Origin of the sequence: Ovoidimarina sediminis, assembly GCF_032586175.1 — a bacterium.
Taxonomy (GTDB): Bacteria; Pseudomonadota; Alphaproteobacteria; order Rhodobacterales; family Rhodobacteraceae; genus Ovoidimarina; species Ovoidimarina sediminis.
Map to the genome: position 1 here is coordinate 221,577 of NZ_JAWHTE010000002.1, position 55,343 is coordinate 276,919.

The following is a 55,343-nucleotide window of genomic DNA, read 5'->3' on the forward strand; positions in this document are numbered from 1 at the left end:
GAGAAGGAGCCGAACAAGGCGCTTCTCGAAGGTGTCGAGCTGACGATGCGGGAGCTTCTGAACGTGTTCAAGAAGCATGGAATAGACACTGTTCAGCCCGAAATCGGCGATACGTTCGACCCGCAGATGCACCAGGCGATGTTCGAGGCGCCGGTGCCCGGAACCAAGGCGGGAGAGATCATTCAGGTGATGGCAACCGGCTTTGTCCTGCATGAACGGCTTTTGCGGCCCGCGCAGGTCGGCGTCAGCTCCACCCCGGCGTGATCGGCATGGCTCCGCCCCGTTTTTCGTAAGGGGTTTCGGGCCATCCGGCGTCGGTTTATAACGAAGCGGACGGATCGACGAAGCGCGGCCAGGAGAATGCCGACCAACCGATCCCGCGGCAACTGAACAGGGCAGAGACAAGATGCAGTTTGCGAAGATCCTATGCACCGTTGGCATAGCGGCCGGCCTGACAGGGGGCGCGGCATTTGCGCAGGAGGAAAGCTCCAACAGGGTGGCGGCCAAGACCGACTGGTCGGTTTTCGTCGAGCCCGATCCGATGGAGTGCTGGGGCGTTTCGGCGCCGAAAGAAACGGTGAACACCCGCGACGGCCGCGTGGTTGCCGTGCGGCGCGGGGATATCCTTCTTTTCGTGACGTACCGGCCGGGCGACAATGTTGAGGGCGAGGTTTCCTTCACCGGCGGCTATCCTTTTGCGGAAGGCTCTACCGTGACGCTTGAAGTGGGCGATGCGTCCTATGAGCTTTTCACCGAGGGCGAATGGGCCTGGCCGGCGACGACGGGCGACGATGCGAAGATCACCACGTCGATGAAGCGTGGATCCGAAGCGGTGCTGACCGCGCGGTCATCGCGCGGGACGGTGACGAAGGACACCTTTTCGCTTCTGGGGTTCACCGCAGCGCTGGAAGAGGCCGAGGCCCGCTGTTCGGGGTAGACTAGACTAGGCGACCGGGCCCGATTGCCCTATATGAGCCCGGATCACTTCAAGGTTCGAGTCTCATGTCTGCCAGCGCGCCGATCACACAGGATGTTCTGACGATCCCCCGGAAGATGCCGGAGGGGTTGCGAAACCTTGTCGGCCTGACGCGCGAGGGCCTGAAGGCGGCGCTTCTCGAGGCCGGGACGCCGGAAAAGCAGGTCAAGATGCGGGTCGGCCAGATCTGGCAGTGGATCTATCAGAAGGGCGTGCGCGATTTCGGGGCGATGACGAACCTGTCGAAAGCCTATCGCGATGAACTTGCCGCACATTTCGTGATCGAGGTGCCCGAGGTGGTGCGGCGCGAGCTTTCCGCCGATGGCACTCGGAAATACCTGGTGCGGATCGCAGGCGGGCACGAGGTTGAAACCGTCTATATTCCCGAGGCGGATCGCGGAACGCTTTGCATTTCAAGCCAGGTCGGGTGCACGCTGACCTGTTCGTTCTGCCATACGGGCACGCAGAAGCTGGTTCGGAACCTCACCGCGGGTGAAATCGTCGGCCAGATCATGCTGGCGCGCGACGACCTGGGCGAATGGCCAGAGCCGGGCCGGGCGCCCAAGAATGAAACCCGGCTTCTGTCGAACATCGTGCTGATGGGGATGGGCGAGCCGCTTTACAACTTCGAGGCGGTGCGCGACGCGATGCAGATCGCGATGGATGGCGAGGGGATTTCGCTGTCGCGGCGCCGGATCACGCTGTCGACAAGCGGCGTCGTGCCGGAAATCGCCCGCGCGGCGGAGGAAATCGGCTGTCTTCTGGCCGTGTCGTTTCACGCGACGACCGACGAGATCCGCGACCGGCTTGTTCCGATCAACCGGCGCTGGAACATCCAGACGCTTCTTGATGCGCTGCGGGCCTATCCGCGGCTTTCGAATTCGGAGCGGATCACCTTCGAATATGTGATGCTGGACGGGGTGAATGACAGCGACGAGGATGCCCGGCGTCTCGTGAGCCTGATCCGGGGCATTCCGGCGAAGATCAACCTTATCCCATTCAACGAATGGCCCGGCGCGCCATACCGCCGGTCGCCCTGGCCGCGGATCGAGGCCTTTGCCGATATCGTCTACAAAGCCGGTTACGCCTCGCCGATCCGGACGCCCCGGGGCGAGGATATCATGGCGGCCTGCGGCCAGCTGAAATCCGCGACGGAACGCGGCCGGAAGAGCAAGGCTGAGATCGCCGCGGAAACCGGCCCTTAAGTTCACCATCGGTTGATTCCAGGGGGCCCCGGCCTGAGCGCCGGGGTGTTCGACTGTCTGCCTGATTAAATTGTATATACAACGATTGAATGTATATACGATTAACAAATGTATATACAAATATCTTGCGAAAAAGCCTCTGATCCCTAGTTTTAAGGGGGTTCGCCGCAAATCGGGCTGATGGCATGGCTTCGGACGACACCAGTGATATCCGCGCGCGCCTTGCCGCGCTTGTGGACGGGTCGCGGCATCGGGACATGCCGGAACGACCGCATGCCGTGCCTGCCCAATCACTCGAAACGCCGTATCCCATCCATGACGGCGAAGCGGTGCAGGCGAAAGGGCGAGGCCCCCAGAAAGCCCCGACGAAAATCGCGATCAGCATCCGGCTTGATCGCGACCTCGTGGAAGCGCTTCGCCAATCCGGGCGCGGCTGGCAATCGCGTGTCAACGCGTGGCTGCGCGATCACCTGGAGGGCACAGGGTCACCGGCCGAAGAGTTTGCCCGTCACCCAGAGGAAGACAACGGCCCCGATCACCGCCACGACCAGCGCGCCCCAGAAGGTTGAGGCGCCGCCGATCCCCACGAGATTGAAGAGAAACGCCCCCACATAGGCGCCGATGACGCCGACCACGAGATTGCGCAGAAGCCCGTGATCACGATCCATCAGCTTTTCCGCGATCCAGCCCGCGAACAGCCCGACAATCAAAAATGCAAACCAGCCCAGTCCCATCAGTGCCTCCCCGGGATCGCGGTGCGTTTCACACCGGCATCCTTCCAGTTGTCGATACGGTGTACAGCCTCGTCCGCCGTCTCGACGAATGCAAACAGTTCAAGGTCTTCCGGCGAAATCGTGCCTGCGTCGGACAGGGCATCCCAATCGATGATCCGCGTCCAGAAATCGCGCCCGAAGAGGAGGATCGGCACGCGTTCCATCCGCCCCGTCTGGACGAGCGTCAGGGTTTCGAACAACTCATCGAGCGTGCCGAAGCCGCCAGGGAAGACCGCGACGGCGCGCGCGCGCATCAGGAAATGCATTTTGCGGATGCCGAAATAGTGGAAATTGAAGCAGAGTTCCGGCGTGACGTATTCGTTTGGCGCCTGTTCGTGCGGCAGAACGATGTTGAGGCCGATGGACACCCCGCCCGCCTCAGCCGCCCCGCGGTTGCCCGCCTCCATCACGCCCGGGCCGCCACCGGTGACCACGACATTCTCACGGTGCCCCGATGAAATGCTGCGCGCCGTCATGACGCGGGCGAATTTCTGGGCCTCGGTGTAGTAGCGCGACAGATCCGCCAGCGTCTTCGTTCGCGCGCTGTCGACGTTGACGGGATCGGGGATGCGCGCCCCGCCGAAGAGCACGATAGTAGACTCTATTCCAGCCTCGGATTGCAGAGTTTCGGGCTTCAGAAGCTCGAGTTGCAAGCGCACGGGCCGTAAATCATCGCGGCAGAGGAAATCGGGATCGTTGAATGCCAGCCGGTAGGCCGGTGCCCGGGTTTGCGCCGTCTCCGGCGCGATCTGGCTGGACTCGATGTCCTCATGGGCGTCGCGAAACACCCGCTTCCTGTCATCCATCATGCTGCCGTCGCTCCTCGTTGCGCAGTCTTCCTCAACCGATTATAGGCCACCGGAAACCGGGGCCAGCTTGAAATCGGAGAGTGTCATGTCAAACGCCGCACTGGAGGCCGCCATCGAGGCCGCCTGGGAAACCCGCGATCAGATCACGCCCGCGACGACCGGGGAGACCCGAGAGGCCATCGAAGATACGCTGAATGCGCTGGATGGCGGGACGCTTCGGGTTGCGGAGCGCGGGGAAGATGGCACCTGGCATGTCAACCAGTGGGCCAAGAAGGCGGTTCTTCTGGGCTTCCGCCTTAAGGATATGGAGCGCCAGGCCGGCAGCGCCCAGGGCGGGGCCTGGTGGGACAAGGTCGACAGCAAGTGGAAGGACTGGGGCGACAACCAGTGGCGCGCCGCCGGATTCCGGGCCGTGCCGAACTGTGTCGTGCGCAAATCGGCCTATATCGCGCCGGGCGTGGTGCTGATGCCGTCCTTCGTGAACCTCGGCGCCTATGTCGACAGCGGCACGATGGTGGATACCTGGGCCACCGTGGGATCCTGCGCGCAGATCGGCAAGAACGTTCACCTGTCGGGTGGCGTCGGGATCGGCGGCGTGCTGGAGCCGATGCAGGCGGGGCCGACGATCATCGAGGACAACTGTTTCATCGGCGCGCGATCGGAAGTCGTCGAAGGCGTGATCGTGCGCGAAGGCTCGGTTCTCGGCATGGGGGTGTTCATCGGCCAGTCGACGAAGATCGTCGACCGCGCGACCGGCGAGGTGATGTATGGCGAGGTGCCGCCCTATTCGGTGGTCGTCGCCGGTTCGATGCCGTCGACCAACGGGATCAACCTTTATTGCGCGGTGATCGTGAAACGGGTGGACGAGCGCACGCGGTCGAAGACGGGAATCAACGAGCTTCTGCGCGACTGATCGCCTAAACCGCTAAAGATTGCCCGATTTTGGCGCCGATCCCCGGGGAAATGTGGCGTCTGGCCCGTTCTGCGGGCGAACTGTTCCGCAAAACGGCACAGTCTGTTTGCCGTTCCCGGTGCAATATGCCCAGCCACCGCCCGCCTGCGGACGCACCGTTCCGGCAATCCTGTGGCCATGTGTACGAGTGCGGTGTCCCATGTCGGGTTTCGACGATTGCAAGCAGTGCGTGACTTGCGGGCCGTCGCACGGACGGCCACGCAAGCTACGATCCTGAGGCTGACGGCGGGCTATTCCGAAGACGGGTAAACGGCGTTCTGGGCGCTCGACCGGGAGGGCGGGTTTCGCCTGTCCGAACCCGGCCTGGCGCAATCGCTTCTTCTTGCCGCAAGCCTGCCGGACGACTATTTCGATGCCTTCCGGGTGGCGACCGCGATTCTTCTTGCCGACCGGCTTCAGAACGGGCTGATCGAGGACAACCTGTTCTGGTACTGGGATGCGTTCCAGGACCATTACACCCTGATGCCGGCGTGGCAGCGCGCGGCGATCATGAACGGCTATGCCCAGGCGCATCGCGATAACCTTGTCGATCTGTTCGATCCGCCATCGCCGGAGGTGCGGCAGAGCCATGACAGGGACGCGGTTGAACGGGCCTTTGCCGAAGCGGCGCCCGAGGCCGTGCCGCCGGGGTGCGCGGCGGGCGCGGTGCTTCTGGGGGATCCGGAGCTTGGGAATGCCCTTTGGAGCCTCTTTGCCACGCAGGGCGGCCCACAGCCCCTGACAGGAATGGCGCTGCGCCACATCTATGAAACGAACCCCGCCTTCGATCCGCTGCCCGGCCAGTGGTTCGACGCGATGGGCGAGAGCCCGCCGCCGATCCCCCGCGCCGACCGGGATTGAGGCTTGCGGCGCACCGGCCGATCTGACAGGTCGAGAGCATGAGCGGCGCTTCGGATATCGACCACGTGTTTTCCCTTCTCGTCGAAGTCGGGCGGCGCAAGGGCGATGACCTTCCCGAGGGTGCCTCGGGCGCTGCGCTGTTCTGCTATGTCCCCGCGCGGAAGGAAGACGAGGCTGTGCGCGAAACCGTGGCGATCCTGAAGGACGCCGGGCTCGCGCCGCTCGAAGTCACATCCTATGGGACGTTTCGGGAGCGCAAGGAGGCGGGGCAGGAGATCGCCGAGGAGGAGGCGGAACTCATGCGCCGTGCCGTCGAGCAAGATGCCGTTGTGATCGCCGAGATGCAGCCGCTTTACGAAGACAAGACCAAATCCGGGGCCAAGGATGACTGATCGCGCAGAGGGCGGGGAGACAGGGGCCGATCCGGTCGCGCTGACGCAGGCGCTGGTGAAATGCCCGTCGGTGACGCCAGACGATGCGGGGGCCCTTGCGGTGATGGAGGATTTCCTCGGGCGCGCCGGGTTCACGTGTTTCCGCGCCGACCGGAACGGGATCGTGAACCTTGTCGCCCGCTACGGCCCGAAGGGGCACCCGCGCAGTTTCGGGTTCAACGGCCATACCGACGTGGTGCCGACCGGCGCGGCCGGGGATTGGGCCGATCCGCCCTTCGACGCGGTGATCCGGGACGGGAAGCTGTTCGGTCGGGGGGCGGCGGACATGAAATCGGGCGTGGCGGCCTTCGCCGCCGCCGCGGTGGATTTCGTGGGCGCGGGGGCGTTCGATGGCGCGATCGTGATCACGATCACGGGCGATGAAGAGGGCGACGCGACCGATGGAACGACGGCGATCCTCGACTGGATGGCCCGAGAGGGTGAAACGATGAGCGCGTGCCTCGTCGGCGAACCGACCTGCCCCAACGAGATGGGCGAGATGATAAAGATCGGGCGGCGCGGGTCGATGACCGCCTATTTCACGGTGACGGGGGTGCAGGGCCATTCCGCCTATCCGCACCGTGCGAAGAACCCCGTTCACGCCATCGCCCGGCTGGCCGATCGCCTTGCCTCGGAAACGCTGGACGAGGGATCGGAGCATTTCGACGCCTCGACGCTTGCCGTCACCACCATCGACACCGGCAACCCCGCGAACAACGTCATTCCCGGGGAGGCGCGTGCGACTGTCAACATCCGGTTCAACGATCTTCACAGCTCTGCCTCGCTGACGGAGTGGCTTGGTGGCGTTGCCGCGGACGTTTCGGGCGCCACGGGATGCGAGATCACCTTCACCACGAAGGTATCCGGCGAAAGCTTCATCACCCCGCCGGGGCCCCTGTCGGAGATGGTTCTGGACGCCGTGGAAAAGGTGACGGGCCGCCGCCCCGAGCTTTCGACCAGCGGCGGCACGTCGGATGCCCGCTTCGTCCAGGCGCTGTGCCCGGTTGTGGAGTTCGGCCTTGTGGGCACCACGATGCACAAGGTGGACGAGCACGTGGAGGTGACGCATATCCGCCAGCTCAAGGATGTATATTCCGAGATCCTCGGTGCCTATTTCGCGGGATAGGCGGCCTGCCCTGATCGTGATGGTGAAGGCGCCCCGTCCGGGGCGTGTGAAGACCCGGCTTGGGCGCGACCTCGGGATGGTTCCGGCGGCGTGGTGGTACCGGCACCAGGTGCGGCGGCTTCTGCGCCGGCTGCGCGACCCGCGGTGGAGGATCGTGCTGGCCGTTGCGCCGGATCTTGACCCGCTTCACCTGCGGACCTGGCCTTCCGACGTCGTTCAGATGCCGCAGGGCCGGGGCGATCTTGGGGCGAGAATGGCGCGGGCCCTGCACGCGGTTCGGGGGGCGCCCGCACTTCTTATCGGTTCCGACATTCCCGGTATCGACCGGGCCGTCATCGGCGAGGCTTTCGACCGGATGCGGGGCCATGACGGGGTGATCGGCCCGTCGGAAGACGGGGGCTACTGGTGTATCGGACTTGGTGCGCGGCGCCGTCTTCCGCCCGGGGCCTTCGCCGGCGTCCGATGGTCAACGGATCATGCCCTTGACGATACGGTGCGACGCCTCGCGCCGCTTGCCCTTGCCCGCGCACGGCGGCTTGCCGATGTGGACCGGGCTGAGGATCTGCGCCGCCAATAATCGACATGACGGCATCCCGCAGCCGTGCTAGCCGGGGGCATGGCACGGCTTCCTTCCAAGAAAGAGATCCTCGACTGGATTTCCCAGCATCCGACGCAGACGTCGAAGCGCGATATCGCGAAGGCGTTCGGTATCAAGGGTGCGGACCGGATCGATCTGAAGCGGATCCTGAAGGATCTTGAGGCCGAAGGGCACCTTGAAAAGCGCCGCAAGACCTATCGCGACCCCGAGCGGTTGCCGCCGGTTGCCGTTCTCGAGGTGCTGGAGCCCGATGCGGATGGCGATCTGACCGCCCGCCCGCTTGAATGGGCCGGGACGGGCGACAGCCCCCGCATTCACCTTGCCTTGCGGCGATCGGACCCCGCGCTTGGCCCCGGCGATCGGATCCTCGCGCGGCTGACGCTGGTGGAGGGTGAGGACAAGGTTTACACCGGCCGCCTGATCCGGCGCATCGGCCACAGCCCGCGCCGGATCCTCGGCGTTCTGAAGATTGGGGCGGAGACGGGGCGGATCCTGTCCATCGACAAGGGCGCGGATCGCGAATGGCTCGTGCCTGCGCGGGATCTGAACGGGGCCGAAGACGGCGAGTTGGTGGAGGCCGAACAGATCGGCCCGAAGGACCGGATGGGTCTGCCGAAGGCGCGGGTCGTCGAGCGGCTGGGCAACCCTTCGGAGCCGAAGGCGGTTTCGCTGATCGCGATTCACCAGCACGGGATCCCCAACCGGTTTCCCGAGGCGGTGCTGAAAGCTGCCGAGGCGGCGACGGAGGCGACGGCGGAGGGACGCGAAGACCTGCGTGACCTGCCTTTCGTCACCATCGACCCGGCCGATGCGCGGGACCATGACGATGCCTGCTGGGCCAGGCCCGACGATGACCCGGGGAACCCCGACGGCCACGTGATCTGGGTGGCGATCGCCGATGTGGCGCATTACGTGCGCCCGGGATCCGAGCTTGACCGCGAGGCGCGCCGCCGGGGCAATTCCACCTACTTCCCGGACCGGGTGGTGCCGATGCTGCCCGACCGGCTGTCGGGCGATCTGTGTTCGCTGCACGAAGGGGTCGACCGGCCCTGCATCGCCGTCGAGATGCGGGTGGATGCGGATGGCGCGCTTCTGTCGCACAGGTTTGCGCGCGCGATGATGCGGTCGCGGGCGAGCCTTGTTTACGAAGAGGTCGAGGCCGCACGGCAGGGCGAGACGACGGAGCGGACGGAGCCTTTCGTGACGGAGGTGATCGCGCCCCTTTACGCCGCTTACGAGGCGCTGACCCGGGCGCGCAAGGCGCGTCAGCCGCTCGACCTCGATCTTCCGGAACGGCAGATCATCCTCGACCAGAAGGGCCGCGTGCGATCGGTCGCGTTCAAGGAACGGCTGGATGCGCACCGGCTGATCGAGGAGTTCATGGTGCTCGCGAATGTCGCGGCGGCGGTGGATCTGACGGCCCGGCGCACGCCGCTTCTGTTCCGGGTTCACGAGGAACCCGCGCCCGAAAAGCTCGACGCGCTGCGCGAGGTTGCGGAAGCCTCGGGGCTTGTGCTTGCGAAGGGGCGGGTGCTTCAGACCAGCCACCTCAACACGCTTCTCGCGCAGGCCGAGGGCACGGATTACGACGAGCTGATCAACCTCACCACCCTTCGGTCGATGGCACAGGCCTATTACAGCCCCGACAACCTCGGGCATTTCGGCCTTGCGCTGAAGAAATACGCGCATTTCACCTCGCCCATCCGGCGCTATTCCGACCTGGTTGTGCACCGCGCGCTGATCCGCGCTCATGGCTGGGGCGAGGACGGGCTTTCCGACGGCGAAATGGAGGATCTGGAGGCGACTGGCACCCATATCTCGGAGACCGAGCGCCGTTCGATGACCGCCGAGCGCGATACGACCGACCGCTATCTTGCCGCCTTCCTTTCCGAACGGGTGGGGACGGAGATGACCGGGCGCATTTCCGGGGTCGCGCGATTCGGCGCTTTCGTGAAGCTGGATGAAACCGGGGCGGATGGGCTTGTACCGATTCGCGAGCTGGGGCGGGAGTTCTTTCACTTCGACCGGGAGAGCCAGACCCTGATGGGGGCCGATACCGGCATGACCATCGGAATCGGCCAGCGCGTGACCGTGAGGCTGGCGGAAGCCGTGCCGATCACCGGCGGCCTGAGGCTTGACCTGATCGAGATCGAAGACAAGGCCATGCCCGCGCCAACCCCCCGCAAACGCGGGGCAAAACGGGGCGGCGCGCCGAAAAAGAAGCGCGTCGTACGCCGCCGCCGCAAGTAGCAACCTGCCGCCGACCGCGATGAACCCGCTTTGGAGATCGCGGGATTTCCGCTACACTGGGCCAGAGCAGCAAAGACCAAAAAAATGCAGGTGCCCTTATGCGATCTTTTCTGGTTGCCGCCGTCCTCGCTGTGGCGGGTAGCGGATCCTTCGCCATTGCGCCCGACATCTCGCCCCGCCCGGAGGCCCGCATTCCCGGGCTTGTGGAGGTGAGCGTCGAGGCCCGCGTGTCGAACGTGGCCTTCGAGCGCTGGATTTCCGAATTCCGGCGCCGCGCGGTGGCGCAGGGCATCCGGCCCCAAGTGTTCGACCAGGCGTTTCAGTCGGTGCGCTATGACACCGACGTCATTCAGCGCGACAGGAACCAGGCGGAATTCACCAAACAGATCTGGGAATACCTGGAATCGGCGGTGTCTGACACACGGGTGAAGAACGGCAAGGCGGCACTGCGGGATCACAAGCGCACGCTTGCCGCGATTGAGGCGCGTTATGGCGTGGAAGCCGAGGTCGTCGTCGCGATCTGGGGGCTGGAAAGCGCCTATGGATCGTTCCGGGGGAACACGCCGATCATCTCTGCCCTCGCGACACTGGCCTTCGACGGGCGGCGCGGCCGGTTCTTCGAGGAACAGCTGATCGCGGCCTTGCGCATCGTGCAGTCGGGGGATGTGCGGCCCGACCGGATGACCGGATCCTGGGCCGGTGCGATGGGGCATACGCAGTTCATTCCGACCTCGTACCTGGCCTATGCACAGGATTTCGACGGCGACGGGCGGCGGGATATCTGGTCGGACGATCCGACCGATGCGCTGGCCTCGACCGCGGCCTATCTTGCGCGCTTCGGCTGGACGAAGGGGCAACCCTGGGGGATCGAAGTGCGGCTGCCGCGCGGCTTCGACTATTCCCAGTCGGGGGAGCGGATCAAGAAATCGGTGGGCGAATGGATGGCTGCCGGGGTGCGCGACGCGGCGGGCAACCGCATTCCCGAACACGGGCGCGCCTCGATCCTGCTGCCCGCGGGGGCGCAGGGCGCGGCCTTCATGATCTTCGACAATTTCCACGTGATCGAGCGCTACAATACGGCGGATGCCTATGTGATCGGGGTCGGCCACCTGTCCGACCGGATTGGCGGGGGCCGCCCGATCCAGGCCAACTGGCCGGTGGATGACCGCGCGCTGAGGTTCTCGGAAAAGCAGGAGATGCAGCGCCGGCTGACAGGGGCCGGGTTCGATACGCAGGGCGTCGACGGCATCATCGGGCCGAACACCATCCAGGCGATCCGCCGGTTTCAGCGGTCGGTGGGCATGATCCCCGACGGTTATGCGAGTTACGAGATCCTGCGCCGCCTGCGGTAGCCGTTCAGCCCCGGTGCGAGCTTCGGTCGAAGCCGCCCGACTTGCCTTTTTCCCACGCATCCGTGCGGGTCAGCCCGGTGGCGTCGGAGAAGTGCCGACCGACGGGATTTGCGTTTCTCGGGTGGCGGCCGGACGGCCCCGCTATCGCGCGCCGCTGGGTGCCGGGCGGCGCGGTGTCTGCCACCGCCTGCCCGGGGGGCGGCGTCAGCCGGTGCCTGAGGAAGGCGATCGGATGCTTTCGAAGCGTCAGGCGCATGGAGACGTAATCTTCGATCACCTCCTCGCCCTCCGTCATCTGGGGAAGATGGGCGGCGGGCTCGAAAATCGCCTCTCCGTCGATATCGCCGGAAAAGAGCGGCAGGGGCGTATCCGCGACCAGCGCCTTGGCATCCCAAAGCGCGTCGCGCCGCCCGAGCCCGAGCGTGGCGAAGGCATCGGCCTCGCTCAGCCGGTGCAAGGTGCGGGGCTCCACCCCGGCGCGGCGCCATACATCCTCGACACTGCCATAGCCGTTGCCGCGCGCGGCGGTGATCCAGGCCGCATCCTCTTCGCGCATCCCCTTGATCTGCCGGAAGCCGAGCCTGAGCGCGAGCCGCCCGTCCTGCGCCGGTTCCATCGTATTGTCCCAGTAGGAGCGGTTGATATCGACCGGCCGCACCTCGACCCCGTGTTCGCGGGCGTCGCGGATGATCTGGGCGGGGGCGTAGAAGCCCATGGGCTGTGAGTTCAGAAGCGCGCAGGCGAAGATTCCGGGGTGATGGAACTTGAGCCACGAGGAGGCATAGACCAGAAGCGCGAAGGAGGCCGCGTGGCTTTCGGGAAAGCCGTAGCTGCCGAAGCCCTCGATCTGGCTGAAGCAGCGTTCGGCGAAATCCTCGTCATAACCATTCGCGCGCATGCCCTTGAGGAAGCGGCCGCGGAATTCGCTGACATTGCCGTGTTTCTTGAAGGTGGCGAGCGAGCGGCGCAGGCGATCGGCCTCTTCCGGCGTGAAGCCTGCGCCCACGATCGCGATCTGCATCGCCTGTTCCTGGAACAGCGGCACGCCCAGCGTCTTGCCCAGCACCTGGCCCAGTTCATCGGAGGGGAACCGAACCTCTTCCTCCCCGTTCCGCCGTCTGAGGTAGGGGTGCACCATGTCGCCCTGTATGGGCCCCGGCCGGATGATCGCCACCTCGATCACGAGATCATAGAAGCAGCGCGGTTTCATCCGGGGCAGGAAGTTCATCTGTGCCCGGCTTTCGACCTGGAACACGCCCAGGCTGTCGGCCTTGCACAGCATTTCATAGACTTTCGGGTCTTCGGGCGGCAGCGTCGCAAGGCTGTAGGCGGTGCCGTGATGCTGGCGGATAAGGCCGAAGGCCTTGCGGATGCAGGTCAGCATTCCGAGCGCCAGAACATCGACCTTCAGAATGCCCAGCGTATCGATATCGTCCTTGTCCCAGGGGATGACCGTCCGATCCTCCATCGTCGCGTTCTCGACCGGTACGAGTTCGTCAAGCCGCCCCTCCGTCATGATGAACCCGCCCACGTGCTGCGACAGGTGGCGCGGGAAGCCCTGGATCTCGTAGATCAGTTCCATCGTCTGGGCGAGCCGCCGGTCGGTGGGATCAAGCCCGATTTCGCGCAACCGCTGATCCTCGAGCCCGTTGGTCGAGAAAAAGCCCCAGAGTTGCGAGGAGATGGCGCTGATCGTGTCTTCGGTCAGGCCCATGACGCGGCCGACCTCGCGGATCGCCCGCTTGCCGCGATAGTGGATGACCGTGGCGCAGAGCCCCGCGCGGTGGCGGCCATAGCGTTCGTAGATATGCTGGATCACCTCCTCGCGGCGCTCGTGTTCGAAATCGACGTCGATGTCGGGGGGTTCGTTCCGCGCCTCGGAAACGAAGCGTTCGAACACCATGGTGCCGATTTCCGGGCTGACGCTGGTGATGCCGAGACAGAAACAGACGACGGAATTCGCCGCCGACCCCCGGCCCTGGCAGAGGATATCGCGCGACCGGGCGAAGGCGACCACGTCGCGCACGGTCAGGAAGTAGGGTTCGTAATTCAGCTTCGCGATCAGCGTAAGCTCGTGTTCGAGCATCGCGCGCACCTTTTCCGGCGCACCCGCGGGGTAGCGCCAGTTGAAGCCCTCATGGGCGAGGCGCCGCAGCCTGTCGGCGGGGCTTTCGCCATCGGCCACTTCGGAAGGGTATTCGTAGTGCAGGACGTCGAGCGAGAAGGTCAGCCGGTCCGCCACGGCCTGTGCCCGGGCCACCGCGCCCTCGAAGCCGTCGAAGAGGCGCAGCATCTCGTCCTTCGCGCGAAGCCGCTGTTCGCCATTGGCGAGCGCCGCGCGGCCAAGCGTTTCCACCCTCGCCCCGAGCCGGATTGCCGTCAGCACATCGGCAAGCCTTCGGCGCCGGCCGTGATGCATGCGCGGCGCGGCGGAGGCAACGGTGGGCAGGCCCATTTCGTCTGCAAGCCGGGTGAGGTGGCCGAACCGCTCGCGATCCTGCCCGTCATAGCGGGGCGCAAGCATCAGGTAGCAGTGTTCGGGAAAGGCCCGCACCAGCCGCCGCGCATCGGCCAGCCAGTCGGGGCCGCCGGGGTGGATCAGGAAGATCTGACCCTCGCCCCAGTCGAGCACATCCCTGAGCGTCAGGTGGCAGCTGCCCTTTTCCGCCCTGAGCCGGCCGAGGGAGATCAGCCGGCAAAGCCGCCCCCAGGCCGTGCGGTCGGTGGGCAGCGTGGTGACGGTGAAGCCATCCGTCGTGACGATCCGGGCAGCCGGCAGAAGGCGCGGGGCGTTCAGGATATCGGCCGACCGGGCGCGGGGCAGGTGTGCGGGCCGTGGCGGGCCGATTTCGGGGGCCTCCCGGCGCAGCTGCACCGCGCGCGCGATTTCCCGCGCCTCGGTATGGGCGCGCACGATCCCGGCGACCGAATTCTCGTCGGCGATCGCCACCGCCGAAAGCCCCAGAAACCCGGCACGGGACATGTATTCCTCGGGGTGAGAGGCCCCGTGGAGGAAGGTGAAGTTGGAGGTGGCGTTGAGTTCCGCGAACATGACGCGGAGTATATTCACGTTTTGTTCTTCTGTGGAGTCGTTAAAGCGCGCCCTCGAACTCCGCCATCACCGCTTCGTAGACGGGGCGCTTGAACGGCACGATCTGTTCGACGACCTCAGAGGCCGGCAGCCAGCACCAGCGCGAGAATTCCGGGTGATCGGTGTCGATCCGGATATCGGCATCCGAGCCCCCGAACCGCAGGAGGAACCATTTCTGCTCCTGCCCCCGGAACCGGCCCTTCCAGAGCTTACCTATCAGATGGTCGGGCAACTCGTAGCGCACCCAGTCCGACGTTCCGGCCTCGACCGTCACAAGCCTTGCGGGAACGCCGGTTTCTTCCCAAAGCTCGCGGAGCGCCGCCGCTTCGGGCGTTTCGCCCGGATCGATCCCGCCCTGCGGCATCTGCCAGGCGCCCGGCGTGTCGATGCGTTCGCCGACGAAGACACGGCCGTCGGGATGGGCAAGAACAACCCCGACGCAGGGCCGGTAGGGAAGAGTGCCCCGATCGGTCACCGGGACGGTTACTCCGCCGCGGGACCGAGCGCGGAAAGCCCCTTCAGGATGTCGATCGCGTAGGCGAGCTGGTAATCCTCGTCCCGGAGCCGGGCGGATTGTTCGGCCTTTTCGCGATCGGCCTCGATCTGGCGGCGCTGATCTTCGGTCAGGCTGTCATTGTCGAGGCTGCCGCGCAGATCCGACTCGAACCGGTTGCGGCGTGCCGCGCTTTCTTCATCCTCGTCCTCCGCCTCGGGGCGGCGCGGCGGCTGGGCCACCACGATATCGGGCGAGATGCCAAGCGCCTGGATCGAGCGGCCCGACGGCGTGTAGTAGCGCGCCGTCGTCAGGCGCATCGCGCCTTCCTGGCGAAGCGGCATCACCGTCTGCACCGATCCCTTGCCGAAGCTCTTGGTGCCGATGACGATCGCGCGGCGGTGATCCTGCAGCGCGCCTGCCACGATTTCCGAAGCCGAGGCCGAGCCGCCGTTGATCAGCACGACCATCGGCTTGCCGTCGATCAGATCGCCTTCGGTCGCGTTGAAGCGTTCGCCATCCTGCGGATCGCGCCCGCGGGTGGAGACGATTTCGCCGGCTTCGAGGAAGGCGTCGGAGACGCGGATCGACTGGGTCAGAAGCCCGCCGGGGTTGTTGCGGAGGTCGAGCACGACGCCATTGATCGCATCCATGCCGCCCGCTTCCTCGATTTGCTTTTCGAGCCCTTCCTTGAGGTTCGGATAGGTCTGGTCGTTGAAGGTGGTGACCCGAAGCACGACGGTATCGCCAACCGTACGGCTGCGCACCGCCGTCAGCTTGATCGTGTCGCGGATGATCGAGACATCAAAGGGATCGTCCACCCCTTCGCGTACCACCGTGATGACGATTTCAGAGCCCACGGGCCCCCGCATCATCTCAACCGCGTCGTCCAGCGTCAGGCCCAGCACGCTTTCGCCATCCACATGGGTAATGAAATCGCCCGCCTCGATCCCGGCCTCGTCGGCGGGGGTGCCGTCGATCGGCGAGACGACCTTCACGAAGCCCTCTTCCTGGGTGACTTCGATCCCGAGCCCGCCGAATTCACCGCGGGTCTGTACCCGCATGTCGGCCGCGTCGCGGGGGGAGAGATAGCTGGAATGGGGATCGAGCGAGGTGAGCATCCCGTTGATCGCCGCTTCGATCAGATCTTCCTCGTCCACTTCCTCGACATATTGCGCGCGGATCCGTTCGAAGATGTCGCCGAAAAGATCGAGCTGCTCGTAGACAGAGGTTCTTTTCTCGGCTTCCTGCGCCAGAAGCGGGCCTGCCACCTGCGTCGAGAGCAGGATACCTGCCAGGGTGCCGCCTGCCGCGGCCAGTACGAACTTCTTCATTGTCGGTCGTTTCCTGTCTCTGTGGCCAGTTGCAGCCAGGCTCCCGGGTCCTGCGGCTTCTGACCTTTCCTCACTTCTATATAAAGCGTTTCCGGCACATCTTGACCACTGTTCCCGTTCGGATCGATCAATTTCTGTTCAGGATCGGCCTCAAGGCCCGGCATCCAGCCGATCGGATCGCCTTCGGCAACAATATCCCCCTGGGAAACAAGGGCGTTTCCAAGCCCGGCCAGGATGATCAGAACCGACGGCGCGGGTTCGAGGATCGCCACCAGCCCGAAATCGAGGAGTTCGCCGGCATAGCGCACGGTGGAGGCGGTGGGTGATGTGACCAGCGTTCCCGAGGTAACGGCGAGCGACACGCCATCGCGTTCCGCCCCGTCGATCCCGGTTTCGCCGAACTTGTGAAGCACCTCGCCCGGGGCGGGCGCGGGCCAGGGGTTTTCGAGATCGGCCAGCGCCTCGGCCGGTGCATCGCCCAGCCCCGACAGGCTTTCGGCGAAACCTTCGAGCGTATCGGCGCTGTTCACCAGCGCTTGCATCGTGGCCGCATCGGTGGCCGACACGGCGTCGGGCGTGCGGCGTTCGGCGATCGCCTTGCTGAGTTCGGTACGCGCCACCCGGGTGGAGCGAAGGGAGGTTTCAAGAAGCGTCTCGGCGCCCGTCTGCAATTCCTCGATCAGGTGGATCTCTTCGAGAAGCGATGCGGTTTCGCGGGCCCGTGCTTCGAGTGCCGGGGTGATCTCGGCCAGAAGCAGGCCCGCCCGGAGCCCGCTGACGGGACCGGCCGGATGCACGATGGATTGCGGAAGGCCGCGGCGTTCGAGCGCGATCAGCGCCTCGATCATGCGCCCGTGCTGTTCCTGACGCTCGGCAAGCGTGTCTTCCAGGGCGCGGCGCCTGAGGCTCGTTTCCCGCAGGTTGCCCCTGAGATCGGCGAGCCCGGCCTCGTAGGCCCGGATCACTTCCGTATAGGCCGCGACGCGCTCGGATGCGCTTTCGGCCTGGTTCAGAAGCCCGGCGGCGTCGCGCAGCGCTTCTGCCGCCGCGGGCGCCGCCTGGGCCTGCGCAGGCGCGGCCGGAAGGATACCGATCCAGATCGCCGCGATCAGCGCGCGCAGTGTCACTTGATCAGGCTCCGTCCCGTCATTTCCTCGGGGATCGGCAGGCCCATCAGATCGAGCAGGCTGGGCGCAAGATCCGCGAGCCGCCCGTTCGTCAGCCGCGCCCCGGGCCGCCCGCCATGGAGGATCACGGGCACCGGGTTGGTGGTGTGCGCGGTATGCGGACCGCCGGTTTCAGGATCGACCATCGTTTCGCAATTTCCGTGATCCGCCGTCACGATCATCGCGCCGCCCGCCTCGCGGAGCGCGTCGATCACCTGTCCAAGCCCGGCATCGACCGCTTCGCAGGCCCGGATCGCCGCGTTCAGATCGCCGGTATGACCCACCATATCGGGGTTGGCATAGTTCGTGACGATTAGGTCATAGCCGGCGCGGATCGCGCGGACGAATTCCGCCGTCACCTCGGGCGCCGACATCTCTGGCTGAAGATCGTAGGTCGCGACCTTGGGCGAGGGCGGCATGCTTCGGTCTTCGCCCATCTCGGGATCTTCCTTGCCGCCGTTCAGGAAGAAGGTGACATGGGGGTATTTCTCAGTCTCCGCGAGGCGGAATTGCTTCAGCCCCTGCTTCGCCACCCATTCGCCTAGGGTGTTCACGATCTCCCGCTTGGGAAAGACCGTTTCCATGTAGGCGTTGTGCCTGTCGGAATACTCGACCATCCCCAGAAGGGCGGCGAATTCGGGCCGGGGGCCGGTGTCGAATTCGGAGAACCCGGGCTCTCCGATGGCCCTGAGGATTTCCCGCGCCCGGTCGGCGCGGAAGTTGATGAAGAACACGCCGTCGCCGTCCTGCATCCCCTGGTAGTCGCCGATCACGGTGGCGGGCAGAAATTCGTCGGTCACACCGGAGGCATAGCACTCGCGGATCACTTCGACCGGGTCTTTCCCAGGGTGATGCGCGCCCGCGCCGCGAACCATCGCGGCATAGGCGGTTTCCACGCGTTCCCACCGGTTGTCGCGATCCATCGCGTAGTAGCGGCCCGTGACGGTCACGATCCTGGCCCCCTCGGGCAGCGCGGCGATCAGATCCTCTACCTGGCTGTCAGCGGATTTCGGGGGCACATCCCGTCCGTCGGTGATGGCATGGACGGCCACCGGGATGCCGGCCCCGGCGATCACCTTCGCGGCATGGGCGATATGCGCCTGATGCGAATGCACGCCGCCGGGGGAGGCGAGCCCGATCAGGTGGGCGGTGCCGCCCGAGCCCTTCATCTTGTCGATGAAACCCGTCAGGGCGGGCTGTTCGGAAAAGCTGCCATCTTCGATGGCAAGATCGATCTGGCCCAGATCCATCGCCACGACCCGGCCCGCGCCGATATTGGTGTGGCCGACTTCAGAATTGCCCATCTGTCCCGTGGGCAAGCCCACATCCGGGCCGTGAGTGATCAGCTGTGCCGAGGGGCATTCCGCCATCAGCCGGTCGAAATTGGGGGTGTCGGCAAGCACCGGGGCGTTCGCCTCCTCCTCGGGACGCAGCCCCCAACCGTCGAGAATGCAGAGGACGACAGGCTTCGGCGTGGACATGGATGGCTCCCTCACGACAACACGCGCTTACTATCCCGCTTCGCGTCCGAGTGAAACCGCCCGGCAGCGTGGGGATGCCTTAAAACGACGTTGCGCCAAGTTGTGCGCGAACGTTGGATTGGCGCGGATTTTAGGGGATTTCCGGTTTGCGGTCGCGCGCAATTAAAGAATTCTTTTCGGTTTCCCCCCACTTCAACCCGGAATGCTCAGGGATACACCATGATCAGCTTCCGGTCACTCAAGCTCAGACACGCCGCGGCGGTGATCGCGCTTCTCGCGATCTCGCTCGCAGTTTACACGGCGATCTGGGCCAAGCTTCTGACAGATCGCCTGTGGCTGTTCTTCGAGGCCGAAACGGCGCTGGTCGTCGACACCGTCGAGCCCACGCTTGCGGCGGCGGCATGGAACTTCGAGGAAAGCTGGATCGATCACGTGCTCGTCGGGCTCGACCGGTCGAAGACATGGGAATTCGCCCGCGTCGATGTCGAGGGTCTGGTGGTGGAACGCGCGCGCGCGAACGACTGGCAGCCGGAATGGAACATTCTCATCGGCCAGCTGCAAAGCCTGATCCGCTCCGGCGAGGCACGAGGCATGAATTTCCTGGACACCGAAAGTTTTCGTCTCGTCAGCCGCCCGATCCAGTTCGACGGTGAAACGATCGGCTGGTTCTATGCCGGGTTCTCGCGCGCGGTGATCGAGGACAGTATCGACGAGGCTTATGAGACGGCGCTTGTCCTCGGACTGACGACGACGCTGGTTCTCAGCGCCTGCGTCTTCATCATCACCGGGCGGATCGTGGAACCGCTGGTGCGGGTTGCGGGGATGATCCGGCAGGTCACCCGCGGCGAGACCGCCTTTCCGGTCAGCGATACGGACCGGTCCGACGAGGTGGGCGACATTGCGCGCGCGGTCGTGGCCTTCAAGGACAGCGCGCAGAAGATGCGCGAACTTGCGGCGAGCGAGGCGGCGGCGCGCAAGCAGGCCGAAGCGAGCCGGATCGATCCGCTTACTGGCGTGCCGAACCGCGTTTCGCTTGACGAGGCGGGCGACGACCTTGCCTTCCTGACGCCGGACGGGTTGCAGGGCGTGGCCTTTGCCCTGATCGACCTCGACGGTTTCAAGCCGATCAACGATACGTTCGGGCACCGCGCCGGTGACCGCTTCCTGATCGAGATTGCCCGGCGGTTGCGGGAGGTCGTGCGCGAAAGCGATCTTCTCGTCCGGCTGGGCGGGGACGAATTCGGCATCCTGTTCTGGAACCTTCGCACGCGGTCGCAGGCCCTGCGCATGGCCGAGCGGATCACGGAGGTGTTCGAAAAACCCGTCGATATCGGCGACCGGGAGGTTTCGGCGCAAGGCAGCATCGGGCTTGCCCGCGCAATCGATGTTTCCGCCCGGATCGACGATCTTGCGGCCGCCGCCGATGCGGCGATGTATTCCTTCAAGCGGAAATCGGGCACGGCATTCTCGATTTACGATCCGGTCAGGATGAAGGCGCGCGGTATCAACCTGAATGAAAAGGAAGAACTTCTTCAGGACATTGCCCAAGGCAACCTGGCCGTCTTCTTCCAGCCGAAGATCGAGATCGCGACCGGCGAAATCTGCGGGTTCGAGGCGCTCGCGCGGCGCTGCAAGCCCGATGGCACGATCGGCACCCCGGGGGATTTCATGCCCCAGATCGAGGCCTTCGGCCTGCAGGCCGAATTCAACCGCGCGATCTTTTCGACAGTCCTGGAACAGGTGCGCCAGTGGGTCGACTCGGGGCTCGATCCCGGGCGCGTCGCGATCAACATCGACGAGCAGAGCCTTGCCACCCGGGAGGGCCGCGAGGAGATCGAGTTGCTGATCGCCGGGCATTCCGGCCTCGCCCGGTACATCACAATCGAGATCACCGAGGATATCTTCATCAACCGGGGGATCGAGATCATTCGCGATGCGATCGACCGGTTCGAGAAACTCGGCCTGCGCATCTCGATGGATGATTTCGGCACCGGCTATGGCTCGTTCCGGCACCTGAAGGAGTTTCCCGTCCACGAAATGAAGATCGACACCCAGTTCACCGCCGGCATCGGGAAGGACAAATCCGCGGAGGTCATCATCGACGGGTTCCTTTCCATCGCCGCCGGGCTTGGCGCCGACGTGGTGGCGGAGGGTGTCGAAACTCCCGGGCAGCTTGCCTTCCTCGCCGAGCGCGGCTGTCAGTATGCGCAGGGCTTTCACTTCAGCCCGCCGCTTCACCCCGACGATGCGACACGGTTTCTCAAGGCCGGCGAGCCGGGCCGCTTTCATCTTGCGGGCTGAGCCCCGCGTCACCAACCCAAGACGAGGGCAAAGATGTTCCGAGTTTTCCCGATCGCGATCCTTCTGCTTGCAGGCATCGTTTCAGCGGGGCCCGCCAAGGCCGCAGACACGATCCGCGCCTATACGTCGAGCGCGCTGTCACCGCTTTCGCGCGGCCACGAATACGAGATGCCCGGCTTCTTCCACGAATATGTCGCCGCGGTGATGGCGGAGGCGGGGATAGCCCTTGAGATTTCCTATCTGCCCTGGCGCCGCGCGCAAAGCGAGGTCACCGGTGGCAGCGGCGCGCTTCTCTTCGGGGCCACGCGCACGGCGGAGCGCGAGGCCAGCTTTCGCTGGGTCACCCGGCTGATCACGGCCGAGCGCGCCTTTCTCACCACCGGGCCGCGCATCGACAGCATCGACGCGGCGCGGGGCCTCGCGCGGATCGGCGCGCGCAGCGTTCACGCCCGTTTGCTCGAAGCCAGGGGGTTCACGAACCTCGATCCGGGCGTGGGCAATTCGAGCTTTCAGAAGCTGGCATCGGGCCGTGTCGACGCGGTTTACACGGTGACGGTGCGGGCCCGTTTCGTCTGGACCGGCGAACTTGGCCGCGACATCGCCGATCTCGTTATCGGGGCCCCGATCGAGGCCTCGGATATCTGGCTTGCCGCCTCACCCGATTTCGACCCCGCGCTGATCGAGCGTATCCACGCCGCGAGCCAGCGCCTGATCGCGGACGGCACCTATGACCGGCTGCATCGCCGCTATTTCGGCGACCTGGCGATCGCGCCGCCGAATAACCCCGCGCTCATGCCGAGTTTCTGACGGGGCGGCCCCGAAAAAAATGGCCCCGCCGGTTGAGCGGGGCCAGTCGAGGTGCCGTGGATGGCCACAGGCACAGGCGGTACCTCTGTTATCTCATCTCCGAGCGGATCTGCTGGCGCAGCACGTCGATCGGGATCTGCTGACCTTCGCGCCGGAACATCCAGTAAGTCCACCCGTTGCAGGAGGGGGCACGCTCCAGCGCCGCGCCCACCTGGTGGATCGATCCTTTCACGTCGTCGGCGATCAGCGTACCGTCCGCGCGCACCTTCGCGGTCTGGCCGCGGGGGTTCACCAGCACCTCGCCCGGCCGGAGAAGCCCGCGTTCCACGAGCTGCCCGAACGGCACCCGGGGTTCCGCGCGCTTCGAGACCGACACCTCGAGCGCTTCTGCATCTAGCTTGCGCACCCGTTTCAGCCGCGCCTCCGCGGCCTCGCGATAGGCCGCCTCGCGCTCGATCCCGACGAAGTTGCGCCCCAGCATCCGCGCCACGGCCCCCGTCGTTCCCGTTCCGAAGAACGGGTCGAGCACCACGTCGCCCGGGTTCGTCGTGCCGATCAGTACCCGGTGCAGAAGCGCCTCGGGCTTCTGCGTCGGATGGGCCTTGTCGCCATTGGCGTCCTTCAGCCGCTCGTGCCCCGTGCAGATCGGCAGCACCCAGTCGGAGCGCATTTGCACGCCTTCGTTCAGCGCCTTCAGCGCCTCGTAGTTGAAGGTGTATTTCGCGCCTTCGGATTTCGACGCCCAGATCAGCGTTTCATGCGCGTTGGTCAGCCGCTTGCCCCGGAAATTCGGCATCGGATTGGACTTGCGCCACACGACATCGTTCAGAACCCAGAAGCCCGCATCCTGCATCGCCGCACCGACGCGGAAGATGTTGTGGTAGGAACCGATCACCCAGATCGCCGCATCGGGTTTCAGAAGTCGCCGCGCCTCGGCCAGCCAGGCGTGGGTGAAGCGGTCGTAGGCCGCGAAGGAAGAGAACTGATCCCAGGCGTCATCCACCGCATCGACGCGGCTGTTGTCGGGCCGGTGCAGTTCCCCCTTGAGCTGAAGGTTGTAGGGCGGATCGGCAAAAATCAGATCCACCGACGCGTCGGGCAGGCCCTTCATGGCCTCGATGCAGTCGCCCGCAAGGATCGAATTCAGCGGAAGCTCGGATGCCCCCGGTGTCGCACGTCTTGTCATATCTGCCTCTGTCCCGAGCCCCTTTTGCGGGGTCGCGTTTGTTGACCAGAGGATGAGTCAAAGGTGATTCGCCGTCAAATTCTTTTTTGAATCAGGGGCTTACAGATTTTTCTCGACACAATATATTGTGGACGGGCGCGAAGGAGCGTCTATGCTCTGGGGTCACCCCTAGATCTTCCAGCGCCGCGACATGGGCCTTCGTCGGGTAGCCGGCGTTCTTCTCCCAGCCGTAGCCGGGGTACTGTTGCGCCAAACCCACCATGATCCTGTCGCGCGTGACCTTCGCGATGATCGAGGCGGCGGCGATCGACAGGCAGCGCGCATCGCCCTTCACCACGGCCTCGGCCGGGGCGGGGCAGTCCTCGGGCACGAGGTTGCCGTCGATCAGGCAGAAGGCGGCGCCACCGGCATCGGCGATTGCCCGGCACATCGACAGATGCGCGGCGCGCAGGATGTTCAGGCTGTCGATCTCGGCCACCGTGGCGATCCCGACGCCGACGGTACAGGCCGTGCGGATCTCGTCGAAAAGCGCCTCGCGCCGGCGTGCCGTCAGCTTCTTGGAATCCGCGAGACCCGCGGGGATTGAGGCGGGATCGAGCACCACGGCGGCGGACACGACGGGGCCCGCCAGCGGCCCGCGCCCCGCCTCGTCGACCCCGGCGATGCGCGCGTATCCTTCCGCGCGCCGGGCCTTCTCAAATTCGTATGTCGGCAATTCGTGCCCCATGGGGAGGACAGAACCCCAACCGGGCCCCGATCCGCAAGGCGAATGCGCCACTCCGGAAAAAAATATGGGCGGACCGGAGGGACCGGCCCGCCCTGATACTCGTTACCCCCACAAGCACGCACCTTGGGGTGCGGCCCACCGGACAGCGCGCAAATCGTGCGGGGATGGCGCTGCCCGTATTCTCAAAGCTCAGCGGCGGCGGCTGTGCCTGTGCCCGATCTCGTAGCCGGCCCTTTGCAGGCAGCGCGCACCGTAGACCGTGCGCGGTCCGCGACGGGTGTCGACCCGCCATTCGCAGCGATCCGGCAGGCGTGCGGTCTGAACCCCGTTCCGTTCGAGGCAGCGGCGGCCCAGCACGGTGCGGTCGCCCCGGCGCGTTTCCACCCGCCGCAGGCAATCCTCCGGAAGCACCCAGCGCCGCGAACGACGCTGGTCGTAATACCGGGTGTTCCTGTCGCCCCGATAGGTTCGGTGCGCCGATCCGCGATCGTCGTCATCGTCGAGTTTGTCGGCGATCGCCGCAATCGCGGCGAGCCCGACGATCACGCCCAGGATATCCTCGGCATCCGCGGCCCGCACCGGGGCTGCCGCCGTCATTCCAAGAGAGATCACCGCGATCATCGTCACCGTCTTCAGCTTTCCTATCGTCATCATGGCCTGGTACTCCTCCACCCAGTCCGCCGTTTGAGGGCTGGCGGACAACTGATGGATCGAGCCTCGCGCCGGTTCCCTGAGATACTCAATAACCGGGGCCTGATATGCGATAACCGGGCAAACCCCGGCTCGGTTATTGAATTACCGGGGCAGGTATCGGACAGTCGCCCCATGACCAGATGGTTGATCATCCTTTCGCTTATCGTCTTCAGCGCGGGCGCCGCGCAGGCGGCGTGCTATGCCGATTACAAGGCAAAGAAGGATAGCCCGTTGCGCCTGCACTACGGCGTGATGCAGCTTGACGGCGCGGCCTGCGCGAACCGGAACGCGGCACAGCGGGTTGTCGGGCAGCGGCTCAAGCGGGGTGGGTGGACGCTTCTCAACGTGATGCAGGTTTTCGATCAGCGCGGTCTCGAACAAAGGAAGGCGAGTGCAGGGAAGTTCTTCCTCCGTTACTGACAGCCGGGCGGCCGGCACACGGATTGTCGCTTTCGGGATCATCGCCATCGTGGTGATCCTCGCGGGCGCTGCCGTGTTTCTGTTCGTGAACCTGCCCGACGCCAACGCATTTGACGCGCGGGTGGAGCGGCTGTTCATCGAGAACGACGACCTGACCTCGGAGGCCGAGATCAAGCTTCTGGAAATCCTGGCCCAGTCGGGCACGGCGTTTTCGGAGACGCTCGCCGGTTACCGTTTCGTCATCTTCGTTCTGATGGTGTTCGCGACCGGCCTTTTGATCGCCTCGCTTATCTTCCTTGTCACCATCGTCGTGCTGAACCGGCGGATGGGCGAGATCGAGCGCCAGGGCCTGCAGGTGTCGAACCTGCAGATCAACCGCGAGGCGGGGACGGTGATCGTGAATTCCATGGAGTTCCGGCTGACGGGCGCGATGGTTGAAACCCTGTCGGCGCTCGCAGAGGCGCGGCTTGACGACGACATTCTGTCGGGCGCCGAGCTTGAGGGTGTGATCTCGGGCCGCGATGCGGCGGAATGTGACGAGGCGGCCGGTGCCACGCGGATCAAGCGGCTGCGCGACGCGCTGGGCAACCAGCTTGTCGCGGAACTTCTGGTCAAGACGATCACCAAGCAGGGCTACATGCTGGCCTGCGAGAAGGACGTGATCAGGATCGTCTGACGGTTCAGGCCGCGGCCTGTTCGGGTTCCTTCGCGCCGGTCATGAAGGCCACCGCATCCGACATCGAGTAGTCGCCGGGTTTGATCACGGTCAGCCGACGACCGAGCCGGTGGATGTGAATCCGGTCCGCCACCTCGAAGACATGCGGCATGTTGTGGCTGATCAGGATGATCGGAATGCCGCGCGATCTTACATCGAGGATCAGCTCCAGCACCTTGCGGCTTTCCTTCACGCCGAGCGCGGCGGTTGGTTCGTCGAGGATGATGACTTTCGATCCGAAGGCGGCGGCGCGTGCCACGGCAACACCCTGGCGCTGGCCACCCGAGAGCGTTTCGACCGCCTGGTTGATGTTCTGGATCGTCATCAGCCCCAGTTCCGACAGCTTGTCGCGGGCGAATTTCTCCATCGCCGAACGATCGAGCTTGCGGAACCACGTGCCCATGATTCCGGGTTTCCGGATCTCGCGGCCCATGAACATGTTGTCGGCGATCGACAGGGCGGGCGACATCGCAAGCGTCTGGTACACGGTTTCGATCCCTGCTTCCCGCGCGGCGATGGGCGTGGGGAAGTGCACCTTCTTTCCTTCGAGGAACACTTCGCCCTCGTCGGGCACCACCGCCCCCGAAATCGCCTTGATCAGGGTCGATTTCCCGGCGCCATTGTCGCCGATCACCGCCAGGATTTCCCCCGGCATCAGATCGAAATCGCAATGGTCGAGTGCGGTGACCTTGCCGTACCGCTTCACGAGGTTGCGGCCCTTGAGAATGGGTTCCGTCATGCCGACACCTTTCTGATCCACTGGTCGACCGCGACAGCGGCGATGATGAGAATACCGATGAGCAGGAACGTCCACTGCGCATCAGCGCCGAGAAGCCGGAGGCCCAGCGTGAACACACCAACGATCAGCGCCCCGAAGAGCGACCCGAGGATCGAGCCCCGGCCGCCGAAGAGCGAGATGCCCCCGATCACCACGGCGGTGATGCTTTCGATATTGGCAAGCTGGCCGGAGGTGGGCGAGACCGAGCCGATCCGCCCGATCAGGGCCCAGCCCGCGAAGGCGCAGATCAGCCCCGACAGCATGTAGACCGACATCAGCGTCTTGTGGACGTTGACGCCCGACAGCTCTGCCGCCTCGGGATCATCCCCGACGGCATAGACATGCCGCCCCCAGGCCGTGTGTTTGAGCGCATAGGCCAGCCCGAACATCAGAAGAAGCATGAAGACGACGCCGACGGTGAACCGCGCGGCCCCTATTTCGAACGTGTATCCGAAGAGTTGCAGAAGCGGTGCCTCGGCCTCGATCTCCTGCGAGCGGATCGTTTCGTTCGCGGAATAGAGGAAGTTCGTGGCCAGCACGATCTGCCACATGCCCAGCGTCACGATGAAGGGCGGCAGCTTGACGCGGCTGACGAGCCAGCCGTTCAGCGCACCGATCGCGGTGCCCACGGCGAGGCCGCAGATGATGGCGATCGACGGCGGCAGCCCGTAGCGGAAGGTGAATTGCCCCATCACCACCGACGACATCACCATGATCGCGCCCACCGACAGGTCGATTCCCGCTGTCAGGATGACGAGGCTTTGCGCGGCCGCGACGATGCCGACGATCTGCACCTGTTGCAGGATCAGGGTCAGCGCGAAGGGGGAAAAGAACTTCGACCCCAGAAGCACGCCGAACAGGATGATGGCCACGATCAGAACGATCAGCGGCACGAAGGAGGGGTTGACGTGCAGGATATGCTGAATGGCGGCAACCGCGCCCTTCCGGTGCGGGGCGAAGCTCGCAACATCGGTGGACGCGCCGGATGACGCGCTTTCGTAGTCATCCCTGTCAGTGCTTTGCATGGACATGACAGCCCCTCCCTCCCCAGTGGACGCGCGGATAGTCTATATGGAACAGAATGTTGGCACATCCCGGCGCGAAAGTCCCGGGTGTAATATGGTGGCGGAGGGCGCGCACGCCCTCCGCGCTCAACCGGGGATCAGCCCCAGCAGAGGTCTTTGCCTTCGGCGACCGAGATGGACTCGACGCCGTCAACCGCTTCATCGGTGACCAGCGCAACGCCGGTATCGAAGAAATCCTTGCCCGGGGTCGGCTCGGGCTTCACGCCCTCGTCGGCCCACTTCTTGATCGCTTCGATGCCGAGCGAGGCCATGAGCAGCGGATACTGCTGCGAGGTGGCGCCGATCACGCCTTCGGCCACGTTGTCGACACCGGGGCAGCCGCCATCGACCGAGACGATCAGAACGTCGTTCTCACGGCCCACGGCCTTCAGTGCCTCGTAGGCGCCTGCAGCGGCGGGTTCGTTGATCGTGTGGACGACGTTGATCGTGGGATCGACCGCAAGCAGGTTTTCCATCGCGCGGCGGCCGCCTTCTTCGTTGCCGTCCGTCACGTCGGAGCCGACGATGCGCGGATCTTCCTCGTCCCCGATCACGTTAGGGTCGGCGAGGTCAATGCCGAAGCCGTCAAGGAAGCCCTGGTTGCGGAGCACGTCCACGGTGGGCTGGCTGACGTTCAGGTCGAGCGTCGCGATCTTCGCGCTCTCGGCGGCGTCGCCCAGCTTGGCCCGCGCCCACTCACCAATCAGCTTGCCGGCGAGGTAGTTGTCGGTGGCGAAGGTCGCGTCGGCCGCGTCGATCGGCTCAAGCGGCGTATCGAGGGCGATCACGAGAAGCCCCGCGTCCCGCGCCTGCTGAACGGCGGGCACGATCGACGAGGTATCGGAGGCGGTGATCAGGATGCCCTTGGCACCGTCGAGGATGCAGGTTTCGATCGCCTGCACCTGTGTTTCGTGGTCGCCGTCAACCTTGCCGGCGAAGGATTTGAGCTCGATCCCGAGCTCTTCGGCCTTGGCCGTCGCACCTTCTTTCATCTTCACGAAGAAGGGGTTGGTGTCGGTTTTGGTGATGAGGCAGGCCGAGATGGCGTGGCCGCCCGCAAAGGCCGTTCCGGCGGTTGCAAGAAGCGCAATAGCGGATCCGGCGAGTAGCTTTTTCATTGTGTCCTCCCGTAGGTCAGACCCGGCAAACGGACGCCGGGATGCGGGCAGAGAAACGCGATTCGAGCAGGACTGTCAATAAATAACTCTAGTTGACTTATTAATTCGCGCTGTGCTTACCTCTCCCCGGGAGGATGTCATGACGGTCAATCTCGATGACCTCGACTTCGGCGGCGCGACGCAGAGCGGTCTGAGGAATCATAACGAGAAACTGCTCCTGTCGCTTCTGCGGGATGCCGGCCCGATCGCGGGCCGCGATCTTGCGCGCATGACAAGCCTTTCGGCGCAAACGGTTTCGGTGATCCTGCGCGAGCTGGAACGCGACGGATACCTCGTGCGCGGAGAGCCGGTGCGGGGCAAGGTGGGCAAGCCGTCCGTGCCGATGAGCCTTCGGGGCGATGCGGCCTGGTCGTTCGGGCTGAAGATCGGGCGCCGCAGTGCCGAGGTGGCGCTGATGAACCTGGAAGGCCAGATCGCGGCGCAGACGCGTCTTGGGTACAAATACCCGACACCCGATGCGATCTTCGCCTTCACGGAAACTTCGCTGAAGGACCTGACGCAGAAGTGCCCGCGACCCGACCGCCTTTGCGGAATCGGGGTGGCCGCACCCTTCGAAGTCTGGAAGTGGCATGAGCTGATCGGCGCGCCCGAGGCGGCGCTCGCGGCATGGAAGGGCGTGAACCTGGTGGAGCGGCTGGCCGCGATCTCGCCCTTGCCGGTGCTTATCGCCAACGATGCGACCGCGGCCTGCCGGGCCGAGCATCACTTCGGCCGGGGCCGGGCCTACCGCGATTATGTCTATTTCTTCGTGGGGGCCTTCGTGGGGGGCGGCGTGGTGCTGAACCGCCGCGTGCTTGAAGGCAACCAGGGCAATGCGGGCGCGCTTGGCCCGCTGATCAGCATCGGCGAGGACGGGCCGGTGCCCCTTCTCGACATCGCCTCCATCTTCGTTCTGGAAGAGGCGGTTCTTGCCGCAGGCGGCGACCCCCAATGCCTGTGGTCCGATCCGTCGGCCTGGACACAGCATGCCGATCTTGTCGGTCCCTGGATCGATCGCGCCGGCGCCGCCCTGGCACAGGCGGCGCTGTCATGCTGCGCGGTGATCGATTTCGAGGCGGTGATCGTCGACGGGGCCTTTCCCGAGACGATCCGCACCCGCCTGACCGCCAAGGTCGCGGCGGAGCTGGACACGCTCGATACCCGTGGCCTGATCAAGCCCTCGGTCGTCTCGGGGCTTGTCGGGGAGAACGCGCGCGTGATCGGAGGCGCCTATACGCCGATCTCGCACCGGTACTTCCTGGACGCCGGCCAGGATCTTGGCCGCCGCGTGCCGATGGGCGTTCAGTAGTAGTAGGTCTGCGCCTGGTCGATGTAGTTGCAGCGATTGAGCACAACGCCCATCACGTTCGTCACCTCGGCCAGCTCACGCTCGACCTCGTCCACCTGCGCGATGGTAGACATTTCGGCGCCGGCCACGATGATCGCGCAATCCATGTGCTTCACCAGGCCCAGTGTGTCGTCCGCCGACAGCATGGGCGGGGTGTCGAACAGCATCACGTCGGGGCGATAGCGTGCCTCGATCTCGTCGATAACCCGGGCGGTCTGATCCTGAAGGATGATCTGGCTCGGGTTCGGGTGCACGCTTTGATTGGCCGAGATGATAACAGACGCGCCCAGTCGCACTGCAGTTTCCTCGAAGGGAACAGATCCTTCCAGCACGTCCGAGAAGCCATGCGAGTTGGAAATACCGAAGGGGCGCCGCAGATCCGGACGCCGCATGTCCATGTCGAAGACCATGACCCGCCGGTCCTTCTGGCGGGCGAAGCTGGCGGCAAGGTTGGCGCAGGTCGTCGTCTTTCCGCAGCCTTTGGTCGCCGAGGTGACAAGGACACGCCGCCACTGGTTGTCGCGGCATTGCTGGATCAGCTTGGTGCGAAGCTTGTCGAAATAGCTTGCCTCCGCCGTCCGCCCATCGAGGAACAGCCGGTTCCGCCGCGCCGTCTTGGCCGCCACCGTGTGTTCGGGGATCGCCTGCCAGACATCGCCCCCGGGCTCTTCTGCACGCGATGCAGAGCGGGCCTCGGCCGGGGATTTGCCGGTTGCGGCGGCCGTCGCCTCGCGGCGCTGGCGTGCCTTTTCGATCGCGGCTTGAAGCTTTTCCATTACAGCGCTCCCAATCGCAGGTGCATGGTTATCAAAACCCTGCTGCGCCGAGCAGCCGATCCATAAGAAGATCGAGCGGAATGACGGCGGTGTGCAGGTAGTAGGCCGCGGCGATCGTCGCAGCGGTCGAGAACAGGATCGTCGAGAAGATGAGACCCCGGCGCCGCGCGACCTCGCCCGGCGTGCGAATCAGGGGCAGCGTGGCCAGCGGTGTGATGCCGAGGCCCTTCACGAGATCCGCAGGCCTGCGGATCGACCGGTTCAGAAGCTCGATCAGCGTGACGAAGGCAACGCCGCCGGCCAGCCCGCCGAGAACGGACAGGAGGGCGATCATCGGCCGGTTCGGGCTTGTCGGTTCGCGCGGTGCGACGGGCTGGCTGATGATGCTGATCCGCTCGCCTTTCGACAGAAGTTCGATCCGCTCGCCCGTCGCGGCGCGCGAGGCGGCGTTCACCGCGAGGTCATATTGCTGCTGAAGGTTGCCGTAATCCCGCAGAAGCGCCTCGAGGGCCACCGAGTTGGTGGGCGTCTTCTCGATGTTCTGGCGCAGCTCGACCACCTCGTTTTCGATGTTGGCGCGTTCGTCCTTCAGAAGCTCCACCCGCGTGTCGATTTCCGACAGCTGAAGTTCGAGAAGGCTTTGGCGCGCCTCGCCCTGGCCGCCGTCGCCCGGCGTTCCTTGCGACGAGACGGCAGTTTCAAGGCTGGCGATCCGGTTGCGAAGCTGCTTCACCCGCGGGTTCTGTTCCGAATAGATGGTCAGCGCCTGGTCGAGTTCGTTCCTGAGGGCATCGAGTTCGCGCTGCTCGGGGCTGCGCAGATCGTTGCCGCCGGTCCCGCCGGTGGCGTTGAACACGACGATCAGACGCTCGCGCTGCTGGCCGAGCGAGGCGATCTCGCGCTCGATATCGGAAACACGATCCCGCAGGTCGCCCTGCCGGTCGAGAAGGTAGTTCAGGTTCTCGGGCAGAGAGTCGATATTCGCGTTCTTGAAGTCGAGGATCTCGGCGCTCTTGCGCGCCAGGTCGACCGAAAGCCGCTCCACTTCCGCGGCAAAGAAATCCATCGTGCCTTCGGCGCGGTCGCGCCGCAGTTCTGCGTTGTCTTCGAGAACGCGGGTGACATAGGCGTTCACCACATCCGCCGAGGTGCGCGCCCGCCCGGCGTTGAACTGAATGGTGAAGAGCGAGGCCTCGTTCCGCCCGGTTCTGATGCGGATTGTCGTGTCTTCGCGCATCGCCTCGACGATATCGTCGGCAAACATGCGCGGACGGTCGGAATAGACATCGAATTCGTCGGCGATATCCAGGAGGTTGGTGCGCGTCATCAGGCGCTGTTCGATGATCTGAAGAAGCTCCTGCGGGATTGTCCGAACCGTCGAGGCGGCCAGCTCATCAGGGATCTGCGGCGGTTCGACCAGAAGGATCGCCTCGGCCTGGTATTTCGTCGGCAACATGAAGGCGACAGCGATCCCCGCCGCCGACACCACCACCGCGACCAGCGCGAAATAATGGAATCTCCGCAGAAAGATCGCGAAATAGAACTTCAGATCGTCATTCATCGTCGTTGCCCTCTTCTCCGCGATAGCCCGCAAAGAACACGCCGTCGCTGACCACCTGATCGATGACTGACGACAGAACGAGCTTTTCGTCGCTTGTCGCGGCATAAACCATCGCGAAATCACAGATCTGGTTCACCAGGCGCGGTATTCCGCGCGACACTTCCCAGACCCGTTCACAGGCCTGTTTGGTGAACTCGTTGCCCCGGCCTCCGGCCACCAGAAGGCGATGGCTGATATATGCGGCGACCGTTTCCTTATCCATTCCGGGAAGGTGGAAGTTGGCCACCACCCGCTGCGCGAACTGGCGGAGTTCGGGCAGAAGGATCGTTTCCCTCAGTTCCGGCTGACCGACGAGGACAAGTTGCAGCAGCTCGTCCTTGTTCGAATTGACGTTGGTCAGCATCCGAAGTTCTTCGAGACCTTCAACCGACAGGTTCTGCGCCTCGTCGATGATCAGGATGCAGCGCCGGCCGGCGGCATATTCCTCGATCAGGAAGCTTTGCAGGATCTGGAACAGATCAACGTAATCCGTCGCACCCTCGCAATCGACGTCGAGCGCATAGAGCACCCAGCGCAGAAGCTCGCCCCGCCCGCCCTGGGCGTTCGAGATCAGACCGAGGGTGACGTCATCGGGCAGCGACTTCAGGAGTTTCTGAACGAGCGTCGTCTTCCCGGCCCCCACCTCGCCGGTCACCACGGTGATCGGCGCGTGCGTCAGAATCCCGTATTCGAGGATCGAATAGGCCCGGCGGTGCATCGGTGTCCAATAGATGAACTCCGGGTCCGGCAGCAGAGTAAACGGCCGCTCGTGCAGATCGAACTGCTCAATATACAGGCCGACATCTGAGTTCATGTGCACTCAACTTGCTCCGACACCGTTACACATCCACCATTGACCCCGTCAGTTTTACAGACCGGCAGGCCGGATGCCACGCCCTAATTGAAACGGCCACGATGTGAACGGCCTTTTGGGCATGGGGCGCATATGGCCCCTCGGCATCCGATCCGCAACACGCACGAAATAAAGGGTACACCGGGCATCTGCGGCCCGCCCGCGCGGGGCGGGGCCTCCGCCACGTTTGGGGCAAGGTTGGGGCGCGATCGCCGCACAGTATCCGGGAACCGCGCGAATTGTCGCCGAAGCCGCAACTTGGGCCTTAACAGACACTGAAAATCGCAAGATTAAGATTCGGTAAATTCGCAAGGCATTTGGGCAGCGCGGCGCCGATCCGTGCCGAAGGAGGGGCTTCTGCGGCGTTGCAGCAGACCTATATGGTTGGTAGTCGGGCAAACGGGTTGGCCCGGCGGCGGCGCATCATTCATGTGCGGCGAAATCGGTTCGCAGACCCCGGTGAGATAAGAGAGTGTGTGAAGCCGACATGTCCTCAGGCCCCAACCGCTACCGGATGTCCGGGCGCATATGGCGCGCCGGCCAGGACGGCCCTACACTCGCCCTGAGCTTGAAACTGGAGTGACGAGATGTCCCTGAAGTCGCTGCGCCTTGCCACTGCTGGCTGGATCCTGATCGCAGGCCTGACCCTCGCGGCCTGCGACACGGCGGAGGAACGCGCCGAGGAGCATTACGAGAATGCGCTTGAGCTTGTCGCCGCCGGCGATGTTGCGCGCGCCGCTATCGAATTCCGCAACGTGTTCAGCCTCAACGGTCAGCACCGCGATGCCCGCATGGCCTATGCCCGCATGCAGGAAACCGAGGGCGATTTCCGCGAGGCCTACCGACACTACAATCTCGTTGCCGAGCAGTACCCCAACGATCCGGAGGCGCGGCTCGCCCTGGCACAGCTCGCCATCCGTTTCGGCGACTGGGACGAAGTGCGGCGGCATGGTGAGCGGCTTGCCGAAGTTTCGCCCGACAATGAATCGACCGGGGCGATTTTCGCGCTTCTCGAATACCAGGATGCTGTCGAGGCAGAGGACGAAACGGCCCGCCGCAGCGCTGTTGCGCGGATCATCGAGATCAAGGACGACCTGCCGGACGGTTCGATCGCCTCGCATGTCGCGATCGACAGCCTGCTGCGCGACGGAGACATGCGCGGTGCTCTTGAGCAGGTCGATGCCATTCTCGAGCGTGAGCCTCTGAACGAACGCTTCCACCAGTTGCGCCTGCAGCTTCTGGGCCAGCTTCGCGATCTGGACGAAACGCAGATCCAGCTGGAAACCATGGTGCAGCGGTTCCCGGAGTCAGAGCGCTACAAGCAGGCGCTGATCCAGTGGTACGTGAGTAACCGCAACCTGCCGGCGGCGGAGGCATTCATCCGCGATCAGATCGCCGCATCCGAGGGCGAGACGCAGACGAGCTTCCGCGCCCTTCTGCTGCGCTTCAAGCGAGAGACCGAAGGTGTCGAGCCCGCGCTTGAAGAGGTCGACCGCATGCTTGCAAGCGGCGCACCCGCCGAACTCTTCGGGTCGATCCGCGCCGGTCTGATCTATGACCTCGGCAATCGTGACGAGGCGATCGCGGAGATGGAGGCGATTATCGGCGAGGCCGAGGACACCGACGAGATCCGCAACATCAAGGTTTCGCTGGCCAAGATGCAGATGGGTGTCGGCAACGAAGTGGCCGCCCGCCAGAAGATCGAAGAGGTGCTGGAAGCCGACCCGGGCAACGTGCCCGCGAACAAGATGCGCGCGTCCTGGCTTATCGAGGACGACATGGGCGATGACGCGATCCTCGCCCTTCGGACCGCGCTGGACCAGGCGCCCGATGACGCCGAAATCATGAGCCTCATGGCGCAGGCGCATCTGCGCAACGGCAGCCGCGGGCTTGCGGGTGAAATGATGGCGCTCGCCGTAGAGGCCTCCGGTTCGGGGGCCAAGGAAAGCCTTACCTACGCCCGTTTCCTCATTGCAGACGACGAGTACAACACGGCCGAGCGGATCTTGATCGATTCCCTGCGCCGCGACCCGAGCAACACCGAGATTCTCAACCTTCTGGGCCGGATCTACCTGGAACTGGAAGATTGGGCGCGCGCCGAACAGGTTGAGGGGACGCTACGCCGGTTCGACAGCACACAGAGTGTGAAGGACGCCGACGCGCTTCAGGTCGCCCGCCTGCAACGGCAGGGACGCCGCGACGAGGCGATCGCCTTCCTGGAGGAACTTGCGCGTTCCGATGGTTCGATCGGCGGGCCCGATGTGGCACTTGTGCGCCAGCGGCTTGAAGAAGGCCAGGTCGCAGCCGCGCTGAACTATGTTGACGAGAGGCTCGAAAGCGCGCCGGACGATCCGCTGCTTCGCACGCTGCGCGCGGCCGTTCTGCAATCCGACGAACAGTGGGAGGCGGCCGAGGAGACCTACCGCGAAGTCCTCGCCGAAAATCCGGAGATCGAGGGTGTCTGGCGTTCGCTTTACTCCATGAAGCTGCGCCAGGGAGAGCCTGATGCCGCCCGCGCGGTGCTTCAGGAGGGGCTCGCGGCGATGCCCAATGCGGCCAACCTGCTTTGGGCCTATGCCGGGCAGCTTGAGCGTGACGGGGACATCGATGGCGCCATCACCATCTATGAACGTCTTTACGAGCGTCTGCCGAATGCTCCGGTGATTGCGAACAACCTTGCCAGCCTGATCGCCACCTATCGCGAGGACGAGGAGTCGCTCGACCGCGCCTATACGATCGCCCGCCGCCTGCGCGGCACCGACATCGCGGCGTTCCAGGATACCTATGGCTGGATTGCCCATCGTCGCGGCGATTTCGAGGAAGCAATCGACCATCTCGAGCCTGCCGCACGGGGCCTTCCAGGTGACCCGATCGTTCAGTACCATCTTGCGGCGGCCTATGCGGCGTCGGAACGTTATGACGAGGCGATCGCCCAGTTCCGCAAGGCGCTTGACATCGCGGGACCGGCCGACACCCGACCGCAATTCGAACGCGCGCGGGAGGAAATCGAACGTCTCGAAGCGCTGAGGCAACAGTAATCCGGCGCTTCGTGCACAAATTGTTGCCGGAGTGAGACGAATCCCCAGGGATTTGGGCAAATCCAGCCTTCCTGTGTGGATAAGTCTTCATTGTTACGGAGAATCGCGATCTTAATGCGCGAACTTGGGGGATAAGAGGTGTGCCATGTTGACCAGATTTCTGATGATCTGCGCTGCGGTCGTGTTTGCCACCACGGCCTATGCTCAGTCGGGCTATCGTATTCAGTCCGGTGACCAGCTGACGATCGAGGTTCTCGAAGATCCTTCGCTGAACCGCCAGGTTCTGGTGCTGCCCGATGGATCGGTTTCCTTCCCGCTGGTGGGCGGAATCCGCGCCGGCGGCAAATCGACCGACCAGTTCCGCCAGGATCTGGCCAGCGCGCTTGCGCCGAACTTCGCGTCGTCGCCGTCGGTTTTCGTTTCCGTCGCGCGCCTGGCGCTCGAGGACGTGCCTGGCGCCGGAGAATTCATCACGGTCTACATGATGGGCGAGGTCGGGCAGCCGGGTATGATCCAGGTGGAGCCGGGCACCACGCTACTGCAATCCCTGGCACAATCGGGGGGCTTCTCGCCCTTCGCGGCAACGAAACGTATCCAGCTGCGCCGGGTCGACCCGCAAACGGGCGGCTACGTCAGCTTCAAGTTCAACTACCGTGCTCTCGAGAATGGCGCGGCAATTACAGGCAGGACAGTCCTTGCGGATGGCGACGTCATCGTTGTACCGCAGCGTAGGTTGTTCGAATAGAAAAGAGGCGCGATGACAGGCGGGTGGGGCAAGGCACTCGCGACAGGATTGGTAGCCGCCTTGATGGCGGTTCCTTCCGTTGCGCAGGATGGTGAGATCAGCAGAGACGGCCTCGTCCTGACGGGAGAGGTCGTCCTTGGTTTCGAGGCCGAAGACAACCGGGCGCTGGCAGCGAATTCGAGCGGCACCGACAGCCGGCTTTACGTCGACTACACGCTTGGCGGGTCGCTGGAGAACGAGCTGACCAGCCTGGAATTCTCGCTTGGCGGATCGTTCCAGCAGGAAAACTATGCGACACTCCGCGAAGATGACGGGTTCAGCGATCCGTTCTTCCGGCTGAATTACAGCCGCCGCGGCGCAGGTTCGCAGCTCAGCTTCAACGTAGGCTACCGGCAATCCGAACTCGTCGATTCCCTCGGTCTCGACCTGGACGGCGACCTTATCGACGAGACCTTCCTGCGGTCGGTCGGGGATCGGGAATTCCTGACGGTCGGTGCTTCGGCGGAGATCGGCATCGACGCGCCCGTCGGCGCGCGGCTCGACGTCAACCGTACCGACACCAACTACAGCGGCCAGGTCAATCCGGACGTGTTCGACCGAACGACCGACACCGTTCGATTGAGCACCTTCCTGCGCCCGCGCCAGACGCTGAGCTTCGGGATCTTCGCGGAACGTTCCGAATACGATGCGGAAGATCTCAATCCGCTTCCGACCGGGCAGATCATCGAACGCACGACCGATCGTCTTGGCGTCGCGGTCGAATACCAGATCAACCCGATCCTGAGCTTCTCGGGCTCTGTCTCGGCGGACGAGATCGACGAGGTGCTGGACACGGGCGCAACCACCAACGACAGCGGCATCGGGCTCGACCTCGAGTTGACGCGGCAGGTACCGAACGGCCAGTTCAGCATCTTTGCAAACCGGACGATCGCCACCGGTATCAGCCGGACGCAGGTTGGTATCTCCCGCGCCCTTTCGATGCCCCGGGCGGAAGTCACGTTCTCCGGCGGGTTGAGCAGCAGCGATACCGGCGACACGGTTTTCTTCGCCGGGCTCGATTATTCCCGTGCCTTCCCCTCGGGGATCATGACCGCGCAGCTGACCCAGGATGCGCAGGTGAATGACGATGACGAGGAAGTCCTTCGCACGGTGTTCGAACTTAACTACCAGCACGAACTGACGCCGATCTCCTCGATCGGGGCGAACTTCTTCTACCTGCGCGCCGACGATATCGGTAGCGGTGCGGCGGATGAAGGCGACCGGGCGGAGCTTGAGATCGTTTACAGCCATGCGCTGAACCGGGACTGGGACTGGCAGCTTGGGTTCAGGACCCGCCACAACAATCCCTCGGTCGGGTCGTCCGCAACCTCGAACGCGATCTTCACGACCTTCGGGCGGAGCTTCTCGATCCGGCCGTAATCGCCGGCCCCGGTGCGCGGCATGGATCCTCAGACCCCGACCCCTTCGTCCGGCCTGCGTGTCTCTCCCGCAGCGCTTTGTATCCTGGTGATCTGCGTCGCGGTCGAACTGACGCTTCAGCTTGCCGATCTTGGGCTTCTCGATATCCGGCGTCTGCGGTTGAGATGCTATGAATATGGCGGCTTCTGGCCCGGCCTTCTTGACGACTGGCGGCCGAACTACGCCGCGCAGCCCTGGCTGATGTTCCTGACCTACGGGTTTCTGCACACCGGGCTGGCGCATCTGGTGGTGAACATGATCACGCTCGTGTCGCTTGGGCGCGGCGTTTCCCAGCGTGGGGGCGAACGGGGTTTCCTGATCGTCTATGTGGGCTCCATCCTCGGCGGTGCGCTGGGATACCTCTTTCTTGCCTCGTCGCCACAGCCCATGGTCGGCGCCTCGGGCGCGCTGTTCGGGCTTGCGGGGGCACTTCTTGCCTGGGAATTCCTCGACCGGCGGCGCGCGCGCGAGCGGCTGACACCCGTTTATGCCCTCGTTGCGCTTCTTGCGGTGCTGAACGTCGTTCTCTGGTGGGCGATGGGCGGGCAAATGGCCTGGCAGACCCATCTTGGCGGCGGCCTGGCGGGAGGCGCGATCGCGCTGATCCTTGCGCGCAAGGAGGCCCCTTCGGATTAACGGTTTCGTTACGCCGGGCGCGCTAGGCAGGGGTGTGGGGGCGCTTGGGGTAGGACAATGGTGCCGCAAAACAATGCACCGGTTCTTATCCGGCGCAAGAAAGTCGTGTCTGGCGACGGCCATCATGGCGGCGCCTGGAAAGTTGCCATATTTTTCCTCTATGCCTTCAGGCGCTTTGCGCCGTGACGTTTCCTGTCCGTTTCGGACAGCACTCGGGCGCCGTTCTGACGACTGCGGGCAGGCCTTCGGGCCGTTCCGCGCCACCCCTCAGAGGATGCGGTTAGAGACGCTAGGGCGAATTTCCTTACATCCCCCTAACCGCTTCAGGCCTTCCGCTCGACAGAGGTTCGGGCCGTTCCGATCCGCATTGCATCGCCGGTTTGGGTGTAGCCGCCGATCGGCCCCTGCGCCTCGCGCATCGCCTGCAGGCGCCGCATCGCGTCGCGGATGCCATCCGCCGCCGCCGCCTGCAGCGCGCGGTTGCGTTCCGCATTTCCCTTCAGGTCGCGCAGCGCTTCCGCAGGGGTTCCCTGCAGCTGGCCCAGCAATGCCTCGCGCTCTTCCGCCAGGTCGCCGAGGCCGCCGAAGCGCCCGGTCAGAAGCGCCTCGCGCTCCGCCTCCAGGTTCGCGCGCAGCGCGTCAATGATGCCCGTCTGTGCCATGGGCGGCCTCCGTCATGGATTTGAAAATCGCCTCGGCCAGGCCCAGGCCGCCGCGTTCGGTCAGCGCCTCGGCATGGGCGTCGCGCAGGAAAGAGGCGAACTGCGCCTCGCCCGCGCCGCCCCCGAAGGCGGATCGTGCCTCGCCATATCCCGCCGCTTTCAGCATTTCGGAAAGAAACACCGCTTCGAGGGCCTGTGCCGCGGCGCGCAGCGGCTCCGTCTCGGCAGACGGGGCGGCGCGCGCGGGCCCGGCAAGGGGATCGATCATCGAAAGTTCCGATCAAATTGCGTCGATTTTCCTGCATCTATCACGGTGGCGGTAAAGACCCGGTAACCGCGCCCACTCCATAACCGGCCTCGCGTTGCAGAATGTGCGTGAGATGACAGACCTGATTGCTTTTCTGATCGATCAGCCGGCCCAGATACGGCCCGCCCCCAATGCCAATGCCAATGCCAATGCCAATGCCAATGCCAATGCCGATGGCGCGGTGCCGGGGGCGGAGGCCAGGGCCGATACGCCCGGTTTCTCGGATATCCTGATATCCCTGATCCCCGCCCCGGTTGGCGAGGCCGTGGCGCCTGCGCCGGATCTGCCCGGCCTGGCGGAGGCCGTGCCCCTTCAGTTGGCGTTGCCCGCACCGATCGCTGCCGCTCAGGCGAGCCCGGCGCCTGTGACCCCCGCGTCTGAGGTGCGCGTCGCCTCCGTCCCGCTTGGAGATCAGGCAGTGCCTGCCGCACCGCCCCTGCGGGTGCAGATCACGCTTCCCAGCGATGGCCCCTTGTCAGTTGAACGCCCCGCGATGCCCTTGCCCGCCGTGCCGGGCAATACGGCGGATGCGGCGGAGGCCCGGAATACGGCCCTACCGCCGGCGCCCGCTCAGGCGAAGCAGGGCCTTCCCGCAGGGTCCATTGAATTGCCTACAACGGCTGGCGTGGCGGTTTCCACCGCCGATCGGGACGCTGCCGGTCCCAACCGGCCAGCGCCGCCGCCCGTGGCCGGGCCGCGCGCCGCACCCTCACTGGCGACGCCGCTACCGCCAGAACCGGCGATCACGCGCCCGATCCTTCCCGGCCCGGCGGAAGTGGCGTGGATGCCCGAACAGCCAGCGCCGCCGCCCCCGGCAACGCCTATGACAGGGCCTGTGACAGGTGCGATCCCCGCCGCTGGCGATGCGGCTCGCGTTGCGCCGCCCGCGGGTGCGGCGGGCCCCATCCCGGCCCCAGACGCCGTGCCGTATGCCGCGGCCGATGTGCCACGCAGCGTGCCACCGCCGGCCGCCGCGGGTTTGCCGCCTGTTCCGCCACCCGGGGCGCCAGACCCCGCCCCGGCGCGGCCAGAGCCTGGCGCCGCCCCAGCGGCAGGGGTTTCGCAGGATCCGGCGCCCGATGCGACGCGACGGCAGGCTGCGACAGGGCCCGGAGCGCCGGAGCGGGCGGCGTCTTTGCCTGCCGCGCCCGTGGCACTCATGCCGGAGAGACCTTCGGCGCCCCCTGCGCCCGAGCGCCTTGCCGTGCGGGCCGGCCCCGTTCCTATGCTGCGGGAGGGCAAGCTACCCGAGCCATCTCGTCCTGTGACCGATCTGCGCCCGGGCCGCCCGCGCCGGTGCTGGTGGCCCGGGATCGCGCCACTCCCGTGCCTGCCGCGCCGATCGGCGGAGGGTTCGAGCAGGCCCCGGCCGCACCGTCCCCCGCCGCACCGTCCCCCGCCGCACTGGCCCCCGCCACACCGGCCCCCGCCGCACCGGCCCCCGCCGCACTGGTCCCCGCCGCACTGGTCCCCGCCGCCCCGGCCCCTGACGCGCCCCGGCTTGCCGCACAGCCGGTGCCGGCCTCGCCTCCCACGCCGGTTTCGGTTCCGATCACGCAGATTCAGGCCCGTGCCGAGCGCCCCGGCCCGCCCCGGCCCAGCGATCTGCCTGAGCCCCCCGCGGCTGCCGTTCGGGTCGAACCGGCGGGGTCGGCCCCGCCCCCGCCCCCGTCACAGGCCATTCCCCTCTGGACGGGTGTGCTTGCCAAACCCGTTTCGCAGGTGGCGGACAGCACCTACTCTCTTTCAGCGGATGCCGCGCCGCTTCCCTTCGCCGACGGGTGGGAGCGTAACACGGCAACCCCGCACATCCTTACCGCGGCCGATCCGCAACAGGCGCGTACGGCCGACACCGCCCGAGGCCCCGCGCTGCAGATCGCCGAGGCGTTGCGACTCGGCCCCGGCACCTTCGACATCACGTTGCATCCCGAGGAGCTTGGAAAGCTGACGGTCACCGTCACTGCCGAGGATGGCAAGCTGATCGTCATTCTCGCCGCGGAACGGGGCGATACGCTCGATCTTCTGCGCCGGAACGCCGATCTTCTCGCCACCGAGGCGGCAAAAGGCGGATTTACCGATCTCGACCTGTCCTTCGCGGACAACCGTCATGCAGGCCAGGGCCGCCCTGATCAGGGCGCGGCTCCCGCCACGGCGGATGTCACCGGCGGCACCGTCACCGCCGCCACCGCGATCCAGCCACCCCGCGCGGCCGGGCCGATGGGCGGCGGCCTCGATCTTCGCCTCTAACCTCTCTGAAAAGGGGATTTCTCCATGGAAACAAACACGGCCCTCACCGCCCGCGCCACCACCGGCGCCGCTGCCACTGCGGCCGCGGCGGAAACGCAAAGCTCTTCCTCGGCGCTCTCATCGGACTTCAACACCTTCCTCCTGATGCTGACGACGCAGCTTCAGAACCAGGATCCGCTCAACCCCGCCAATTCGCAGGATTTCGCGGTTGATCTCGCCACCTTCTCGGGCGTGGAACAGCAGATCCGTACAAACGAGCTTCTCGATGCGCTGCGCGCCAACCAGTCGCTCGGCGGGCTTTCGAGCTATGCCGACTGGATCGGGCAGGAGGCGCGGGCCGCTGCGCCCGTGCCCTTCGACGGTCAGCCGGTCGAGATCGCCGTTTCCCTGCCTCCCGGCGCCGATCAGGCGGTTGTCGTCGTCCGTGACGCGGCGGGGCAAGCGATCTCGGAATTCGCGATCCCGCCCGGGGCGCAGACGGCCACCTGGGACGGGCGCGATGCCTTCGGCGTGCCTGCGCCGCCGGGGCTCTACAGCTTCGCGGTCGATGCGGCGGCGGAGGGCGAGAGCCTGCCCGGCGCGACAGCCGAAACCTATAACCGCGTGGCGGAAGTGCGCCTTGAAGGCGGTGTGCCCGTTATCGTCTTCGAAGGCGGAACAGCGGTGGAGGCCGGTGCCGTCACCGCCCTTCGCGCCCCGACCGCGTAGTCCCTCAGCCCTGCTGGCCAATCCCGCCCTGCGCACCTACCATCCCGTGGCGATGCAGCCCGATGATTTCCCGCGCCCCGATCTTGCCCGCGCGCTTCTGCCCCATGCCTTCGACAAGGTCGACGCGGCCCATGACGAAGGCCACCTCGCCCGCGTCTGGCGCAACGTCGCGCGGATCGCCGCAGAGGAGGGCGGCGACGCGGATATCCTCGTGCCCGCCACGATCCTTCACGATTGCGTCTGGGTCGACAAAGCTTCGCCCGACCGCGCCCAGGCCTCCCGCATGGCCGCGCGAAAGGCAGAAACGCTTCTGGCCGGGCTGGGCTGGTCTGCCCCGGCCATCGCCGCGGTGGCCCATGCGATCGCAGCACACAGCTTTTCCGCCGGGATCCCGCCCGAAACGCTGGAGGCGCGCATCCTCCGCGACGCGGACCGGCTTGACGCCATCGGCTTCATCGGTGTCGCGCGCTGCTTCGCGCTCGCCGGCGCGCGAGGCGCAGCCCTTTACGATCCGGCGGATCCGGCGGGCGCGGCCCGCGCCGCAGACGACGGCGCCTTCGCCCTCGATCATTTCCGCACGAAACTCTTCACCCTGGAAGATGGCTTCCTGACGGGCGCCGGTCGGCGCCTCGCCGCCACGCGCGCCGCCCGGCTCCACAGCTTTTACGACGGGCTGCTCGACGAGATCCGGTGAACCTGCCACGCCGCCCGAAGGGCCTCAGCCCGCACCGTCCGGCCGGTCGTTCGACGCCCAGGTCAGCACAAACCCATCGGGCAGATGGGGGGTGAGCCAGCGCCGGAAGGCCGGGTTGAATTCCGCCAGAAGCGCGAGACGATCCGCCCTGTCGCGGATCCAGGTAAAGACTTCACCCTTCCCGGGCGTGTCCGGTATCGGAACGAGATAGGTGCATCCCAGATACGTGCCGTCCGCGTCCCGGATGATCCACGCGAAGGCATAACGCGCCTCGAACTCCCGCGCATGCCGTTCGAGATCGGCGAGATTGGCCTCAAGCGTCAGCCCGGCAGGCCAGTCCGACGCGAAGAGGCCCCCCAGAACGCTCGCCGAGGCCGTGACGATGGCGAAATCCTCTTCGACATGCGCGGGGGTCAGGCGTTCCAGCCTGAAACGGCCGAACGCCGCGTCTTCGGGGGGCGCGCGGTCGCGGAAATCGGGATGCGGTTTCATGGCGTTGAAGGGTAGCCGGTCGCCCGCCCCGCGGCCAGACCCAGGCGCGCTAGAGCCCCGCGATCATCGCACCCGCGAGCGCAGCGGCCCCTGCCCCCAGCACAAACCAAACCACTGCGTAAAGCGGCGAGCGGAGCGGCGCGGGTTCCGGCGTTTCCGCCTGCCGCATCAACGCGGTTTCCACCATCTGCGGCAGCTTCGGCCCGAACCGTGACAAGACCTGCACGGTCTGCGCCAGATCTTTCAGAAGCGCCTTGGGGCCGACGTTCTTCTTGATGTAATCCTCGACCAGCGGCTGCGCGACCTGCCAGATGTTGATATGCGGGTTCAGCGTGCGCGCCACGCCTTCTACCACCACCATCGTCCGCTGCAGCAGAATCAGCTCGGTGCGCGTCTGCATCCCGAACCGTTCGGTCACTTCGAAGAGGTAATTCAGCAGCCGCGCCATCGAGATCCGGCTTGCATCCATCCCGAAGATCGGCTCGCCCACCGAACGCAGGGCGCGGGCGAATTCGTCGATATCGCGGTCGGCGGGCACGTACCCGGCCTCGAAATGCACCTCCGCCACCCGGCGGTAATCCTTGCGGATGAACCCGAACAGGATCTCGGCGTAAACCCGGCGGGTGTATTCGTCGAGCCGGCCCATGATCCCGAAATCATAGGCCGCGATGTTGCCGTCTGCCGTGATCTTCAGGTTCCCCTGATGCATGTCGGCATGGAAATAGCCGTCGCGCAGCGCGTGCATGAGGAAAAGCTGCAGCACCTGCTCTCCCAGCGCCTCGCAATCGTGGCCCTGCGCGCGGATCGCGGCCACGTCGCCCGCAGGGATGCCCTCGACCCAGCCCAGCGTCATCACCCGGCGCGAGGATTGGAACCAGTGCACTTCGGGCACGACGAAGCCCGGGTCGTTCGCGGTGGTGGCGGCGAATTCTGCCGCGCCCGCGGTCTCAAGCCGAAGGTCCAGCTCCCCCATCACCACGCCTTCGAAATGGGCGATCACGTCCATCGGCCGAAGCCGCCGCGCCCCGGGCGCCAGCAATTCAACCATCTTAGCAGCGAAATAGAACGCGTCGATATCCCGCCGGAACGCCCGTTCGATCCCGGGGCGAAGCACCTTGACGGCCACCTCTTCGCCCGTCCCGGCCAGCCGCGCCTTGTGCACCTGCGCGATGGAAGCGGCGGCCACCGGTTCGGAAAACTCCGAGAACAGGGTTTCGACCGGCAGGCCAAGCTCTTTCGCGATCATCCGCCGCGCATCGGCCGCCGGGAAGGGCGGCAGACGGTCCTGCAGGACGCGAAGCTGCTTGGCCAGGTCTTCGCCCACCACGTCGGGCCGCGTCGACAGAATCTGACCGAACTTGATATAGGCGGGGCCCATCGCCGTCAGGGCGCGCGTCAACGGCGGCAGGCTTGCATCGCCCTTGTGGCCGAGCCAGCGGAACGGCCAGGCCAGGATGCGCGCCACGATCCGGATCGAGGCCGGCGCCTCCATCGCACCCAGCACTGCGCCCATGGCGCCCGATCGTTCCAGCGTCGCGCCAGTGCGGATCAGGCGAAAGATATTGTGGGGGCCCCGCACCTAGAGCTTCCACCCCGAATGCAGCGCCGCGATTCCCATCGACAGGTTGCGATACCGCACCTGTCCGAACCCGGCGGTGCGGATCATGTCGGCAAACCGCTCCTGATCGGGAAACTTGCGGATCGACTCAACGAGGTACTGATAGCTGTCGCGATCGCCCGCGATCACCTGTCCCATGCGCGGTATCACGTTGAACGAATAGGCGTCGTAAAGCGCCTGCATGCCGGCATTGGGCAACTGGCTGAATTCCAGCACCATCAGTCGCCCGCCGGGCCTGAGCACGCGGTAGGCCTCCGACAGCGCATCCTCGATCCGGGTCACGTTCCGGATCCCGAAGGAAATCGTGTAGACGTCGAACGTCGCATCCTCGAACGGCAGGGCCATCGCATCGCCCACCACCCAGTCAAGCCGATCGCCCAGCGCCTCGGCCTCGGCCCGGCGCTGGCCTTCGATCAGCATGCTCTCGGTCATGTCGCAGACGACGGCCTCGGCCCCGGGCGCCCGCTTCAGGAACCGGAACGCGATGTCGCCCGTGCCGCCCGCGACATCCAGCAGGCGCTGCCCGTCCCGCGGCGCCAGCCAATCCATCATCGCGTCTTTCCAGAGCCGGTGAATGCCGACGCTCATCACGTCGTTCATCAGGTCGTATTTCGAGGCGACATTGGAGAAGACGCCGTGTACCAGCCCGGCCTTCTCGCCCTCGGGCACCTCGCGGTTCCCGAAATGCGTTTTTTTTCCTGATGTTTCGTCGTTCATCCGATGGTGCCCAAATCTGTCCACACTGTCGATATAGCGTCAGGGGCGCTGACTCAAATGCGTTCATTCGCCGCCTGATAAAAGGGATCATCTGTGACCGACCTTACTTACCTTCTGTTGTATCTCGGGATCGCTGCGGTGATCGGCTTTGTCGCGAACCGAAAGGGAATGGGCCGGTTCCGAGCCTGGCTGGACGGCGCATCGAACAAGCACATCGGAGGCCTGGCCGAGGCGTAGCGGATTTCGATGGTCGGGGAAACCCGCGCGGTGCAATCCTTCGCCGGCCGTGCCGTCCACCGCGTGACGATCGGCACGCGCCTTCTGTCGACGGGCCTGGCGGTCGCGCTGCTTCTCGCCATCAACGGACGGGTCGGCGCCGCACCCGGCACATTCGTGCCTGACGGTTACGAGATGCCCGCATTGATCGCCGCTGTTCTTCTCGCCACCTACTACCTGGCTTTCATCTGGAGCTATCGGCTCATTGTCGAAGATGGTTCTCTCACGGTGCCGACACTCTTTTTCGGCCGCAAGCGCCTCGATCTTCGAAAGCTTGTCCGGGTCGAGGATGACGGCGCCTATCTCCTGCGCCTCTATTTCGAGGGCGGCGGCCGGTCTGATATCCTGAAGTATGTCGAGGGACGGATCGCGTTCATCGATTCACTCGAAGGATATGTCGCATCGAAAACCAAAGGGTTTGGTGACTTGCCCATGGAATTCGCCGAGCGACGCGGTATCTGAGGGCGGGAGGCGACGTTCCGCCTCCAGCGCCGAGACCAAAGACATGCCCGAACTGCCCGAGGTCGAAACCGTGCGCCGCGGCCTTCTGCCCGTGATGGAGGGCCGCCGCATCGAGGTGGCGCATGTGAACCGCCCCGATCTGCGCTGGCCCCTGCCCGAACGCATGGCTGCGCGCCTCACCGGTCAAACCGTCACCCAACTTCGCCGCCGGTCGAAATACCTGCTTGCCGATCTCTCCTCCGGCGAAACCCTGATCGTGCACCTGGGCATGTCGGGCCGGATGCTGATCTCGGGCGTCACGCTGGGCCAGTTCCACTACGACCATCCGGCCCCCGACAAGCATGACCATGTTGTCTTCGAAATGGAGGACGGTGGCCGCGTCACCTTCAACGACGCCCGCCGGTTCGGCGCGATGGATCTCTGGCCCACGGCCACCCTCGAAGATCACTGGCTCCTGAATCGCATCGGCCCCGAACCGCTCGGCAATAGCTTCAACGAGGATTACCTCGTCACCGCCTTCCGGGGCCGCCGCACGCCCGTCAAGGCCGCGCTGCTCGATCAGCGCATCGTCGCGGGGCTGGGCAACATCTATGTCTGCGAAGCGCTGCACCGCGCCGGCATCTCACCCCGCCGCCTGGCGGGCCGCATTTCCGAGCCCCGCGCGCGCGGCCTCGTTCCGATCATCCGCGATGTCCTGTCCGACGCCATCGAGGCAGGCGGGTCATCCCTGAGGGACTACCGCCAGGCCGACGGCGAACTCGGCTACTTCCAGCACACCTTCCGCGCCTATGGGCGCGAAGGCCAACCCTGCCCCACGGCGGGCTGCACCGGCACGATTCGCCGGATCGTGCAGTCCGGACGCTCCACCTTTCACTGCGTCACCTGCCAGCGTTAACGCTTGAAACCCCCGCCCGGCCTGCTAAGCCTGTGCTCCTGACCGGAAGCGACCCGCGAAGGACACCATGGCCTACAAGACCATCATCGTAGACGCCGAAGACCACGTCGCCCTCATCAAGCTGAACCGCCCCGATGCGCTGAACGCGCTCTCGAGCGAGCTTCTGGGCGAATTGAACCAGGCCGTCCGCGAGGCCGACGAAAACGAGAAGATCCGCTGCCTCGTCATCACCGGATCGGAAAAGGCCTTTGCCGCCGGGGCCGACATCGCGGAAATGGCCGAGAAATCCTTCGTTGATGTCTACACCTCCGATCTTTTCGGCCGCGAACTCGAAGCGCTCGAAAACTGCCGCAAGCCGGTGATCGCCGCTGTCGCGGGCTATGCGCTCGGCGGCGGCTGCGAGCTTGCGATGATCTGCGATTTCATCATCGCCGCCGATACCGCGAAATTCGGCCAGCCCGAGATCAACCTCGGCGTCATGGCGGGCCTTGGCGGCAGCCAGCGCCTGACCCGCTTCGTCGGCAAGTCGAAATCCATGGAGATGCACCTCACCGGGCGCTTCATGGATGCCGAGGAGGCCGAGCGCGCGGGCCTTGTAAGCCGCGTCGTTCCGGCCAAGAAACTGATCGAGGAAGCGATGGCCGCCGCCGCGAAGGTTGCCGAGAAATCGACGCTGACCGCCAGCGCCGTCAAGGAAGCGGTGAACCGCAGCTACGAGACCTCGCTGGCCGAGGGCCTTCTGTTCGAACGCCGCCTGTTCCATTCCCTCTTCGCGACCGAGGACCAGAAGGAAGGTATGCAAGCCTTCCTCGACAAGCGCGAAGCACAGTTCCGCGACAAATGACCGGGATCACGATTCTCGATGGCGGGATGGGGCAGGAGCTCGTCTCGCGCACCGAGAACCCGAACACCCAGCTCTGGGCCACCCAGGTGATGATCGATGCGCCGCACCTCGTGCGCGAGATCCACGACGAGTATTTCGTGGCAGGGGCCGAGATCGCGACGGCCAACACCTATGCCATTCACCATGATCGGCTGGTCCGTTTCGGCATCGACGACCAGTTTGCCGAGCTGCACCTTCTGGCCTGCCGCATGGCGCGCGAGGCTTGTGAGGCGCATGGGTCGGGCCGCGTCGCGGGATCCTTCGGGCCTCTCGACCGCACGTATGTCGGCGATGCCGGCCCGCCCCGCGAAAAGGCGGCTGCGCTCTATGCCGAGATCGCGCGCCTCCAGGCCCCGCATGTCGATCTCTTCCTTGCAGAATCCGTGCCTTCGGTCGCGCGGGCCCGCGCCACGATCGACGGGCTTGAAGGGCATGACCGGCCGGTCTGGCTCGCCATCACCGTCGACGATACCGACGGCGGCAAGCTTCGCTCCGGCGAACCGGTTGAGGCGATGCTCGACGAGATCCGCGGCAGAGGCGTAGAGGCGCTTCTGATCAACTGCTCCTTCCCCGAGGCGGTGACGCAGGCGCTCACCGCGCTTCAGGGCGCCGATCTTTCCCTCGGGGGGTATGCGAACGGGTTTACAGAGATCGCGCAGCCCTATTTCGTTCCCGGCGCCACCACCGATGTGCTCGAGGCGCGCCGCGATCTGACCCCTGCGGTCTATGCCGATTTCGCCGAAGACTGGGTGCGCCTCGGGGCCACCATCGTCGGCGGCTGCTGCGAGGTCGGGCCCGCCCATATTGCAGAGCTGTCCCGCCGTCTGAAATCCGGCCAAAACCCCGGTTGACAGTCGCCCGACTCGCGCCTAGAAGCGCGGCTTCAGTTTCAAATCACCCGAACGTGGGAATCCGTACGCATGGCCAATTCGCCTCAGTCCAAAAAGCGCGCTCGTCAGAACGAACGCCGCTACGCCGTGAACAAGGCGCGCCGCTCGCGCATCCGCACCTTCCTCCGCAAGGTCGAAGAGGCGATTGCCTCCGGCGACAAGGACGCAGCGACCGAGGCTCTTCGCGCCGCCCAGCCCGAAATCATGCGGGGCGTGACGAAGGGCGTCTATCACAAGAACACCGCTGCGCGGAAAGTGTCGCGTCTGTCGAGCCGCGTGAAGGCCATCGGCTGACCGTAAAGACACACCGGTTTGAATGGGGCGCACCGTCTGGTGCGCCCTTTTTCGTTCCGGCAAAGGCACTTGGCCGACCGCCCGAATCCGGCCCCGCGGATTCGCAAAACCAAAGTGCGAGTCAAGGTTGAAGATCGGTTGCCTGAGCCGCTTCCAGCGGTCTAGTTTCTTGCAGCGATTCATATCGTCTTGGGGGGACATGGATGACAAAGGACGGCGCTCAAGCGCTGGTTGGAGAGCTGTCACCAACCGAAGCGTACGAGCTACTGGGCGACAATCCCGAAGCCGTTCTCGTCGATGTCAGAACGCGGGCAGAATGGGGTTTTGTCGGCGTTCCTGACCTGGCGGAATTGGGCAGGTCCACGGTCTTCGTGGAATGGGCCCGGTTTCCCGACATGTCCATAAACCCGCGCTTCGTCGCGGAGATGGAAGAGAAACTGGGGGCTGCCAAACCCTCCCACTATCTTTTCATCTGCCGTTCCGGCGCGCGATCCATGGGGGCCGCGATGGCCGTCGCCGATCACCTGTCGCGTACGGGTGAGCCGGTGCCGTGCATCAACGTGGCCGAAGGATTCGAGGGCGATCTTGATGCGGCAGGGCACCGGGGCGGCCTCAATGGTTGGAAGGCCCGGGGGCTGGCATGGCGCCAGTCATAACGAAATGAAGTGCGGGTCGGGACAGAATGACAAACGAAACCTGGGGGGAAATCCGTGAAAATCTTATCGGGCAGGTCGGCAGAAACAACTACGTAAACTGGATCGAACCGCTCGAGTTCTCGGAACTCAAGGATGGCGTCGCACGCTTTGTCGTCCCCACCCAGTTCATGGGGTCCTGGGTGTCGCAGAATTTCGGCGACCAGATCCTGAAGACGCTCAAGGGTAACGGAGAGGCGGTCAAGCGGATCGAATTCACCGTGCCGAAGACGGTCAACGGCAAGGCCCATCGCATGGCGAACGGCAAGGCCGCGCCCGCCAAGGCGAAAGCCGCCGCACCCGCCGAGATCGACGATCTGCCCGGCGCCCCGCTTGATGCGCGCTTCACCTTCTCAAGCTTCGTCGTGGGCAAGCCCAACGAACTCGCCCACGCCGCCGCGAAACGCGTGGGCCAGGGCGGCCCGGTCACCTTCAACCCGCTGTTCCTTTATGGCGGCGTGGGCCTGGGCAAGACGCACCTGATGCACGCCATCGCCTGGGAGCTGAAGACATCCAGCCCCGAGTTGCGCGTTGTTTACCTTTCGGCGGAACAGTTCATGTACCGTTTCGTGCAGGCCCTGCGCGAAAAAGAGATGATCGGCTTCAAGCAGCTCTTCCGCTCGGTCGACGTTCTGATGGTCGATGACGTTCAGTTCATCGCCGGCAAGGATGCGACGCAGGAGGAATTCTTCCACACCTTCAACGCGCTCGTCGATCAGAACAAGCAGATCATTCTCTCGGCCGACCGCGCGCCGACCGAGATCATGGGGATCGAGGATCGCATCGTCAGCCGGATGCAATCGGGCCTCGTCGTCGATCTGCACCCCACGAACTACGAACTCCGCCTCGGCATCCTGCAGCAGAAGGTGGAACAGTATTCCGAACAGTTCCGCGATCTCGAAATCTCCGAGGGTGTGCTCGAATTTCTTGCCCACCGCATCTCGTCGAACGTGCGCGTCCTTGAAGGGGCGCTGATGCGGCTCTTCGCCTTCGGCTCGCTCGTCGGGCGCGAGATCACGCTTGAACTGACGCAGGATTGCCTGGCCGACGTGCTCCGCGCGTCAGAGCGCAAGATCACGGTCGAAGAGATCCAGCGCAAGGTGTCCGACCACTACAACATCCGCCTGTCGGATCTGATCGGGCCGAAGCGCGTGCGCACATTCGCCCGGCCCCGCCAGATCGCGATGTATCTGTCGAAGCAGCTGACGTCGCGGTCGCTGCCTGAGATCGGCCGCCGCTTCGGCGGGCGCGACCATACGACGGTGATGCACGGTGTCCGCCGGATCGACGAGTTGAAGGACAAGGACAGCCAGATCGCCGAGGATCTCGAACTTCTCCGCCGGTCTCTCGAAGGCTAGCCGTCCTGGCCCGGGCCGGTCTTACATGCCGTGAGACCGGTCATAGGGGTTGGCCCCCGGCGCCTCCCAGGCCCGAAGGGCCTCCGCCGGTGTTTCGAACACCTCAACCAACAGCGGATAACACGCCGCCGCATCGCTTGAATGCGTCGTGCTGCAATCCCCGCCGGGGCAGGCCGACAGCGCGCCGACAAGCTCCATCTCGGCGAAGAATTCTATGAAATCCCCGGGCCGCACGGGGCTTGCCTTCATGAAGTACTGCCCGGTGTCGCGCGTGAACCCGGTGCACATGAAGACGTTCAGCACGTCGTGCACATGCATCTCCGCCTCCTGAACCGGCAGGCCCGTCTCCGCCGCCAGGGCCCGCGACAGGTTCGAATGGCAGCAGCGGTGATAATCGTCCTCCGCCAGAAGCCGGTGGGTATAGGGATCGCACCGCGTGCCGATCACATCGTGCACCCCGCCCCCATAGGCATCGATCCCGTACCAGCCCAGCGTGTCTTCGGTGATCGTCGCCATCGGTTTCAGATGCGGAAGCGACGACCAGAGCCTGTCGCCCACCGACACATGCGTGCCGTGCAGAGCGCGTGTCTTGCCCGAAAAGAACCGCTCCCCCAGATCCAGCGCGTTCCAGAGGTTCAGGTCCCCCACCTGCGGCCCGTCGACCGAGGTGATGCGGAAAAACCCACCCGCCGGCACCCGGAAGGTCCGCCCGTCGCGGGGCGGCACCGTCACCTCACACGCCTTCCGCGCCTCTGCCCGCGCCGCGCGGTAAAGCGGCAGGTTCGCGGGCGGCAGCGTGTCGGTCGGATAGCAGATCACCGGCGCGACGGCGCGGCGGGCCTCGGCATCGGCTGGACTGTCTGGCATGGTTCGTCTCCCCCGGGATCCTCCGGGATTGAGCCTGTCGGCCCCGCGCGGAAACGTCCAGCCCGAAACCCGCTTGCACCGCCGCGTTCGGGCGGGTAGCCGATGCCCATGCTCGCCTTCGCCGCCGCCGTGTTCTTTCTGATCATCACGCCGGGCCCCGGGGTTCTGTCGACCGCCGGTGTTGGCTCGGCCTATGGGTTCCGGCCCGGGCTCAAGTATGTCTTGGGGCTGATGATCGGCACCAATCTCGTGGCGCTCGCCGTCGTCAGCGGTCTTGCGGCGATCCTTTTCGCCGATGACAGGATCCGCACGATCCTTCTCTGGGCCTCGGCGGCCTATCTTGCCTACCTCGCTTTCCGCATCGCCTTCGCGGGCGCGAAGATCGCCTTCATCCACCGTGCCACGGCGCCGGGCGTGATGGGCGGCATCCTCCTGCAGACGATCAACCCCAAGGCCTATGCGGTGAACACCACCTTCTTCACCGGTTTCCCGTTGGCGGAGATGAGCTTTTCTGCCGAGATCACGCTCAAGTTCCTGATCATGAACGCGATCTGGCTTCCCATTCACCTAGGCTGGCTCTGGGCCGGTGTCGCGTTGCACCAGCTTAACCTCGCCCCCCGCACCCAGCGCGCGATCAACATCGCCATGGCGCTGTCGATGCTTGCCGTGGTGGCGCTCGCCGCCCTGGCGCAGATCTGAAGGAGGCCCCCTTGGCCAAACGACCCGAACGCACCTTTCCCGCCCCCTACCGCCCCGCGCAGGACCGTTACGATCGCATGGCCTACCGCCGCTGCGGCCGCTCTGGCCTTTTGTTGCCCGCGATCTCGCTCGGGCTGTGGCACAATTTCGGGGGTGACACGCCGCATGAGCTGAAGCGCAGCCTGTGCCAGACGGCCTTCGACAACGGCATCACCCATTTCGACCTCGCCAACAATTACGGCCCCCCGCCGGGCAGCGCGGAACAGGCCTTCGGCGAGATCCTGAAAACCGATTTCGCGGGTTACCGCGATGAGTTGGTGATCTCCTCCAAGGCAGGCTACCGCATGTGGCCCGGGCCCTATGGCGAATGGGGAAGCCGCAAGTCGCTCGTCACCTCCTGCGACCAGTCGCTCAGGCGCATGGGGCTCGACTACGTCGATATCTTCTATTCCCACCGCTTCGATCCCGACACGCCGCTCGAGGAAACGATGGGCGCGCTTGATTACATCGTCCGCTCGGGCCGCGCGATCTATGCGGGGATTTCGTCGTACAACAGCCAGCGCACGGAAGAGGCGGTGGCGATCCTGAAGGATCTCGGCACGCCCTGCGTGATCCACCAGCCGAGTTACAACATGTTCAACCGCTGGGTGGAGCGTGACGGGCTTCTCGATACGCTCGACACCCACGGCATCGGCTCCATCGCCTTCACCCCGCTCGCCCAGGGTCTTCTGACAACGAAATACCTGCAAGGCATCCCCGAAGACAGCCGCGCGGCGCAGGGCAAGACGCTGGATGCAGGCCAGATCACGGATGACATGGTCGCGAAGCTGAACGCGCTGAACGATATCGCCGCGGCGCGGGGGCAAAGCCTCGCGCAGATGGCGCTGGCCTGGGTTCTGCGCGGCGGGCGCGTCACGACGGCCCTGATCGGCGCGTCGAAACCCGAGCAGATCGCGGAATGCGCGGGCGCGGTGGCGAAGCTCGACTTCACCGACGACGAACTCGCGGCCATCGAGGAGATTGCCGAGGATGCCGGCCTAAACCTCTGGGCCCAGTCTTCCGAAGAGGTCTGAGGCCCGCCGAAACGACAACGGGCGCGCCGGTCAGGCGCGCCCGTCTTTGTTCCGGGGGATATCCTACTTGAAGACGTCGGCCATCGAGTCGACGCTCACCCCTTCCTTGATCTCGCGCAGGCGCGCATAGATCAGGGCGATCGGAATGGCGGCAAGGCCATAGCTGATGCCCGAGGCCAGCGCCTGGGTGATCAGCGAGGCCAGGATGCCCATCGTCCCGTCACCGCCCGCGGCGAACAGAAGGCCGATCGGCAGGCCGATGATCAGAACCAGCGCCAGCGAAAGCACGAACATGATCAGGCCAAGCAC

56 protein-coding genes and 1 pseudogene (2 of these 57 cut by a window edge) are annotated in these 55,343 nt (G+C 65.1%); 34 read left to right on the top strand and 23 right to left on the bottom strand.

The features are described from left to right. The 4 genes from grpE to RXV90_RS25825 form a co-directional block, all read left to right on the top strand. Window positions 1-264, top strand: the 3' portion of a protein-coding gene (grpE, locus tag RXV90_RS04025) for a nucleotide exchange factor GrpE (protein WP_316647036.1). 306 nt of this gene lie to the left of the window's left edge; the window shows 264 of its 570 coding nt (coding positions 307-570); the start codon falls outside the window, past its left edge; its stop codon occupies window positions 262-264. A gap of 142 nt (window positions 265-406) precedes the next feature. Further along, a complete protein-coding gene (locus tag RXV90_RS04030; protein WP_316647038.1) occupies window positions 407-937 on the top strand; it encodes an invasion associated locus B family protein in 531 nt (176 codons plus the stop codon). Between the two features lie 65 nt (window positions 938-1,002). After that, the gene (rlmN, locus tag RXV90_RS04035) at window positions 1,003-2,181 is read left to right on the top strand and encodes a 23S rRNA (adenine(2503)-C(2))-methyltransferase RlmN (RefSeq protein WP_316647039.1); all 1,179 of its coding nucleotides are present in this window, start codon (window positions 1,003-1,005) and stop codon (window positions 2,179-2,181) included. A 257-nt stretch (window positions 2,182-2,438) separates the two neighbouring features. Beyond that, on the top strand, window positions 2,439-2,750 hold the full coding sequence (locus tag RXV90_RS25825) for a BrnA antitoxin family protein (RefSeq protein WP_410482341.1): 312 nt from the start codon (window positions 2,439-2,441) through the stop codon (window positions 2,748-2,750). Here the strand turns inward: RXV90_RS25825 and RXV90_RS04045 are convergent. Together RXV90_RS04045 and RXV90_RS04050 are read right to left on the bottom strand one after the other, a co-directional pair. Next, entirely contained in the window at window positions 2,667-2,915 is a 249-nt protein-coding gene (locus RXV90_RS04045) for a GlsB/YeaQ/YmgE family stress response membrane protein (protein WP_316647041.1), read from the bottom strand. The genes RXV90_RS25825 and RXV90_RS04045 overlap by 84 nt on opposite strands. Then, window positions 2,915-3,763: an LOG family protein gene (locus RXV90_RS04050; protein ID WP_316647042.1), complete on the bottom strand. Its 849-nt coding sequence runs from the start codon at window positions 3,761-3,763 to the stop codon at window positions 2,915-2,917. The genes RXV90_RS04045 and RXV90_RS04050 overlap by 1 nt, the downstream gene beginning before the upstream one ends. Before the next feature lie 85 nt (window positions 3,764-3,848). Between RXV90_RS04050 and dapD the strand changes: the two genes are divergently transcribed. From dapD to RXV90_RS04085, 7 genes are all read left to right on the top strand, one after another. Next, window positions 3,849-4,676: a 2,3,4,5-tetrahydropyridine-2,6-dicarboxylate N-succinyltransferase gene (gene dapD, locus RXV90_RS04055; protein WP_316647043.1), complete on the top strand. Its 828-nt coding sequence runs from the start codon at window positions 3,849-3,851 to the stop codon at window positions 4,674-4,676. 423 nt (window positions 4,677-5,099) lie between these two features. Next, window positions 5,100-5,576, top strand: coding sequence for a hypothetical protein (locus RXV90_RS04060; protein WP_316647044.1), 477 nt, complete (start codon window positions 5,100-5,102; stop codon window positions 5,574-5,576). Window positions 5,577-5,614: 38 nt separating this feature from the next. Next, entirely contained in the window at window positions 5,615-5,968 is a 354-nt protein-coding gene (locus RXV90_RS04065) for a hypothetical protein (protein WP_316647045.1), read from the top strand. After that, window positions 5,961-7,133, top strand: a complete 1,173-nt coding sequence (gene dapE, locus RXV90_RS04070) for a succinyl-diaminopimelate desuccinylase (protein ID WP_316647046.1) — start codon at window positions 5,961-5,963, stop codon at window positions 7,131-7,133. Before RXV90_RS04065 ends, dapE begins: the two co-directional genes overlap by 8 nt. Window positions 7,134-7,152: 19 nt before the next feature. Beyond that, window positions 7,153-7,710, top strand: a complete 558-nt coding sequence (locus RXV90_RS04075; protein ID WP_316647047.1) for a TIGR04282 family arsenosugar biosynthesis glycosyltransferase — start codon at window positions 7,153-7,155, stop codon at window positions 7,708-7,710. 39 nt (window positions 7,711-7,749) lie between these two features. Next, on the top strand, window positions 7,750-9,981 hold the full coding sequence (rnr, locus tag RXV90_RS04080; RefSeq protein ID WP_316647048.1) for a ribonuclease R: 2,232 nt from the start codon (window positions 7,750-7,752) through the stop codon (window positions 9,979-9,981). A 98-nt stretch (window positions 9,982-10,079) separates the two neighbouring features. Then, window positions 10,080-11,333: a lytic murein transglycosylase gene (locus tag RXV90_RS04085; RefSeq protein WP_316647049.1), complete on the top strand. Its 1,254-nt coding sequence runs from the start codon at window positions 10,080-10,082 to the stop codon at window positions 11,331-11,333. Window positions 11,334-11,337: 4 nt separating this feature from the next. On the opposite strand, the gene RXV90_RS04090 is transcribed toward RXV90_RS04085, so the two are convergent. From RXV90_RS04090 to gpmI, 5 genes are read right to left on the bottom strand one after another with little or no spacing between them, the layout of a single operon-like run. Then, the gene (locus RXV90_RS04090) at window positions 11,338-14,385 is read right to left on the bottom strand and encodes an error-prone DNA polymerase (RefSeq protein WP_316647171.1); all 3,048 of its coding nucleotides are present in this window, start codon (window positions 14,383-14,385) and stop codon (window positions 11,338-11,340) included. Between the two features lie 40 nt (window positions 14,386-14,425). Then, window positions 14,426-14,899: an RNA pyrophosphohydrolase gene (locus RXV90_RS04095; RefSeq protein ID WP_316647050.1), complete on the bottom strand. Its 474-nt coding sequence runs from the start codon at window positions 14,897-14,899 to the stop codon at window positions 14,426-14,428. An 8-nt stretch (window positions 14,900-14,907) separates the two neighbouring features. Then, the gene (locus RXV90_RS04100) at window positions 14,908-16,251 is read right to left on the bottom strand and encodes a S41 family peptidase (RefSeq protein WP_316647051.1); all 1,344 of its coding nucleotides are present in this window, start codon (window positions 16,249-16,251) and stop codon (window positions 14,908-14,910) included. Next, entirely contained in the window at window positions 16,248-17,378 is a 1,131-nt protein-coding gene (locus tag RXV90_RS04105; RefSeq protein WP_316647052.1) for a murein hydrolase activator EnvC family protein, read from the bottom strand. Before RXV90_RS04105 ends, RXV90_RS04100 begins: the two co-directional genes overlap by 4 nt. Next, entirely contained in the window at window positions 17,375-18,898 is a 1,524-nt protein-coding gene (gene gpmI / locus RXV90_RS04110; RefSeq protein ID WP_316647053.1) for a 2,3-bisphosphoglycerate-independent phosphoglycerate mutase, read from the bottom strand. Before gpmI ends, RXV90_RS04105 begins: the two co-directional genes overlap by 4 nt. A 219-nt stretch (window positions 18,899-19,117) precedes the next feature. Here gpmI and RXV90_RS04115 point away from each other — a divergent pair, with 219 nt between their 5' ends. Continuing rightward, window positions 19,118-21,199: a putative bifunctional diguanylate cyclase/phosphodiesterase gene (locus RXV90_RS04115; protein ID WP_316647054.1), complete on the top strand. Its 2,082-nt coding sequence runs from the start codon at window positions 19,118-19,120 to the stop codon at window positions 21,197-21,199. A 33-nt stretch (window positions 21,200-21,232) separates the two neighbouring features. Beyond that, the gene (locus tag RXV90_RS04120; protein ID WP_316647055.1) at window positions 21,233-22,006 is read left to right on the top strand and encodes a substrate-binding periplasmic protein; all 774 of its coding nucleotides are present in this window, start codon (window positions 21,233-21,235) and stop codon (window positions 22,004-22,006) included. Window positions 22,007-22,094: 88 nt separating this feature from the next. On the opposite strand, the gene RXV90_RS04125 is transcribed toward RXV90_RS04120, so the two are convergent. The 3 genes from RXV90_RS04125 to RXV90_RS04135 all read right to left on the bottom strand — a co-directional run bounded on the left by RXV90_RS04125 (window position 22,095) and on the right by RXV90_RS04135 (window position 24,573). Next, window positions 22,095-23,192 (bottom strand): site-specific DNA-methyltransferase, encoded by a 1,098-nt coding sequence (locus RXV90_RS04125; RefSeq protein ID WP_316647056.1) that lies wholly within the window; start codon window positions 23,190-23,192, stop codon window positions 22,095-22,097. A 91-nt stretch (window positions 23,193-23,283) separates the two neighbouring features. Then, complete coding sequence (locus RXV90_RS04130; protein WP_316647058.1) at window positions 23,284-23,919, bottom strand: ribonuclease HII; 636 nt, start codon at window positions 23,917-23,919, stop codon at window positions 23,284-23,286. 189 nt (window positions 23,920-24,108) lie between these two features. Next, on the bottom strand, window positions 24,109-24,573 hold the full coding sequence (locus RXV90_RS04135) for a hypothetical protein (RefSeq protein WP_316647059.1): 465 nt from the start codon (window positions 24,571-24,573) through the stop codon (window positions 24,109-24,111). A 171-nt stretch (window positions 24,574-24,744) separates the two neighbouring features. Here RXV90_RS04135 and RXV90_RS04140 point away from each other — a divergent pair, with 171 nt between their 5' ends. After that, window positions 24,745-25,032: a hypothetical protein gene (locus RXV90_RS04140; protein WP_316647060.1), complete on the top strand. Its 288-nt coding sequence runs from the start codon at window positions 24,745-24,747 to the stop codon at window positions 25,030-25,032. Continuing rightward, complete coding sequence (locus RXV90_RS04145; protein WP_316647061.1) at window positions 25,004-25,708, top strand: winged helix-turn-helix domain-containing protein; 705 nt, start codon at window positions 25,004-25,006, stop codon at window positions 25,706-25,708. The genes RXV90_RS04140 and RXV90_RS04145 overlap by 29 nt, the downstream gene beginning before the upstream one ends. 4 nt (window positions 25,709-25,712) lie before the next feature. On the opposite strand, the gene RXV90_RS04150 is transcribed toward RXV90_RS04145, so the two are convergent. The 3 genes from RXV90_RS04150 to RXV90_RS04160 all read right to left on the bottom strand — a co-directional run bounded on the left by RXV90_RS04150 (window position 25,713) and on the right by RXV90_RS04160 (window position 28,707). After that, on the bottom strand, window positions 25,713-26,486 hold the full coding sequence (locus RXV90_RS04150; protein ID WP_316647062.1) for an ATP-binding cassette domain-containing protein: 774 nt from the start codon (window positions 26,484-26,486) through the stop codon (window positions 25,713-25,715). Further along, window positions 26,483-27,556 carry an ABC transporter permease gene (locus RXV90_RS04155; protein WP_316647063.1) on the bottom strand — a complete coding sequence of 358 codons (1,074 nt, stop codon included), beginning with the start codon at window positions 27,554-27,556 and terminating at the stop codon, window positions 26,483-26,485. Before RXV90_RS04155 ends, RXV90_RS04150 begins: the two co-directional genes overlap by 4 nt. 131 nt (window positions 27,557-27,687) lie before the next feature. Beyond that, window positions 27,688-28,707, bottom strand: coding sequence for a sugar ABC transporter substrate-binding protein (locus RXV90_RS04160; RefSeq protein WP_316647064.1), 1,020 nt, complete (start codon window positions 28,705-28,707; stop codon window positions 27,688-27,690). A 139-nt stretch (window positions 28,708-28,846) separates the two neighbouring features. Between RXV90_RS04160 and RXV90_RS04165 the strand changes: the two genes are divergently transcribed. After that, window positions 28,847-30,055 (top strand): ROK family transcriptional regulator, encoded by a 1,209-nt coding sequence (locus RXV90_RS04165; RefSeq protein WP_316647065.1) that lies wholly within the window; start codon window positions 28,847-28,849, stop codon window positions 30,053-30,055. Here the strand turns inward: RXV90_RS04165 and RXV90_RS04170 are convergent. Genes RXV90_RS04170 through RXV90_RS04180 form a run of 3 tightly spaced genes read right to left on the bottom strand, consistent with a single transcriptional unit; the run spans window position 30,049 to window position 33,284 of the window. Beyond that, window positions 30,049-30,870, bottom strand: coding sequence for a tyrosine-protein kinase family protein (locus RXV90_RS04170; protein ID WP_316647066.1), 822 nt, complete (start codon window positions 30,868-30,870; stop codon window positions 30,049-30,051). The genes RXV90_RS04165 and RXV90_RS04170 overlap by 7 nt on opposite strands. 31 nt (window positions 30,871-30,901) lie before the next feature. Next, window positions 30,902-32,431: a GumC family protein gene (locus RXV90_RS04175; RefSeq protein WP_316647068.1), complete on the bottom strand. Its 1,530-nt coding sequence runs from the start codon at window positions 32,429-32,431 to the stop codon at window positions 30,902-30,904. Further along, window positions 32,424-33,284: an ExeA family protein gene (locus RXV90_RS04180; RefSeq protein WP_316647070.1), complete on the bottom strand. Its 861-nt coding sequence runs from the start codon at window positions 33,282-33,284 to the stop codon at window positions 32,424-32,426. The genes RXV90_RS04175 and RXV90_RS04180 overlap by 8 nt, the downstream gene beginning before the upstream one ends. A gap of 626 nt (window positions 33,285-33,910) precedes the next feature. On the opposite strand from RXV90_RS04180, the gene RXV90_RS04185 reads away from it, so the two are divergent. The 5 genes and pseudogenes from RXV90_RS04185 to RXV90_RS04205 all read left to right on the top strand — a co-directional run. Beyond that, on the top strand, window positions 33,911-36,361 hold the full coding sequence (locus RXV90_RS04185; protein ID WP_316647071.1) for a tetratricopeptide repeat protein: 2,451 nt from the start codon (window positions 33,911-33,913) through the stop codon (window positions 36,359-36,361). 145 nt (window positions 36,362-36,506) lie between these two features. Next, the gene (locus RXV90_RS04190) at window positions 36,507-37,106 is read left to right on the top strand and encodes a polysaccharide biosynthesis/export family protein (RefSeq protein WP_316647072.1); all 600 of its coding nucleotides are present in this window, start codon (window positions 36,507-36,509) and stop codon (window positions 37,104-37,106) included. Window positions 37,107-37,169: 63 nt separating this feature from the next. Beyond that, window positions 37,170-38,525: a TonB-dependent receptor gene (locus tag RXV90_RS04195; protein WP_316647073.1), complete on the top strand. Its 1,356-nt coding sequence runs from the start codon at window positions 37,170-37,172 to the stop codon at window positions 38,523-38,525. A 21-nt stretch (window positions 38,526-38,546) separates the two neighbouring features. Continuing rightward, window positions 38,547-39,200 carry a rhomboid family intramembrane serine protease gene (locus tag RXV90_RS04200; RefSeq protein WP_316647074.1) on the top strand — a complete coding sequence of 218 codons (654 nt, stop codon included), beginning with the start codon at window positions 38,547-38,549 and terminating at the stop codon, window positions 39,198-39,200. Between the two features lie 57 nt (window positions 39,201-39,257). Then, a pseudogene (locus RXV90_RS04205) lies at window positions 39,258-39,347 on the top strand (chemotaxis protein MotB); the annotation flags it as partial. A 176-nt stretch (window positions 39,348-39,523) separates the two neighbouring features. On the opposite strand, the gene RXV90_RS04210 reads toward RXV90_RS04205, so the two are convergent. Both RXV90_RS04210 and RXV90_RS04215 read right to left on the bottom strand, forming a co-directional pair. Beyond that, window positions 39,524-39,862 carry a hypothetical protein gene (locus RXV90_RS04210; protein WP_316647076.1) on the bottom strand — a complete coding sequence of 113 codons (339 nt, stop codon included), beginning with the start codon at window positions 39,860-39,862 and terminating at the stop codon, window positions 39,524-39,526. Beyond that, the gene (locus RXV90_RS04215) at window positions 39,840-40,130 is read right to left on the bottom strand and encodes a rod-binding protein (RefSeq protein WP_316647077.1); all 291 of its coding nucleotides are present in this window, start codon (window positions 40,128-40,130) and stop codon (window positions 39,840-39,842) included. The genes RXV90_RS04210 and RXV90_RS04215 overlap by 23 nt, the downstream gene beginning before the upstream one ends. Window positions 40,131-41,495: 1,365 nt before the next feature. On the opposite strand from RXV90_RS04215, the gene fliK reads away from it, so the two are divergent. Genes fliK through RXV90_RS04230 form a run of 3 tightly spaced genes read left to right on the top strand, consistent with a single transcriptional unit; the run spans window position 41,496 to window position 43,818 of the window. Next, entirely contained in the window at window positions 41,496-42,416 is a 921-nt protein-coding gene (fliK, locus tag RXV90_RS04220; protein WP_316647078.1) for a flagellar hook-length control protein FliK, read from the top strand. Between the two features lie 24 nt (window positions 42,417-42,440). After that, the gene (locus RXV90_RS04225; protein ID WP_316647079.1) at window positions 42,441-43,124 is read left to right on the top strand and encodes a flagellar hook capping FlgD N-terminal domain-containing protein; all 684 of its coding nucleotides are present in this window, start codon (window positions 42,441-42,443) and stop codon (window positions 43,122-43,124) included. Next, window positions 43,090-43,818 (top strand): HD domain-containing protein, encoded by a 729-nt coding sequence (locus RXV90_RS04230; RefSeq protein WP_316647081.1) that lies wholly within the window; start codon window positions 43,090-43,092, stop codon window positions 43,816-43,818. Before RXV90_RS04225 ends, RXV90_RS04230 begins: the two co-directional genes overlap by 35 nt. A 24-nt stretch (window positions 43,819-43,842) precedes the next feature. Here the strand turns inward: RXV90_RS04230 and RXV90_RS04235 are convergent, their stop codons facing one another. The 3 genes from RXV90_RS04235 to ubiE are packed head-to-tail and all read right to left on the bottom strand — an operon-like array spanning window position 43,843 to window position 46,645. Then, window positions 43,843-44,310, bottom strand: coding sequence for a GNAT family N-acetyltransferase (locus RXV90_RS04235; protein WP_316647082.1), 468 nt, complete (start codon window positions 44,308-44,310; stop codon window positions 43,843-43,845). A 49-nt stretch (window positions 44,311-44,359) separates the two neighbouring features. Continuing rightward, window positions 44,360-45,889, bottom strand: a complete 1,530-nt coding sequence (gene ubiB, locus RXV90_RS04240) for a 2-polyprenylphenol 6-hydroxylase (RefSeq protein ID WP_316647083.1) — start codon at window positions 45,887-45,889, stop codon at window positions 44,360-44,362. Next, a complete protein-coding gene (gene ubiE, locus RXV90_RS04245) occupies window positions 45,890-46,645 on the bottom strand; it encodes a bifunctional demethylmenaquinone methyltransferase/2-methoxy-6-polyprenyl-1,4-benzoquinol methylase UbiE (protein ID WP_316647084.1) in 756 nt (251 codons plus the stop codon). It lies immediately after the preceding gene. A gap of 93 nt (window positions 46,646-46,738) precedes the next feature. Between ubiE and RXV90_RS04250 the strand changes: the two genes are divergently transcribed. The 8 genes from RXV90_RS04250 (at window position 46,739) to dnaA (ending at window position 52,395) form a co-directional block, all read left to right on the top strand. Beyond that, window positions 46,739-46,882 carry a hypothetical protein gene (locus RXV90_RS04250; RefSeq protein WP_316647085.1) on the top strand — a complete coding sequence of 48 codons (144 nt, stop codon included), beginning with the start codon at window positions 46,739-46,741 and terminating at the stop codon, window positions 46,880-46,882. Between the two features lie 9 nt (window positions 46,883-46,891). Then, window positions 46,892-47,383: a hypothetical protein gene (locus RXV90_RS04255; protein WP_316647087.1), complete on the top strand. Its 492-nt coding sequence runs from the start codon at window positions 46,892-46,894 to the stop codon at window positions 47,381-47,383. Window positions 47,384-47,426: 43 nt separating this feature from the next. Next, a complete protein-coding gene (gene mutM / locus RXV90_RS04260; protein ID WP_316647088.1) occupies window positions 47,427-48,278 on the top strand; it encodes a bifunctional DNA-formamidopyrimidine glycosylase/DNA-(apurinic or apyrimidinic site) lyase in 852 nt (283 codons plus the stop codon). Between the two features lie 67 nt (window positions 48,279-48,345). After that, window positions 48,346-49,122, top strand: a complete 777-nt coding sequence (locus RXV90_RS04265) for an enoyl-CoA hydratase (RefSeq protein ID WP_316647089.1) — start codon at window positions 48,346-48,348, stop codon at window positions 49,120-49,122. After that, window positions 49,119-50,012: a homocysteine S-methyltransferase family protein gene (locus RXV90_RS04270; RefSeq protein ID WP_316647090.1), complete on the top strand. Its 894-nt coding sequence runs from the start codon at window positions 49,119-49,121 to the stop codon at window positions 50,010-50,012. The genes RXV90_RS04265 and RXV90_RS04270 overlap by 4 nt, the downstream gene beginning before the upstream one ends. Window positions 50,013-50,081: 69 nt before the next feature. Further along, a complete protein-coding gene (gene rpsT / locus RXV90_RS04275) occupies window positions 50,082-50,345 on the top strand; it encodes a 30S ribosomal protein S20 (protein WP_316647091.1) in 264 nt (87 codons plus the stop codon). 203 nt (window positions 50,346-50,548) lie between these two features. Beyond that, window positions 50,549-51,001, top strand: a complete 453-nt coding sequence (locus tag RXV90_RS04280) for a rhodanese-like domain-containing protein (protein WP_316647092.1) — start codon at window positions 50,549-50,551, stop codon at window positions 50,999-51,001. 26 nt (window positions 51,002-51,027) lie between these two features. After that, on the top strand, window positions 51,028-52,395 hold the full coding sequence (gene dnaA, locus RXV90_RS04285) for a chromosomal replication initiator protein DnaA (RefSeq protein ID WP_316647093.1): 1,368 nt from the start codon (window positions 51,028-51,030) through the stop codon (window positions 52,393-52,395). Window positions 52,396-52,416: 21 nt separating this feature from the next. Here the strand turns inward: dnaA and RXV90_RS04290 are convergent, their stop codons facing one another. After that, complete coding sequence (locus RXV90_RS04290; protein ID WP_316647094.1) at window positions 52,417-53,262, bottom strand: urea carboxylase-associated family protein; 846 nt, start codon at window positions 53,260-53,262, stop codon at window positions 52,417-52,419. A 108-nt stretch (window positions 53,263-53,370) separates the two neighbouring features. Here RXV90_RS04290 and RXV90_RS04295 point away from each other — a divergent pair, with 108 nt between their 5' ends. After that, window positions 53,371-53,961 (top strand): LysE family translocator, encoded by a 591-nt coding sequence (locus RXV90_RS04295; protein WP_316647095.1) that lies wholly within the window; start codon window positions 53,371-53,373, stop codon window positions 53,959-53,961. 11 nt (window positions 53,962-53,972) lie between these two features. Further along, window positions 53,973-55,034 carry an L-glyceraldehyde 3-phosphate reductase gene (gene mgrA, locus RXV90_RS04300; protein WP_316647096.1) on the top strand — a complete coding sequence of 354 codons (1,062 nt, stop codon included), beginning with the start codon at window positions 53,973-53,975 and terminating at the stop codon, window positions 55,032-55,034. 63 nt (window positions 55,035-55,097) lie between these two features. Here mgrA and RXV90_RS04305 read toward each other — a convergent pair whose 3' ends face one another. Further along, window positions 55,098-55,343, bottom strand: partial view of a hypothetical protein gene (locus tag RXV90_RS04305; RefSeq protein ID WP_316647097.1) — the 3' end only. The gene runs 576 nt beyond the window's last position; only the last 246 of its 822 coding nucleotides appear in the window; its start codon lies off the right edge, out of view — the gene reads right to left on this strand; the stop codon is at window positions 55,098-55,100.

Bases quoted from the DNA above. Each gene is read 5' to 3' on its own strand.
- RXV90_RS04030 (WP_316647038.1), top strand. From the start codon at position 407: ATGCAGTTTGCGAAGATCCTATGCACCGTTGGCATAGCGGCCGGCCTG.
- rlmN (WP_316647039.1), top strand. From the start codon at position 1,003: ATGTCTGCCAGCGCGCCGATCACACAGGATGTTCTGACGATCCCCCGG.
- RXV90_RS25825 (WP_410482341.1), top strand. From the start codon at position 2,439: ATGCCGGAACGACCGCATGCCGTGCCTGCCCAATCACTCGAAACGCCG.
- RXV90_RS04045 (WP_316647041.1), bottom strand. From the start codon at position 2,915: ATGGGACTGGGCTGGTTTGCATTTTTGATTGTCGGGCTGTTCGCGGGC.
- RXV90_RS04050 (WP_316647042.1), bottom strand. From the start codon at position 3,763: ATGATGGATGACAGGAAGCGGGTGTTTCGCGACGCCCATGAGGACATC.
- dapD (WP_316647043.1), top strand. From the start codon at position 3,849: ATGTCAAACGCCGCACTGGAGGCCGCCATCGAGGCCGCCTGGGAAACC.
- RXV90_RS04065 (WP_316647045.1), top strand. From the start codon at position 5,615: ATGAGCGGCGCTTCGGATATCGACCACGTGTTTTCCCTTCTCGTCGAA.
- dapE (WP_316647046.1), top strand. From the start codon at position 5,961: ATGACTGATCGCGCAGAGGGCGGGGAGACAGGGGCCGATCCGGTCGCG.
- RXV90_RS04075 (WP_316647047.1), top strand. From the start codon at position 7,153: ATGGTGAAGGCGCCCCGTCCGGGGCGTGTGAAGACCCGGCTTGGGCGC.
- rnr (WP_316647048.1), top strand. From the start codon at position 7,750: ATGGCACGGCTTCCTTCCAAGAAAGAGATCCTCGACTGGATTTCCCAG.
- RXV90_RS04085 (WP_316647049.1), top strand. From the start codon at position 10,080: ATGCGATCTTTTCTGGTTGCCGCCGTCCTCGCTGTGGCGGGTAGCGGA.
- RXV90_RS04090 (WP_316647171.1), bottom strand. From the start codon at position 14,385: ATGTTCGCGGAACTCAACGCCACCTCCAACTTCACCTTCCTCCACGGG.
- RXV90_RS04100 (WP_316647051.1), bottom strand. From the start codon at position 16,251: ATGAAGAAGTTCGTACTGGCCGCGGCAGGCGGCACCCTGGCAGGTATC.
- gpmI (WP_316647053.1), bottom strand. From the start codon at position 18,898: ATGTCCACGCCGAAGCCTGTCGTCCTCTGCATTCTCGACGGTTGGGGG.
- RXV90_RS04115 (WP_316647054.1), top strand. From the start codon at position 19,118: ATGATCAGCTTCCGGTCACTCAAGCTCAGACACGCCGCGGCGGTGATC.
- RXV90_RS04120 (WP_316647055.1), top strand. From the start codon at position 21,233: ATGTTCCGAGTTTTCCCGATCGCGATCCTTCTGCTTGCAGGCATCGTT.
- RXV90_RS04125 (WP_316647056.1), bottom strand. From the start codon at position 23,192: ATGACAAGACGTGCGACACCGGGGGCATCCGAGCTTCCGCTGAATTCG.
- RXV90_RS04130 (WP_316647058.1), bottom strand. From the start codon at position 23,919: ATGGGGCACGAATTGCCGACATACGAATTTGAGAAGGCCCGGCGCGCG.
- RXV90_RS04135 (WP_316647059.1), bottom strand. From the start codon at position 24,573: ATGATGACGATAGGAAAGCTGAAGACGGTGACGATGATCGCGGTGATC.
- RXV90_RS04140 (WP_316647060.1), top strand. From the start codon at position 24,745: ATGACCAGATGGTTGATCATCCTTTCGCTTATCGTCTTCAGCGCGGGC.
- RXV90_RS04150 (WP_316647062.1), bottom strand. From the start codon at position 26,486: ATGACGGAACCCATTCTCAAGGGCCGCAACCTCGTGAAGCGGTACGGC.
- RXV90_RS04155 (WP_316647063.1), bottom strand. From the start codon at position 27,556: ATGTCCATGCAAAGCACTGACAGGGATGACTACGAAAGCGCGTCATCC.
- RXV90_RS04160 (WP_316647064.1), bottom strand. From the start codon at position 28,707: ATGAAAAAGCTACTCGCCGGATCCGCTATTGCGCTTCTTGCAACCGCC.
- RXV90_RS04165 (WP_316647065.1), top strand. From the start codon at position 28,847: ATGACGGTCAATCTCGATGACCTCGACTTCGGCGGCGCGACGCAGAGC.
- RXV90_RS04170 (WP_316647066.1), bottom strand. From the start codon at position 30,870: ATGGAAAAGCTTCAAGCCGCGATCGAAAAGGCACGCCAGCGCCGCGAG.
- RXV90_RS04175 (WP_316647068.1), bottom strand. From the start codon at position 32,431: ATGAATGACGATCTGAAGTTCTATTTCGCGATCTTTCTGCGGAGATTC.
- RXV90_RS04180 (WP_316647070.1), bottom strand. From the start codon at position 33,284: ATGAACTCAGATGTCGGCCTGTATATTGAGCAGTTCGATCTGCACGAG.
- RXV90_RS04185 (WP_316647071.1), top strand. From the start codon at position 33,911: ATGTCCCTGAAGTCGCTGCGCCTTGCCACTGCTGGCTGGATCCTGATC.
- RXV90_RS04190 (WP_316647072.1), top strand. From the start codon at position 36,507: ATGTTGACCAGATTTCTGATGATCTGCGCTGCGGTCGTGTTTGCCACC.
- RXV90_RS04195 (WP_316647073.1), top strand. From the start codon at position 37,170: ATGGCGGTTCCTTCCGTTGCGCAGGATGGTGAGATCAGCAGAGACGGC.
- RXV90_RS04200 (WP_316647074.1), top strand. From the start codon at position 38,547: ATGGATCCTCAGACCCCGACCCCTTCGTCCGGCCTGCGTGTCTCTCCC.
- RXV90_RS04210 (WP_316647076.1), bottom strand. From the start codon at position 39,862: ATGGCACAGACGGGCATCATTGACGCGCTGCGCGCGAACCTGGAGGCG.
- RXV90_RS04215 (WP_316647077.1), bottom strand. From the start codon at position 40,130: ATGATCGATCCCCTTGCCGGGCCCGCGCGCGCCGCCCCGTCTGCCGAG.
- RXV90_RS04225 (WP_316647079.1), top strand. From the start codon at position 42,441: ATGGAAACAAACACGGCCCTCACCGCCCGCGCCACCACCGGCGCCGCT.
- RXV90_RS04235 (WP_316647082.1), bottom strand. From the start codon at position 44,310: ATGAAACCGCATCCCGATTTCCGCGACCGCGCGCCCCCCGAAGACGCG.
- ubiE (WP_316647084.1), bottom strand. From the start codon at position 46,645: ATGAACGACGAAACATCAGGAAAAAAAACGCATTTCGGGAACCGCGAG.
- RXV90_RS04255 (WP_316647087.1), top strand. From the start codon at position 46,892: ATGGTCGGGGAAACCCGCGCGGTGCAATCCTTCGCCGGCCGTGCCGTC.
- mutM (WP_316647088.1), top strand. From the start codon at position 47,427: ATGCCCGAACTGCCCGAGGTCGAAACCGTGCGCCGCGGCCTTCTGCCC.
- RXV90_RS04265 (WP_316647089.1), top strand. From the start codon at position 48,346: ATGGCCTACAAGACCATCATCGTAGACGCCGAAGACCACGTCGCCCTC.
- RXV90_RS04270 (WP_316647090.1), top strand. From the start codon at position 49,119: ATGACCGGGATCACGATTCTCGATGGCGGGATGGGGCAGGAGCTCGTC.
- rpsT (WP_316647091.1), top strand. From the start codon at position 50,082: ATGGCCAATTCGCCTCAGTCCAAAAAGCGCGCTCGTCAGAACGAACGC.
- RXV90_RS04280 (WP_316647092.1), top strand. From the start codon at position 50,549: ATGACAAAGGACGGCGCTCAAGCGCTGGTTGGAGAGCTGTCACCAACC.
- dnaA (WP_316647093.1), top strand. From the start codon at position 51,028: ATGACAAACGAAACCTGGGGGGAAATCCGTGAAAATCTTATCGGGCAG.
- RXV90_RS04290 (WP_316647094.1), bottom strand. From the start codon at position 53,262: ATGCCAGACAGTCCAGCCGATGCCGAGGCCCGCCGCGCCGTCGCGCCG.
- RXV90_RS04295 (WP_316647095.1), top strand. From the start codon at position 53,371: ATGCTCGCCTTCGCCGCCGCCGTGTTCTTTCTGATCATCACGCCGGGC.